Here is a 52,325-nt window from a genome sequence, read left to right as displayed (position 1 = left end):
CCGCCGCCCCTGAGGGCTCCGGTCCTCGCGGATCTCGAAGGTCATCGCGTCCCCTGAGCTGGGGTGTTGCAGCAACCACTAGAACCCAAGTTCGCGGAGCCGGGCCTTCGGGCGTCCGGGGTCAGTGGCGGAGTTCGAGGGTGCAGCACTTGACGGCGCCGCCGGCCCGGAGCAGTTCGGTGAGGTCGATGCCGATCGGGGTGAAGCCGCGGGCGCGCAGCTGCCCGGCGAGGCCGGTGGCGGCCTCGGGGAGGACGACGTTCGCGCCGTCCGAGACGGCGTTGAGGCCGAACACCCGGGCGTCCTCGGCGTCGGCCAGGATCGCGTCCGGGTAGAGGCGCTCCAGGACGGCCCGGGAGGCGGCGTCGAAGGCCGGCGGGTAGTACATGATCTCGTCGTCGTCGAGGACGGCGAGCGCGGTGTCCAGGTGGTAGTAGCGCGGGTCGACCAGCCGCAGGGTGACCACCTCGCGGCCGAGGAAGGCCGCGGCCTCGGCGTGTGCGGCGGGTTCGGTGCGGAAGCCGGTGCCGGCCAGGATGCGCCCGCCGGCCACCAGCAGGTCGCCCTCGCCCTCGTTGACCTGCTCGGCGTCCCGGACCTGCCAGCCGCCGCGCTCGCGGAACCAGTCGGCGTACGCCGGGCCCTCGGCGGTGCGCTCCGGGTACCGGAAGCGGGCGCCGAGCACCTTGCCGTCGACCGTGGTGGCGCCGTTGGCGGCGAACACCATGTCCGGCAGGCCGGCCAGGGGTTCGATCAACTCGACGGTGTGGCCGAGGCGTTGGAAGAGCGCGTACAGCTCGTCCCACTGGGCGAGGGCGGCGCCGGTGTCGGTGGGCTTGGCCGGGTCCATCCACGGGTTGATGGAGTAGTCGACGGTGAAGTGGGCGGGCCGGCACATCAGGTAGTGGCGCGGGCGGGCGGTTCGCGGCGACACGGTGGTGTCTCCTTCCGGGCGGAACGCGACGGCTGACGGTGAGTCAGTGGCGCGCGATCTGGTGGGGGAGGGTCAGCTGCCGATGGACTGCGGGAAGGCGAACAGCCCGCTCGGGTCGTGACGGTGCTTGATGGCGACCAGCCGAGGGTAGTTCGCACCGTAGTAGGCGGTCCGCCAGCCTCGCAGGTCCGGATCGGTGAAGTTCAGGTAGGCGCCGTCCGTCGTGTGCGCGGCGATCAGGTGATCGAATCCGGCCAGCCAGTCGAGCCGGCCGGCCGGGTCCTCGCCGGGCAGCCAGGAGGTGTCCAGGCTGACCAGGTACTGGGCGTCGCGGTGGACGAACGCGGTGGCCTGCGGGTCGACCCGGTTGATCGCGCCGCCCCAGCCGAACAGGGCGAGGCCGCAGCCGTCCGGGTTGCCGCTCGGCGGTGCGGCGGCGAGCAGGTCGAGCGCCGCCGCGACCGCCTCGGGCGGCAGCGGGTCGGTGGCGAAGTGGGTCCGGACGGCGAACGCCCCGCCGGCGGTCTCGTGCTGCAGGTACTCCATGGCGTCCCAGAAGTCCCGGTCGGCGATCTCGGCGCGCAGCGGCCGGCCGGCGGCGAGCGCCGGGGCGAGCACGTCGCGCAGTTCGGCGGCCGGGCCGAGGTGCAGGCCGACGGTGGAGACCAGGGTGCGGCCGCCGGACGTCGCGACGCCGAGCCGCAGCGAGGTCTCCTCCGGGGCGGTGCGCATCACCCGCTGGACGGCCTCGAACACGGCGGGCGCGTGCGGGGCCTCCCAGAGCAGCAGGCAGGTGGACGCGGCCGGGGCCTCGACGGCCTGGAAGGTCAGGTCGAGGTTGATCCCGAAGTTGCCTCCGCCGCCGCCCCGGCAGGCCCAGTACAGGTCCTCGTTCTCCTGCGCGTCGCAGCTCAGCACGGCGGCGGACGCGGTGGCCAGGGTGGTGGCGCGCAGTGTGTCGGCGGTCAGCCCGAGCCGGCGCGAGGTGGCGGCGGATCCGCCGCCGAGGGCGAGTCCGGCGATGCCGACGCCGGCGCCGTTGCCGAGCGGCAGGGCCAGCCCGTGCGGCCGCAGCGCGGCGTACAGCGCGCCGGTGAGGACGCCCCCGCCGACGACGACCCGCCCGGTCGCGGGATCGACGTCGATCGCGTCCAGCGCCCGCAGGTCCACCACCAGGCCGGAGTTGACGGAGTGCCCCGCGTACGAGTGCCCGCCCCCGCGCGGGACGATCGGCACCCCGCTCTCCCCCGCCCATTCGACGGCCCGCAGCACGTCCGCGGGACCGGCCGCCCGCAGGACGGCGGCGGGCGCCCGGTCCGCCCACCGTTCGTTGAACGCCGCCGACGACTCCCGGAACGCGCCGTCCCCGGGGTGCAGCAGCGGCCCGGCGGTGTGCTTGTCCAGCAGCGCCCAGTCGGGGGTCACGGGGCGACCTCTTCGATGGTGGAGGTGCCGGTGGTGGGGTGGGGGCCGTAGCGTTCCCAGGTTTCGTGCAGGCGGATACGGCCGTCGGGGGTGAGCGAGGGGGTGTTGCGGGTGTGGCCGCAGACGACTTCGCCGTCGGTGAGGACGAAGGTGTAGCCCATGGCGAGGGTGCCGTCGGGCTGGCGGGTGCCGGCGGTCCAGCCGCGCCGGATCGCGCCGCCGGCGATCTCGCCCCAGACCAGGTCGCCCTGCTGGTGGTAGACGGCGACGGTGCGGTGGTCGCCGTCGGGGGCGTGGAAGCGGCGTCCTTCGTAGTCGAGGTGGCGGGTGTTCATGCCTGCCACCAGATCGCGTAGTAGGCGAAGTCGGTGTCGTGCGGGTTGGCGACGGCGTGGTCGGTGTCGGCGGGCAGCAGGACGAGGTCGCCGGCGGCGATGGGGTGGCTCGCGCCGTCGGGGGTGCGGACTTCGCCGCGGCCGCTCATGCAGATGAACAGTTCGCGTTCGGCGTGCTGGTGGGTGTCGGTGAGGTCGCCGGGGCGCAGGACGCACCAGGCGCCGTGGAAGGGGGTGGTGAGGCCGTCCCAGGGGTGGAGGAGTCGAAGGTCGAGGCCGTGGGCGCGTTCGAGCTGCCGGTGTTCCTGGCGGCGGATCACCAGGCCGGGCGGTGGGCCGGTTTCGGGCATGGCGGACTCCGTTCGGAAGGGGCGGACGGTGGAGTGGGGTGTCAGCGGACGGCGGCGACCGCGTGGCCGAGGCCGGCGTCGCGGGCGAGCACCAGTGCCTGCGCGCGGTCGGCGACGCCGAGTTTGCCGAGGATGCCGGAGACCCGGTTGCTGACGGTTTTGGAGGCGAGGGCGAGTTCCCGGGCGATGGCGGTGTTGGAGCGGCCGGCGGCGAGGTGTTCGAGTACTTCGCGTTCGCGGTGGCTGAGCTGCGGGAACGGGTAGCTGCGGGTGCGCTGGCCGGTGCCGATCAGGGTGCCGAGGCGGGCGGCGATGGTGCGGTCGAGGATGGCTTCGCCGGCGCCGACGGCGAGGATGCCGCGGACGATCTGGTCGGCGGTGGCGCGTTTGACCAGGTAGCCGCGGGCGCCGGCGTGGAAGGCGGCGGCGACGGCCTTGTCGTCGTCGAGGGTACTGAAGACCAGGACGCCGGTCTCGGGGGTGAGTCGCAGGACCTGGCTGATCACCCGCACGCCGGCGCTCTCGTCCATCTGCGGGTCGAGGACGAGGACGTCGGGCCGGTGCCGGGAGGTGGCGGCGAGCACTTCGCCGGTGGTGCCGGCCTCGCCGACCACCGCCGCGCCCCCGGAGGCCTCGACCATGGAGCGGACGCCCTGCCGGACGGCGGGTTGCACGTCGGCGAGCAGCACGGTCGGTGGCACCGTACTCCCGTGCTGGTTCATCGTTCCCTCGCGGCGTGTGGGGGTGCGGCGGTGGTGCGGCGCTGCCGACCGTGATCACCGGCAGTGATGACTCCGCCACACCAGCATGGGCCGATCACTTCTCCGTCTCAAGTGCGCAATGTCATGCAGGAGTTGGCAGATGTGAGGGTTGAGAGGCCGCCTCCCGGGCTTTGCGCGTGATCTCCTCGCGGCCGCGCCAGTGCGACCAGAAGGCGCCGGTGTAGCCGAGGCCGCCGAGGCTGGTGAGGAAGGGGTTGTCGGCGTAGTTGTTGTCGTGCTCGCTCATGCCCTCGACGGTCGGCAGCATTACCCGGAAGTGGTCGGCGGGGTCGATCAGCGCCCACAGGTCGGTGACCGCGCTGTGCCAGCGCTCCGCCGGGTCGGCGGCGCGGGCCGGGTCGGACAGCAGGTCGGGCGAGAAGTAGCAGACCAGGCGGAAGTTGCCGTGCTCGTCGAACATGAACTGCCGTTCGTACTCGGCCGGGGAGGCGCACATCCGCAGCGGCTTGAGCACGATCGGGCCGTCGGCGGTGTTGGACTGCAGGCCCGGGACGGTGCGCACGCCCGCGCACCGTTCGGCCAGGTCGATGCCCATCGGGGTGTAGGGGAACAGCCGCAGGCCGAGCGAGAAGCCGGTGACGGTGGCGTCCAGCGCCATGAAGGCGTCCACGCAGGCGCGCACCGTCCCGGGGGTCTCGCCGGGCATGCCGAACAGCGCCTCGACCATGGTGAGGATGCCGCGTTCGTGGCAGAGCCGGACCAGCCGCTCGGTGTCGGCGAAGGTGTAGTAGGTGCCGCCCTTCTCGGTGACCTTCCAGCCGCTGAGCACCTCCGGCCGGATGTGGTCGCTGCCGACGTTGACGCCCCGGCAGCCGGCCGCGGCCAGCAGGTCGGCGAACTCCTCGTCGAACGGGCTGGGTTGGCAGTAGACCCAGAGCCGCAGGTCGTTCAGCGGGTTGCCGGGGTCGGCGTGCCGGCGGCGGACGATCTCCCGCAGCAGGTTCTTGGCGTGCGCGATCGACAGGTTGAACTCGCTGTCGGTGGTGTGCTGGTCGAGGATGCCCTGCGCGGCCAGCGACTCCATCTCGTCCACCACGGAGGCGAGTTCGCGCAGTCCGTAGCGGGTGCCCTTGGCGTCGGGTTCGACGCAGTGCGAACAGCGGTACGCGCAGCCGTTCTTGGTCAGGATCGAGCCGAGTCCGCCGCGCCGGTAGTACTCCAGGTTGTCCACCCGGTGCGGCAGGCCGGAGCGCCGCCGGTACACCGAGAGCCGGTCGACCTGCCACACCCGGGGCTCGAACCGGCCGGTGGGGTCGGCCGGTTGGGGCTCGCCGTGGCGGACGGTCAGCACCGCGGGCGGGACCCGGACGGCGCCGCGTTCGGTGTTGCGGATCAGGCCGACGATGCCGGAGGTGTCGCGGCCCTCGGCGACGGCCGCGGCGAGTTCGCAGAGGATCTTCTCGCCGGGGCCCTTCACCCCGTAGTCGATGCCGAAGTACTCGACCAGCGCGAACGGCATGGTGGAGAAGCCGATGCCGCCGCCGACGATCGGCGCGTCGCTGAGCCGGCGGATCTCGGTGATGATCTCCCGGTGCTCGCCGACGAACGGGCGCTGCTCGAAGGCGTACACGGTGTCGGTGTTGCGGACGGTCACGCCGACCAGCAGCGGGCTGCGTTCCGCGAAGTACTCGTGCAGGCAGGCCTTCCAGTCGTCGCGGCGGAAGGTCAGGTCGAGCACCTCGACCTCGAAACCGGCGTCCTCCAGTGCGGTGGTGAGGACGTCGAGGGCGTACGGTGCGATCGGTGGGTGCACCTTGTTCGGGTTGACCAGCAGGACGGGTCTGCTCATCGGGTTCCCCTTCCCTGGGAGGTGGGTGGCGGCCGGTCAGACCAGGCCGAGGCTGATGCCGAACTCGGGCGTGCCGCCCAGCAGGTACGCTCCGGCGGACTGCAGGATGCGGTCCTGGGCGACCAGGTGCTGGGCCATCACGGTGGTGTCGCGCAGCCAGCGGTCCATCGGCGAGCTGCGGTTGATCGCCCAGGTCTGCAGCAGGTCGTAGGTGCGGGCCACGATGGTCCGGGAGTTGCGGAAGGCGTGCAGCCAGGACAGCGGGGAGGCCGCGCGCTCGACGGGCGTGAGGTCGTCCAGCGTCCCGCCGGCCGCGAGCACCTCCCACTGGCGGCGCATCGATCCGTACACGCCCTCCCGGGTGGCGTTGAACTCGGCTTCCAGGCGGGCGATTTCGGTCTGCACCCGCCAGCTGTCGGCCCAACTGCGGCCGGCCATCCGGTCGTAGCGGGACGTGGCAATCTCCCGGGCGTGGTCGAGCGCGGCGCGGGCCACGCCGAGCGGGACGCCGCACATGGCGCGGGTGAAGGAGTCCGGCTGGGCGAGCGGGCCGGGGCGGCCCTGCGGGGCGGCGAAGGTGTAGGTGTGCTCCTCGGGGACGAACACGTCGGTCATCGTGTAGTCGCAACTTCCGCTGCCGCACAGGCCGGTGGTGTCCCAGTTGTCGATCACCTCGACCTGTTCGCGGCGCACCAGGAACTGCCGGGAGTCGTGCCGGTGCTTGCTGCCGGGCGCGGCCCAGGGCTCGCCGTCCTGGAACAGGAACGCGCCGGAGGTCACCCAGTCGGCGTGCTTGATGCCTGAGCCGAACGACCAGCGGCCGCTGAGCCGGAAGCCGCCGGGGACGCGCTCGGCCCGGCCGGCGGGCTGGAGCAGGCCGGCCACCACCAGGTCCAGGCGCGGGAAGACCTCCTTGGCGACCCGCTGGTCCAGGAAGTTCGCGTAGATGCCGGTGTTGGCGCCGATCACGGCGCACCAGGCGGCGGAGGCGTCGCCGTACGCCAGGGCCTCCACCACCTCGGTCTGTTCCATCGAGGTGAGTCCGGGGCCGCCCCACTCGGGGCCGAAGCACATGCCGAACACGCCGGTGGTGCGCAGCAGTTCGACCACCTCGGCGGGCAGCGTGCGGTTGGCCTCGATCTCCGGGGACTTCTCCCGCAGCGTCGGCGCCAACTCCCGGGCGCGGCGCAGGATCTCCGATGTCATCGCGTCACTTCTCCTTCCAGCAGGGGGGTCAGCGGTCCAGCCCGAGGCTGATCCGGAACATCGGGGGCCGGCCGAGCAGGTAGGCGCCGACCGACTCCAGTACGGCGTCCTGGGCGGTGAGGTTCTGGCACATCACGGCGGTGTCGCGCAGCCAGCGGTCCATCGGCGAGGAGCGGTTGATCGACCAGGTCTGGAGCAGGTCGTAGAGCCGGGTGACGACGGCCCGGGAGGCCCGGAAGGCGTGCAGCCAGGCGAGCGGGGAGGCGGCGCGCTCGGTCGGGGTGAGGTCGTCCAGGGTGCCGCCGGCCGCGAGCACCTCCCACTGGCGGCGCACCGCCCCGTACACGCCCTCCCGGGCGGCGTTGAACTCCGCTTCGCAGCGGGCGAGTTCGGTCTGCACCCGCCAGCTCTCCGCCCAACTGCGGCCGGCCATCCGGTCGTAGCGGTCGGTGGCGACCTCGCGGGCGTGGTCGAGGGCGGCCCGGGCCACGCCGAGCGGGACGCCGCACAGGGCGCGCATGAAGGAGTCCGGCTGGGCGAGCGGGCCGGGGGTGCCGCGGACCTCCCAGAAGGTGAAGGTGTGCTCGTCGGGGACGAACACGTCGGTCATCGTGTAGTCGCAACTGCCCGTCCCGCACAGGCCGGTGGTGTCCCAGTTGTCGACCACCTCGACCTCGGAACGGGGCACCAGGAACTGCCGGGAGTCGTGGGCGTGCGGGCTGCCGGGCTCGGCCCAGGGCTCGCCGTCCTGGAACAGGAAGGCCCCGGAGGTCACCCAGTCGCTGTGCCTGATGCCGGAGCCGAACGACCAGCGGCCGCTGAGCCGGAAGCCGCCCGGCACCCGCTCGGCCCGGCCGGCGGGGGCGAGCACCCCGGCGGTGATCAGGTCCAGGCTCGGGTACACGTCCTTGACCACCGACTGGTGGAGGAAGTTGGCGAGCAGCCCGCTGTTGGCGCCGATCACGCCGCACCAGGCGGCGGAGGCGTCGCCGTACGCCAGGGCCTCGACGACCGCCAGCTGTTCGGCCGAGGTGAGTTCGGGGCCGCCCCACTCGCGGGCGAAGCACATCCGGAACACGCCGGTGCCGCACAGCAGTTCGACCACCTCGGCGGGCAGCGTGCGGTTGGCCTCGATCTGCGGGGACTTCTCCCGCAGCACGGGGGCGATCTCCTTGGCCCGGCGCAGCACCTCGGCGGCGTCCTGGGGCGGGGCGTCCCAGCGCGCGGCGCTCACCGGTCCACGTCCAGCAGTCCGGCGGGCATCGTGAACGGGGCCTGCGGGTCGGCGGGTTCGACGTCGGAGGTGACCGTGCCGACCAGCGCGGCGGCGGCGTCCAGGCGCTGTTCGCACCCGGTGACGCTGTCGGCCTCGCAGATGACGAAGGAGTGCCGGGCCAGGTAGCCGCCGGGGGGCAGCCGCAGCACGGTGCCGGGCGGGGCCATCGGGGCGGCGTGCAGCAGGCCGGGCGCGTCGCCGGGTTGCGGGAGGGTCAACTCGTCGAGCCGGCAGTCCTGTTCGGGGCAGCCGAAGCGGATCCCGGCGACCGCGGCCCGGGTCGGGGCGATCTCCGGTCGGCGGCCGACGGCGACGTCGAACAGCACCTCGCCGGGCTCCAGTCCGGTGGCGATCCGGCCGAGCAGCGGGATCAGGTCGCCGCCGAGCCGGCCGTTCACCTCGACGATCAGCGGGCCGCGCGGGGTGAGTCGCAGCTCGGTGTGGGTGATGCCGTCCTCGACGCCGAGCGCCCGGTGCGCGTCGGCGAGCACGGCCAGCAGCTGCGGGTCGGCGAGCAGCGGGTCGGCGGCGTCGACGATGTGGCCGACCTCCTCGAAGTACGGCTCGTCGCTGCTGTACTTGCGGGCCAGGAACAGCGGCAGGTACTCGCCCTTGTGCACGGCGCCGTCGACGCTGATCTCCGGACCGCCCGCGTACTCCTCGACGATCACGCCGGCCCGGTACGGCCCGGGGTCGACCTCGCTGGCGGACAGCGCGGTCGCGAACGCCCCGTCCAGCTCGCCTTCGTCGGCGGCGAACACCACGCCGATGCTGGCGCCCATGGCGCGCGGCTTGAGGACGACCGGGTAGCCGATCCGTCCGGCGGCGGCGCGGGCCTCGGCGAGGTCGGCGGTGAGCGCGAAGCCGGGCTGGCGCAGGCCGGCGGCGGTGAGCACGACGCGGGTGCGCTCCTTGTCGCGCACGCCGCGCACGCCGCGCTCGGACAGGCCGGGGACGCCGAGTTCGGCGGCCAGCAGGCCGGCGTCCAGCACCAGCGGCTCGTCCCAGCAGAGCAGGCCGACGATGTGCTTGCGGGCGGCGATCTCCCGGACGGTGGCGTTCATGGTGGCGGTGTCGAAGACGTCGGCGACCACGATCTCGTCGAAGTGGTCGCGCTGCCAGGTCGGCCGCAGGTTGTTGACCAGCAGCAGTTCCAGCCCGGCGGCGCGGGCGCGGCGGCTCATCGGGCCGACCAGGTACTCGCGGTACTCCTTCAGTCCGCTGCCGATCACCAGCAGCGTGCCGGTGGCGGGCACCGGCTCTCCGTCGTGACTGTCCGTCATGTGCGGTCCTCCGTCCTTGCGTTGGGGTCGATCTCGAACCGGACCAGGGCGGCGGCCGCGTCGGCGAGCCGGCGGGCCTCGGCGGGGGTGTCGGCGAGGGTGGTGACGATGCCGACCCGGTCCCAGGAGCTGCGCAGTCCGGCGGCTCGGTGGCCGGGGGCGATGCCGACCACCGCGAGTTGCACGCCTCCGGCGGCGGCGGCCGCGTCCAGGCCGTGCACGGCGGTGACGGTGCCGGGCCGGTCGGGGGCCAGGAAGCGGGCGGCGGTGGCCCGTTCGGCCCGGTCGGGCAGCGGGCCGAGGGGCGCGCCGCTCATCAGGGCGAAGTAGGCGCGGGTGAGCTCGACGGGGTAGGCGGCCTCGATCAGGTCGGGGATCGAGTCGCCGGGCAGCCGCCCGGCGCACTCCACCAGCACCGGCGCGCCGTCCGCCACGATCCACTCGCAGTGCAGCATCCCGTCGCCGAAGCCGATCGCGGCGGCCAGCCGTTCGGTCTCGGCGACCAGTGACTTCCGCTGCCGGTCGTCGAGTTCGGCGGGGACGGTGTGCCCGGCCTCGATCGGGCAGGGGCCGGGGTAGAGCACCTTGCCGGTGGTGTTGGCGAACACCGGGCGGCCGTCGGACACCAGCATCTCGACGCTGAACTCCGGTCCGTCGACGTACTCTTCGGCGAGCATCACGGACACGATCGGCCGGTCCGGGACGAAGGCGCCCTCGTCCTGCGCCTGCCCGAACGCCCAGGCCTCCTCGGCCTCGTCGGGCGTGCGGAGCACCCGGGTGCCGACCGAGGCCTGCCGGCCCGCGGGCTTGAGCACCGCCGGTCCGGGGTGCCGGGCCATGAAGTCGGCCAGTTCGGCGGCGTCGGCGACCGGCTCGGAGGCCGGGTTGGCGATCCCGGCGGCGGCCGCGACGGTGCGCAACTGGTGCTTGTCGCGAAGCAGTTGCGCGGCTCCGAGGCTCGCGCCCGGCAGTCCGTAGCGCTCGGCCAGGCGGGCCGCGAACGGCACCGCGTACTCCACGGCGGGGATCACCGCGACCGGGTCGAGATCGGGGTGGGCGGCGAAGAAGGCGTCCGCCCGGCCCGGCAGGTGGTACTCCCATTCGATCAATTCGCGGGCGTAGCCGATGTGTTGGACGGCCTCGGCGAGGTCGCGCTTGCGGGCGACGTCCGGTTCCTCGACGTAGACCACCGAGTCGGCGGCCTGGAAGGCGGTGATGGCGGGCACCGCGAAGGCGACGTAGCCGACGATCAGCACCGGGCGCGGGCCGGCTGCCTTGCTGTTCATACGGTCTCTCCCACGGGGTCCGGGTCGGTGGTCCGCTCGGCGGCCCGATGCTGGGCCCGGTGCTTGATGCCGGTCACCGCGAGCACTCCGGCCAGGCCGTTGACCAGGGCCATCAGCACCCAGAACCCGGCGTGCAGGTGCGTCCAGGCCCACACGCCGAACAGCGGTCCGACCGCCGAGGCGAGCCCGGCCGCGGCCTGCATGGTGGCCAGGTAGCGGGCCTTCGAGGCGTCCGGGAAGGTCGCCGGGTGGGCGAACATGCTGGGCCCGGCGATCATCAGGCCGCTGACCGCGAGCACCGCGCCGAACAGCACGAACGCCCCGGAGTGCACGGCCAGGCCGTACGCGGCGAGCCCGATCGAGTTGACCAGGTGGCCGACGCCGACCGCCAGGTGGGTCGGGATCCGGGTGATGTAGGCGGTGATCTTCAACTCGCAGGTGATCAGCACCAGCGAGGAGGCGGTGAGCACCGCGCTGTAGAGCCAGGTCGGGTAGCCGTCGTGGACGATCTCCAGCGGCAGCGAGATGGAGGACTGTACGTAGGCGACCGTCCCCAGCACCACCGCGGCCAGGTACGCCAGGTACGCCCGGTCCCGCAGCATCGCCGCGTACGCCGCCCGGCCGGTGGAGCGCCGCTCGGCGGTCTCCTGCGGGGCGGCCTCCGGCACCGCGTGCCGGGGCAGCAGCCGGTAGGCGAGCGCCGCGTAGAGCAGGGTGGTGAAGCCGTCCACCCAGAACAGCAGGTCCCAGTCGAGCAGGATCACCCCGGCGGCGATCAGCGGGGCGAGCGCCGCTCCGGTGTTCAGCGCGATGCGCATCATGGAGAACGCCATCACGTGGTAGCGCTCCGGCATCAGGTCGCTGAGCAGCACCGAGGCGGCGGGCCGGTACGCCTGGGCGGACAGGCCGGCCAGCGCGATCGCCACCAGCAGCGCCGGGACCAGTCCGGGCCGGGCCAGCAGCGGCAGCACGGCGACCAGCGGCGCGGAGACGGCCATCGCCGCGACGATGGTGGTGCGGGCCCCGAGCCGCTGGGTGATCTCCCCGCCGAGGACGGTCCCGAACACCGTGCCCAGGCTGTACGCGCCGAGCGCGAAGCCCGCGGTGCCGTCGGACATTCCCTTGTGCGTCAGGTAGAGCACCAGGAAGGTCTGGACGAACGCGCCGAGCTGGTTGACCAGGACGCCGCCGAGCAGGTACCGGACGGTGGTCGGGGTGGCCCTGAGCGTGTCGAGGACGCCGATCGGTGGCTTGTCGTCGGTCATGCCGCCTCCTTCACTGCCGTGGCGATGCGTTCCGCGACCAGCGGAGCGGTGGAGAACCCGCTGCCGCCGCAGGCGGTGCGGGTCCACAGGCCCGGGGAGACCCGGGTGAGCTGCGGGCCGCCGGTGGCGGCGTCTGCGGTGTAGTGGCAGACCCGGACGCCGGCCACCCGGTAGCGGTCCAGGTCGGGCAGGATGCCCTCCTCGGCGAGCCGGTCCAGGTAGGGCCGCTGGTCCTCGCCGGCGCTGTCGGTGTCCGCGACGGGGCGGCACACCGAGTCGGAGCTGAGTTTGAGCAGGGTTCCGGCGCCGGGCGGCAGCACCCAGCCGCGGCCCTCGCGGCCGAGGCCGCCCGCGGCGGGCGCGTCGTCCCAGCGGTCGCCGCCGGCGGGCCGGCCGAGGTAGACCATGGTCTGCCGGTGCAGCACGACCCGGGTGGCCGTCAGTTTCCGGGTCCACGGCCCGCCGGCCAGCAGCGCCAGGTCGCCGCGGACCACTTCGCCGCTGTCCAGCACGATCCGTCCGGAGCCGGTGAACACCGAGCGGACGGTGGTGTGCGGGCGCAGCACCACCCCCGGCCGGGCGGCCAGCCAGCGGGCGGCGGCATGCAGCACCCGGTCGGCGAGCAGCACGCCGCCGGTGCGCTCGCGCAGTGCCACGGTGCCGGGCGGCAGTCCGAGCGGCGGGAGTTCGTGCTCGGCCGGCAGGTCGACGGGGACGCCGGCCTTGTCGGCCTCGGCGAGCAGCTCGTCGAGGCGGCCTTCGGGGTGGGCGGTGAGCGTGCCGACCCGGCGGTACAGCGGGGTGCCGAACAGCGCCTCCAGGTCTTCCCAGTGGCGGTGCGCGGCGAGCCGACGGGCGGTGCCGTCGGGGTCGCCGGGCAGCAGGGTGCGGATGGCGCGGTGCTGGTCGTGCGAGGTGGCGTCCGGGTTGGGCAGCGGGCCGCGCTCCAGCACGGTGACCCGGTGCCCGGCCCGGGCGCACGCGACGGCGGCGAGCAGGCCGGTGACGCCCGCGCCGACCACCACCACGTGCGCGGCGGCGCTGTCGGTGCTCACCGTCCGCCGCCGTGCGGCCGGGGCCGGACGCGGGTCGCCAGCCTGGGCAGCGGGCGGGGCAGGACGGTGGTGGCGGTCGGCTCGGCGGGGATGGCGCTGTCCGGCAGCCCTTCGGCGGCGAGGTCGACCAGCAGCGGGGCGGCGCAGCGCAGGAACAGGTCGAGTTCGTGCCAGAAGTCGCCGGCGTCCTGGTCGGTGACCTCCCAGCGGTCGAGCCGTCCGAGCTGTTCGGTGAGGGTGAAAGCGGCGGCGCTGAGGCTGAAGCGGCGCGGGCGCAGCGCGGCGGCGAAGCGTTCGGCGATCAGCGCGGCGGCGTGCCTGGAGCGGGCGCTGACGGGCAGCGGGCCGCGGTCGAGGTACGCCTCGGCCTTGGCGGCGACCCGGTTCCACGGTTCGACCAGGCGCTGTCCGCAGACCCGGTCCATGGCGGCGCGGGTGAAGTTGGTGCGCTGGAAGTCGGGTCCGGTGGCGGCCAGGTAGTAGCGGGCCAGGTCGCGCGGCACTTCGGCGGTCAGCTGCCGTCCGGTGACCACGTGGCCGCGGCTGGTGGAGAACTTGTCGCTGTCGAGTTCGTAGAACTCGTTGGTGACGAAGTGCGCGGGCAGGGCAAGTCCGCCGAGGGCCAGCAGCATGGCGGTGCCGGCCAGCGCGAACGCGAAGCTGGCGTCGGAGCCGAAGAAGTACACCACTTCGGGTCCGGCCTCGGCGGCCCAGTGCCGTTCCTCGTCGCCGGGGACTTCGCCGCGGGCCTCGGCGGCCAGCGCGATGGCGTGCAGGCTCCAGGCGACCGTCTCGGTGTCGGAGTACAGGACCTGGCCGGGGGTCTCCGGGAACGGGGCGGGGATGCCCCAGTCGATCGGCAGGGTGATCGGGTAGTCGGGCAGCCGGCGGGCCATCAACTCCTCGACGAGTTGGGCGAGTCGGGGCCGCATGGTGGGGGCAAGCCGGGCGAAGTAGGAGGCCAGGGCGGCCCGGTGCTCCTCCAGCGGCAGCACCAGGACGTCCTTCTCCCGTAGTTCGACCGGGAGTTCGGGGTGCCGGGTGGAGCGCGGGTCGAGCAGTTCGCCGGAGGCGATCCAGTGGCCGCAGTTCTCGCACAGCCCGGCGCAGCCCTCGGCCAGGCAGACCGGGCAGCCGCCGCGCACGTACGCGTCGGTGAGGTACTCGCCGGTCTCCGGCAGGTACGGGAACCTCACCTTGCGGAGCCTCAAGTGGCCTTCGCCGTGCAGCCGTTCGAAGAAGGTGCGGACGGTCTTCAGGTACCGCTCGTCGAACCGGACGAAGCCGTCGGGGACGATGCCGGCGGCGGCGAGGGTGGCCTCGACCTGCTCGGCGGCGCGCAGCCGCAGCTCCTCGGGCTGTTCGCCGAGCCGGCGGGCGGTGGTGACGATGTAGTTCTGGGTGAAGTGCACGCCGGTGCCGAACAGGGCGTCCCGGCCGGTGGCGCGGGCGTAGCGGGCGCACACGTCGGCGGAGAGGAACGGCCCGGCGAGGTGGCCCAGGTGCAGATCCCCGTTGGCGGTGGGGCCGGGGGCGATCACCAGCAGCGCGGCCATCAGCGCGCCGCCGCGGCGGAGTCGAGGCCGTGGCGGGCCAGCAGGTCGCCGGTGATGTCACGGGCCCGGTGGGCGAGCACGCTGATCAGCGAGTCGGCGATGCCGTGGGTGGCCTCGTTGACGCCCTGGAGGTACAGCGCGGCCTCGGTGCCGGCGCCCAGGTCGACCCGGTAGTCGCGGCTGACGGACACCTCGGGCAGCCCGGCCTTCTCGGTCAACTCCCGCACCAGGGCGGGCATCCGGCCGTCGTAGCCGGTGCCGAGCAGCACCAGGTCGCAGCGGTGCTCGGCAACCTTCCCGGTGCGCCGGTCGCGCAGGTCGAGCACCACCTCGCCGTCCTCCTCGCGGGCGGCGACCACCTCGGTCATCGACCGGACCTCGGCGCGGCCGGTGCCGATCATCCTCTCCCGGTACAGCATCATGTACAGCTCGTCCAGGAACGGCGGGGCGAGGCCCGCGTAGTTGGTCAGCCGCATCTCGTCGAGCACCTGGGCGCGCATCTCGGCCGGGGCGTCGTAGAACTCGTCCACGAAGGACGGGTAGAACAGCTCGTTGACGAACTTGCTGGTCTGGTAGTTCTGCAGGCCGATCGAGCGGACCAGCATGGTGACGGTGGAGTTCGGCAGGTTCTCGTACAGCGCCATGAACATCTCGGCGGCGGACTGCGCCCCGCCGATCACCACGGCGCGCAGCGGCGCGTCCTTGTCGACGGCGTTGATCCGGCTGCGGAACCGGGCGCTGTGGATGACCCGTTCGGCGGGCAGGTCGGCGAAGACCGGCGGGATGTGCATGTCTCGGCCGGCGCCGACCACCAGGTCGCGGCAGCGGATGGTGTCGCCGTCGGCGAGGGTGACCTGCCAGCCGATCAGCTTTCCGTCCGCGTCGTAGCGCGGCTCGGTGGCGGTGGCCCTGGCGTCGTAGCGGATCCGCACCTTCTCCAGCGAACGGGCCACCCACTGGAGGTAGTCGGAGAACTCCCAGCGGTGCGGGTGGAAGGTGCCCAGGTTGATGAACTGGTCCAACCGGTCGTGCTGGTGCAGGAAGTTGAGGAACGAGAACCGGCTGCGCGGGTCGCGCAGCGTCACCAGGTCCTTGAGGAAGGAAACCTGGCTGCGGGCCCACGGCATCAGCAGGTCGCGCTGCCACTTGATGTCCGGGGCCTGCTCCAACAGCAGGGTGCCTTCGGCCAGTTCGGCCGAACCGCTCTCCTCGATCGCGGCCGCGAGGGCCAGATTCGCCGGGCCGGCGCCGATCGCCAGTACGCCCACTTCCAGGTCAGCCATGCTCTCCCCTACGTGAACTCGGTGCTCTCCAGGGCCGGTTGTCACGCCGAGAAACCTAGGGAGCCCGCATTCCCACCAGGTAGGGCCGCGTTCCCGCCCGCGGGGGAATTTCCGGAACGGCCCGCCGACCCGACACACGAAGGTCGGGCACCGCCGTCCACCGTTTTCCCGGCCCCACGCCGGGCATGGCAGAGGAGAACGGCAGCACTGTGGCGGTCGGGACGGAAGGGGACGGGTGTGGGGACGGACTGGGTGCGCGGTGCGGTGCTGTACCAGATCTATCCGCAGAGTTTCGCGGACGGGAACGGCGACGGGATCGGGGACTTCGCGGGGCTGACGGAGCGGCTGGAGTACCTGCAGTGGCTCGGCGTGGACGCGGTGTGGCTGAACCCGTGCTTCGCCTCACCGTTCGGGGACGCCGGGTACGACGTCGCGGACTTCCTGACCACCGCGCCGCGGTACGGCGCGCCGGAGGATCTGGCGAAGTTCACGGACGCGGCCCGCCGAGCGGGGATCCGGGTGCTGCTGGACCTGGTGGCGGGCCACACCTCGGACCAGCACCCGTGGTTCGCTCGGTCGGCCGGCGACCCGGCCGACCACCGGTACATCTGGGCGGACCGTCCCGCGCCCGGGTTCGTGGCCTCGCCCGGGAGCCGGCCGGGCTGGTACAAGCCGAACTTCTTCGACTTCCAGCCCGCCCTCAACTTCGGCTACGCGCAACGGGATTCGACGGAGCCTTGGCGGCAGCCGGTGGACGCGGAGGGCCCGCGGGCGAACCGGGCGGCGCTGCGGGAGATCATGACGCACTGGTTCGGCCTGGGCGTGTCGGGCTTCCGGGTGGACATGGCGTCCTCGCTGGTGAAGGACGACCCCGGGTTCGTCGAGACCGGCAGGCTGTGGCGGGAGACCCGGGCCTGGATGGACGCCCACCACCCCGACCAGGTGATCCTCGCCGAGTGGGGCGACCCGGCGCGTTCGGTGCCCATGGGCTTCCACGGCGACTTCTTCCTCCAGTTCGGCGGCCCGGACGACGGAGCCGCGCTGCGTTCGCTGTGGGACAACGGCGCGGGCACCGTGCACGAGCACTGGCCGCGGCAGGACTGCTACTTCGACGCCGAGGGCCAGGGCTCGATGCAGCCGTTCGTCGCCGAGTGGGAGCGCACCGCGCAGGCCATGGACGGCCGGGGCTTCGCCTCGCTGCCGACCGCGAACCACGACTACTCGCGACTGGCCTGCGGCCCGCGCACCCGCGAGCAGTTGGCGGCGGCGTTCACCTTCCAGCTGACCTGGCCGACCGTCCCGGCGATCTACTACGGCGACGAGATCGGCATGCGCTTCGTGCCGGGCCTGCCGGACACCGAGGGCAGCGTGCTCGGCCCGCACTACAACCGGGCCGGCTGCCGCACCCCCATGCAGTGGGACGCGACGCCGGACGCCGGGTTCTCCACCGCGCCCGCCGAGCGCTTCTACCTGCCGCTGGACCCGGCGCCGGGCCGTCCGGACGTGGCGTCCCAGCGCGCCGACCAGTCCTCGCTGCTGCACCAGGTACGGCAGTTGATCGCGCTGCGCCGCGCGCACCCGGGCCTCGGGCCGGACGGGTCGGTCGAACTGCTGCACACCGGCTACCCGTTGGCGTACCTGCGCGACGGCCGCTACCTGGTGGTGGTCAACCCGCGCCGCACGCCCGCGCACCTGCCGGTGGAGCGGGAGCTGCCGGGGCGGTTGCTGTTCGGGCGGGGCGTGTCGCTGACGCACTCGGTGCTGCACGCGGACGGGTTCTCGTACGGCGTGTTCGGGCTCTGATCCAACTAGCGGTCGCCGCAGAGCAGTTCGGCCGCCGCCGTGCGCAGGTAGAGCACGGTGCGGCCGGTGCGGTGGCGGGCGGCGAGGCCGGCGTCGTGCAGGGCGTGCAGGTGGTGCGAGACGGTGGGGGCGGACAGGCCGGTGCGGGCGGCGAGTTCGGTGGTGGTGGCGGGGGCGTCGAGTTCGGCGAGCAGCTGGGCGCGGGCCCGGCCGAGGACTCGCGCCAGGCCCTCGGCCGTGCCGGTGGTGCCGGCCTCCCACAGCGTGGCGACGCCGCGCGGCGGGTAGACCAGGCCGGGCTGCCAGGGCGGGTTGAGCTGGGAGAACACGCCGGACCAGGCGAACACGGTGGGGACCAGCACGAGTCCGCGTTCGCCGTCCAGCCGCCGGTGCGCGTCGAAGTGGCGGTGGCCGATCCGCAGCAGGTCGCGCTCCCAACTCACCGACGGATGCAGGTCGGTGAACAGCCCGGCCGGTCCGCCGGCCGCCATCTGCCGGGCACGGCGCAGGATTTCGCCCTCGACGAGCCGGTCGATCCGGGCCTGGTGCGGCGCGATCGCGGCCTGCCAGTAGGCCCGCAGCTCGCTCACCAGCCGGGCCTTCCCGGTCTCCGGGTCGCGGGCCAACTCGGCGACCAGCGACGGCAGTTCGCCGTCCATCCGGGCGAGGTCGCGGCGGACGGCGGCGGGCTCCAGGGCGGCCAGGTCGGCCAGCTGCTCGCCCAGGGTGGGGCTGCTGCCGGCCGGCACGGGGGTGAGGAAGTCCGGCACGTACACGGCGGGCAGCCGGACCAGTTGGGAGAGTAACTCCCAGGAGACATCGGCCAGTTGTTTCCTGGCCTGCCGCACCCAGGGCAGGTGGACGGCGCGCCGGCCCGGGTCCTTGAGCACCTCGACGCTGGTGACGAGTTCACACAGCGGCGAGTGGGCGAACCTGGTGCGGGCCAGGTCCTGCGCGGAGAACTCCCAGGTCAGCAACGGCTCTTCCGACTTCTGCGCGGCGAGGATTCGACCAGGATCGAATTCCTGGGCGCGAGTGATCATCCCAGGAAGCCTGGACCCATGACCACCGCTCCCCCCGTCCCGCTCCGGGACCGCCTCGGGCTGCCCGCCTCCGCGGGCCGCCACCGCCGGCTGATCGGCTCCCACCTGATCGACAGCCTGGGTACCGGGCTGGTACTCGCCTTCACCCTGGTGTACTTCGCCCGCACCACCCCCCTGTCACTGACCGCGATCGGCGCGGCCGTCTCCGCCGCCCGGCTGCTCGCCCTGCCGACCGCGCTGGGCGTCGGCCTGCTGATCGACCGCTACGGCGCCCGGCCGGTGGCGGCCGCCGCCAACGTACTGTCGGGGCTGGCGTACGCCGGGTTCCTGCTGGCCGACCGGATGTGGCTGATCGTGCCGGTCTGCCTGCTCGCCCAGGTCGGCCAGGCCGGGTACTGGACGGCCAGCACCGGGCTGGTGGTGCTGGCCTCGCCGCCCGCGGAACGGACCCGCTGGTTCGCGCTGGTGTCCACGCTGCGCAACACCGGCATGGGCGTGGGCGGTGCGCTGGGCGCGCTGCTGGTGGGCGACGGCGGGGCGGGCGGGCTGCGGCTGCTGGTGGTGCTGAACGCGGCCTCGTATCTGGCGGCGGGCGCGCTGCTGGCGGCGTGGCGGCCGGACGTCCCGGCGGTGCCCGGCGTCCAGCCGGTGCCCGACTCCCCGTCGTCGCCCGCCACGCCGGAACCGCCCGCCACGCCGGAACCGCCCGCCGCCCCGGAGCCGCCGTCCGCGCAGGGCGGTTACCGGGCCGTCCTGGCGGACCGGCGGTACCTGCTGATGGTGACGGCGAACCTGTCGTTCGTGCTGGCCTCGATGGCGCTCAGTGTGCTGATCGCCCTGCACGTCACGGAGGCGCTGCGCCTGGATGCCTCGGTGGCCGGTGCGCTGCTGGTGCTCAACGGCCTGCAGGTGGTGGCCACCCAGAGCCCGGTGTCGCGGCTGGTGGAGGGCGTCCGGCCGACCCGGGCGGTGGCCGCCGGCGCGGTGCTGAACGCGTTCGCCTTCGCCGTCTTCGCGCTGCTGCCCGGCGCGCCCGGGTGGGTGGTCGGCGCCGGGCTGATTGCCGCGATGCTGGTGTACAACCTGGCCGAGACGGTCGCCACGCCGGGCCGCGAGGAGTTGAGCGTGGCGCTCGCCCATCCGGCGCGCCGCGGGCGGTACCTGGCGGTCAATCAGCTCTCCTGGAGCATCGGCCAGGCGCTCGCTCCGGGCCTGCTGACCTTGCTGTTCGTCCACGGCCCGGCCTGGCCCTGGCTGTTCCTGCTGGCCGCCTCGCTGGCCGCCGTCCCCGCCCTGCTCCGGCTGGAACGCCCCACTACCACGGTTCCCGACATTCCGTCGGAAAACGGAACGCTCGCCAGGGTCTAGCATGCCGTCAGGGTGACGGAGACTAGCGGGAGTTGACGATGGTCGAACTGGTGGTGGGGTCGCGGGCCAGCCAGCTGGCGCGGGCCCAGGTCCGGGAGTTCCTCGCACCGGTCCGGGAGCGCTTCCCCGGGCTGGTGATCCGCCACCGGATCATCCTGGAGGACGGCGACCTGGACCGGAAGGCCGCGCTGCGGGAGGTGTCGGAGCGTGGCGGCGGCTCGGCGTTCTCCACCAACCAGGTCTCGGCGCTGGTGAACGGCGAGGTGGACGTGATCGTGCACTCGCTCAAGGACCTGCCCACCGAGAACCCGGACGGCCTGATCCTGCTCCCGCCGCCGCCCCGCGCGGACGTCGGCGACGCACTGTGCGGATCCCGGCTGACCGCACTGCCGCCGAGCGCCCGAGTGGGCACCTCCGCCGCCCGCCGGATCGCCCAACTTCTGCACGTCCGACCGGACTTGCAGCCCGAGCGGATCCGCGGCAACGTGCCGACCAGGCTCGCCCGGCTGAAGACCCTGGACGCGGTGGTGCTGGCCGCCGCCGGCCTGCGCCGCCTCGGCCGGGCCGAGGAGATCGCCGAACTCCTCCCCGTCGAACTGTTCCCGCCCAGCCCCGGACAGGGTGCGCTCGGCATCCAGGTCCGCGCCGACAACGCCCTGGCCCGCGAACTCCTGGACGGCACCGGCGACTTGGACACCGACGCCGAGGTACGGGCGGAACGCGCGATGCTCGCCGAACTGCACGGCGGCTGCTCCGTCCCGGTCGGCGCGTTCGCCCGCACCGTGGACGGCATCCTCACCCTGCACGGCCAAGTCACCTCGGTGGACGGCACCCGGCAGGTGGAGGCCCGACTGTCCGGCACCCCGGCCGGGCCGGAGAAGCTCGGCATCGCGGTGGCCGGGCTGCTGCTCGACCAGGGCGCCGAAGCGATCCTGGCGGAGGCCCGGGCGTACGCCTGACGACCCGCGACGCAGTCCGAATGCCGCCAGCGACGGCCTCGCGCTCGGACAAGCATCGAGATCGCCGCCACCGTCGCCCACCTGGCGAGCCCCGACGCGCGCTACGTCACCGGCGCGGTGATCGCCGTGGGCGGCGGGTTCTCCGCCTGACGTCGCTTCCCCGGCCGGCCGCGCAGCGCCTCGACGACCTGGTCGACTGCGCGCTGTGCGGCGCGGCCACCTGAGGGTGCTTCTCCGGTCAGCCGCGCAGTGCCTCGGTGATCTGACGGGTGGTCTGGGCGGCGACGCGCGGGTTGGCGGCGGCGTAGTGGGTGTAGGCGTTCAGGCCGGTGGTCAGTGCCCAGCCGCGGCCCCTGGTCCAGGTCGCGTCGTCCACGTGGAGTGCGTCGCGGAAGGCGGTCCGGCTCGCGGGCGACAGCAGGGTGAAGGCGATGGTCAGGTCGCAGGCCGGGTCACCGAGGCCGAGGCCGCCGAAGTCGATGACCGCGCTGAGCCGGCCGCCGCTGGTCAGCAAGTTGCCGGTGTGGAAGTCGCCGTGGAGCCAGACCGGCGGCCGTCCCCACGCCGGCGCGGCCAGTGCCGCGTCCCACAGCGCCGTCATGGCGGCGCCGTCGAACGCACCGTCGAGCGCGGCGATGGCGGCCCTGGTGTCCTCGTCCCGCTCGGCCAGCTCCTCACCGCCGCTCTCGGCTCCCCCGTGCGCGCACCCCTGAAGTGCCCTGAGAAACCCGGCCAGTTGGACGGCCGCCCCCGCCGACTCCCCCAGCGCCTCGACGGTGGCCACCTCCCCGTCCAGCCACCGGCTCACCCCCCACGCCCACGGATACCCGAACCCGGGCCGGCCGACGGCCACCGGCACGGGTACCGCCAACGGCAACCGTGGCGCGAGCCGCGGCAGCCACTCCAGTTCCTTCTGCGCCTGCCCCGCAGCATCCGCGTGCCGGGGCAGGCGTACGGCCAACTCGCCGCCCAGCCTGAAGATCGCATGATCCGATCCGGCGGCCTCCAGAAGCCTGAGCGGCAGCCCCGCCCACTGCGGGAACTGCACGTCAACCAGCCGCCTGGCCAGCGCGGCATCGATCAGCACCCGGGCCACCAACAGCAACCCCCAAGCCCGACCCGCTCCGTGCGGCGGGCAGTCGAAGCCATCACATCGCACCCCTGCCGCCCTGTCCATCGAGACCCCTCGAACCTCGCCGAGACCTCCACCACTTGACGATTCATCAGATTGTCGGATCGCGATTTGATGAATGCGCGGTCCGGTTGTGAAAGGTGTGGAAGGATCTCCGTCGGCACTGCGCCCACATCGCCGACGCCCTGGTGTCACCATCGGCGGCCGAGTGCGGCGAGCGCCCACCAACAACTGCCGTTCAGCGGGCGGCCGCGCCCCCGCTCGGCCCCGCCGGACCGGCATCGCCCGTCATGGCGCGGCCCGACCCCTCATGAAGGGTGTTCATGTCCCGTTCCATACTCGCCGCGACGCCGGCCCGGCGCACCGCGGCGCTGCTCGCCACGGCGACCACCACCTTCGGCCTGCTGACCCTGGCCGCACCCGCGCACGCCGACTCCGTCGTGCAGATCAACGGCCCGGCCGCGCCCGTGCCGACGGACACCCCCTACACCCTCACCATCAACCTCCCCAACACCGACCAGCGCACCGGCGCACCGATGGTCAACGTCAAGCTGACCGGTGCCGCCGCCAGCGTGACGAGCGCACTCACCTCGGTCTGGGACTGGTCGTGCAACGTCGAGTCGGGATCGTCCGTCTCGTGCTGGAACCTCGCCGGCATGGGCACCCCGGTGTCGATCACCCTCACCGTCAAGCCGACCGCGGGCGGAACCGTCACCACTACCGCCTCCGCCACCGACACCCGCAACGGTCCGATGGGAAGCGCCACCCTCGACACGCAGGTCGCGGCCCCGGCCCCCGTGGTGAACGGCCTCGAGCCCGGTCACGGCCCGCTGGCCGGCGGCACCACCGTCTCCATCACCGGCAGCCACTTCACCGGGGCGACCGGGGTCTCCTTCGGCTCCACCCCGGCCACCGACTTCACCGTCGACAGCGACAGCCGGATCACCGCCACCGTCCCCGCCGCCGAGCTCCCCGGCCCCGTCGCCGTCGTGGTCACCACCCCCGCCGGCACCAGCACCGGCCAGTACACCTACGACCCGGCCCCGGTCGGGACGTACACCTTCACGGAGAACTCCGACCCGAAGTCCGGCTCGGTCGTGCACCCCGGCGACAAGGTGACCTACACCGTGAAGGTCGCCCAGCACGGCGACGGCGCGGTCAAGACCGCCCGGATCCTCGACGACCTGTCGCAGGTGCTGGACGACGCCGACTACAACGGCGACGTCACCGCCGACCTCGGCACCGCCGAGGTCAAGGACGGCAGGCTGCTCTGGACCGGCGACCTCCCGGTCGAAGGCAGCGCGACGATCACCTACTCCGTGACCGTCAACGGCAAGGGCGACCGCAAGCTGTCCACCTCCGCCTTCGCACCGGACGACCCGCGCGGCGACTGCGACAACGAGACGGCCTGCACCACCGACCTCACGGTCAAGGACGCCACCACCCCGTCGCCCACCCCGTCGCCGACACCGACACCCACCGGCGGCAGCGAGACCCCCGGCACCCCCGGCCCGTCGACCTCCTCCACCCCGCCGGCCTCGCCCGACACCCAGACCCCGTCGGCCACCACGTCGTCGCAGACCTCTGGCGTCCTCGCCAGCACCGGCACCACCGTCCTCAGCACCGCCGCGACCGGCGGCGCCCTGCTGCTGATCGGCGGCCTCACTGTCGCCCTCAGCCGCCGCAAGGGCCGCCACAACTGATCCGTTCCTGATCCGGGCCGCAGGGTGGTTGTGACGACCGGTCACGACCATCCGCGGCCCGGCAACGTTTGGGCGACGCAGACGTGGGCGCCGTCCACAGTGATACCCAGCACGAAATCCCCCGGCGGCTCTGCCGGTTGGATGAGGGCTCTCCGGTGGGGACCACGCGAAAGTCGAGCAGCCGCACGCCCGCACTCACCGGCAGGATCGAGAACGGCAGCGCCGGGATGCGCTGTCCGGTCTCGACAGCGCTCAGTGCGAACGGGTGGTTCACACGACGCTTCCCGCTCTCACCCGCGTCTGCGCGCCCTTGACGCTCCGTCAGCAACCGGGAACGGTACCGAGTGGGCACCGGGCCACGACATCGGCGTGCCGGACCACGAGGGCGTCGTAAGGATCCCGGTCCGGATGATCCCGTTCTTGAGGAAGGTGTGCGATGAAGCCGAGCGTGCCGGACTTTGGCACCCTGCTGAGGAGTGCTGAGCGCTCCGCGTGCCACCTGGAGATGCGGGACTCCTACATGGAGGACCCGGTGTTCGCCGACTGGCGTGCCGGTCTGCCGGTCGGGCAGCCCGAGGCGTACGACCTGCCCGACGAGTACATCGCCTGGGCCGCCCTGGTTCGGGAGACCGTGGGACGCGGGGTGGCGATGCGCCGGGCAAGGATCGTCTCGGAGCCGGCCAGTGCCTACATCCGCTGGGAGCACGCGATCACCGAGCGGCACAACATCGCGCTCGGCGAGCAGGTCCGCTGGCTGCCCCGGTCGAAGGCGTCCGACCTTGCGCTGCCGGGCAACGACCTGTGGCTGATCGACGACCGTCTGGTCCTGTTTCACTGGTTCACCGGCGCCGGCGAGTGGGCCGGCCACGAAGTGACCGAAGACCCGGCCCTCGTGAAGACGGTGACCACAGCCTTCGAAGCGGTGTGGGAACGGGCCGTCCCGCACTCGCAGTTCGCACTCTGACCCGGCGCTCCGACCACCCGCCAGGCGCCTGCACCATGTCGTCGTCACCGTCGTCCAGCGTCGTCGAGGCCCGCAAGGCGCTCGCCCGCCGCCTGGTCGGTCTGCGTAAGGACGCCGGCCTGACCGGCGACGAGTTGTCCGCCCGCTGCGGGTGGCACCCGGCGAAGACCTCCCGGATCCAGAGCGGCAAGTCCGCCCCCTCCGAGGCCGACCTGCGCGCCTGGTGCACCGCCTGCGGCGCCGGTGACCAGGCCCCGGACCTCATCGCCGCCGCCCGTACCGTCGACTCGATGTACACCGAGTGGCGCCGACTGGAGCGCAGCGGGCTGCGCGCCGCCCAGGAGTCCGTCGCCGCGCTATACCGGCGCACCGGCCTGTTCCGTGTCTACGCCAGTCGTGTCATGCCAGGCATGGTGCAGACCCCCGAGTACACCACCGCCGTGCTGCGCTCGATCCAACGTGCCCGTGTCGAGGTCGACGACGTCGACGATGCCGTGGAGGCCCGCCTGGAGCGCCGGCGGATGCTGTTCTCCGGCCGGCACCGGTTCGGTCTGCTCATCGAGGAGTGGGTGCTGCGTGCCACGGTGTGCGATCCCGGGGCAATGGCGGCCCAGCTCCGCCACCTGCTCGCGGTTTCCTCCAGTCCCTTCGTCAGCGTCGGTGTCATCCCTACCGGGGCGGATCGGCCGCACCTGCCGGTCGAGGACTTCTACCTGTTCGACGAGGCCGAGGTGGCTGTCGAGCTGACTTCCGGCTACCTGCGGATCACCCAGTCGCGCGAGGTCGCCGACTACGTGCGTACCTTCGCCGATCTTGCGTCCATGGCCGTCCACGGAGCGGGAGCCCGTCAACTGATCACCGCTGCGATCGCCACGCTCGAGTGACGACGCGCAAGATTGCGCAACTTCGTTGAGGGCACCGCCTGCTGTTCCCTACCGTCGAACCACCGCGCCGGCAAACGACAGCGACGGCAAGGAGGCCGACATGCACATCGACGACACAGGCAGCGGTGGAGGCGACCGCCACCCCGGCACGCCGTGGACACCGCCACCCACCCCTCCGTCCCCCGACGGCGGACCGCCGCCCGGAAACGGGGGACGGCGCAAGTGACGCTCGTCCCCGAGCAGGAGGACCGCCCTTGTGCGGGGCGGTCCTTCCCCGTCTCCTCCGACTGGGCAGCGGCCTTCGACGCCGTCCCGCGCTCTCTGTTCCTGCCCGGCCTGGTCTGGGCCCACGACATGGCCACCGGCACCAGCCGCGCCATCGACCGCACCGCCGACGAGGCCGGGTGGCTGGCCGCCGCGATCACCGACATCCCGATCGTCACGCAGTGGGACGACGGACAGCACCGGGGCACCGGGCCGGGTACGGTGCCCACCAGTTCGGCCTCGCAGCCGTCGTTGGTCGCCTCGATGCTCGACCATCTGCAAGTCAAGCCGGGGATGCGGGTGATCGAGCAGGGTACCGGCACCGGTTGGAACGCGGCCCTGCTCGCCCACCGTCTCGGCGACGCCAATGTCACCACGGTCGAGATCGACCCACAGGTCGCCGCCCACGCCCGCACCCGTCTGCACGCCGCCGGTTACCGGCTGCACGCCGTCTGCGGGGACGGCGTGCACGGGCACTCGGACGGCGCTCCGTACGACCGCACCATCGCCACCTACGGCCTGCGCGGCATCCCCCGCGTCTGGATCGAGCAGACCCGGCCCGGCGGGCTGGTCCTCGCACCGTTCGGCACCCACTACTCCAACGCCGACGCGCTGGTCCGCCTCACCGTGCACGCCGACGGCACCGCTTCCGGGCCGTTCCTCCAGCCCGTCGAGTTCATGAAGATGCGTTCCCAGCGCCTGAGTTGGCCCGCGCCCCCGCCGACCGGCGGCACCGTCGCCGAGAGCACCACCGCTCACGCCCTGCCTCCGCACGGCAAGTTCGACCCGTTCCCGTTCGTCGCCGGTCTTCGCCTGCGGGACGTGACCCACGCAGTCCAGACCCACGACGACGGCGCCCGCACCCTGTGGCTGTACTCCCTCACCGCCCCGGCGTGGGCGGCCGCGACCTTCCGCGAGGGCGAGGACGTCCACCACGTCCGCCAGTACGGCGACCGCCGCCTGTGGGACGACCTCGAACAGACCCTCGCCTGGTGGCAGCATGCGGGCGAGCCCGGCGTCGAACGGCTCGGGCTCACCGTCACTCCGACGGGCTGGCACGCCTGGCTCGACGACCCCGACCGCCCGGTCTGAGCCCCGCTGCGCTCCGCTAAAGGCCGCCGTTGAGCAGCAGGAGAGCCAACGCCACCGCCGTCGCCGCGATGACCGACAGGAAGGGGAGGCGGCCGCGGGGGGCGAGCAGGGTGGCGAGGGCGGGTGGGGTGGTGATGGCGAGGACGGGCCAGCCGGGGGCGAGGAGGAGGGCGGCGGCGGTTGCGGCGAGGACGGCGGTGAGGGCCGAGGTGCGGGCGCCGGCGCGTTGCGGGAGGCCTCGGATGCCGGCGGCGTGGTCGGCGGCCAAGTCCGGTAGGACGTTGGTGAAGTGGGCGGCGATGCCGAGCAGTGCGCCCGCGCCGAGGACGGGTGCGGCGGGCCAGGGGCGGCCGGGGAGGGCGAGAGTGACGAAGGCGGGGAGGAGGGCGAACGCGACCGCGTACGGCAGCCAGGACCACCAGGTGGCCTTCAGCCGGAGGTTGTACGCCCAGCCGGCGGCCACCGCCAGCAGGTGCACCGTCGCCGCCGCGACCCCGCACGCCGCCGACAGCAGCACGCAGCAGGCGACGGCCCAGCCGGTGGCCGTCACGACCTGATGCACGGGCAGTTCAGAGGCGGCGAGCGGCTTGTCGGTGCGCCCGGCGGCCCCGTCCCGCTGCCGGTCGATCAGGTCGTTGCTCCAGCCGATCGACAGTTGCCCGGCGGCGACCGCGCCGCCGGTGAGCAGCGTCCCGACCAGCCCGCGTCCGGCACCGACGGCCATCGCCCCGGCAAGTCCGGTCACGGCCGCGGCCGGCACCGGATGGCAGGCCCGTACCAGTCCCCCGACCAGCCCCCTGGACACCACCGCTGCCGCGCCGCTCATGCCCGTCAAGCTAGCCGCCGACGGAGCAACGACGTGGGATCACCGCGCCGACCGCGCACCGGGACGAGATGCGAGGGAATGTCAAGAAGCGTGTGGAGTAACGGAGTTGTCCCGTCCGAAGGGACGCGGCGCGCATATACTCCCGGTGCCCGTTCACCGGCCGACCAGGGGGAATCCGACGGTGCTGGAGACCGATCTCGCCGTTGACCTGCCAGTCGTGCTGTTGCTGGCACTGGTCATCCGCATGCTGTCCCTGCCGCTGTTGCGGCGCTCCCAGCGCACGCTCCGGGCGCGGGCCGTGGCCACCGCGGTCGGGGCGGCGCCGCCCGGTGTCGGGCCGGTGGTGGGCGAGTTGGTGGTGTGCGCGGTGGTCGCGGCCGCGCTCGAGGTCGGAATGTACCTCGTCCCGAACTTCGGCTTCCTGGTGTTGCGCAGCCCGGCGGCGTTCGCCGACGAGCACCCGTTCGCGATGGCACTCCGAGTGCACAACGGCAGCCCGCGGTTCTGGCTGTGGGGTGTCTCGGCGGTGCTGGTGGGCGCGTTGCTGCTGCTCACCCACCGGGTCGGGCGGGCGCTGCTGACGGTCGGCATGCCGCCCGAGGTGGCCGCGGACGGGCGGTTCCGCCGGCGGGAACGGGTCGTGCTCTGGGTGCTCGCGGTGCTGGCGGTGCTGGTGCTGCCGCTGGGTGTGGTGATCGGTGCGCTGGTGTTCCAGACGGTGGCGCTGATCACCGCCCGCCGTCGCCCCGCACCATCGCCCGCCGCACCGTCGCCCGCCGCTCCGGTCGGACAACCGTACGGACAACCGTACGGACAACCGTACGGACAACCGTACGAACAGCCTTACGCCCAGCCGCCCGTCCAGCCCTCCGTCCCGCCTGCCATGGCGTTCACCGCCCCGGCGACAGCCATCGCCACCCCGACTCCCCCGGTGCAGGCCCCGGCGCCCGCCCAGGTGCCGCACCAGCCGTTGAGCGGCCACGAGCCGCGCAGCATCGGCGGGTACCAGTTGCTCGGCCGGATCGGGGCGGGCGGCATGGGGACGGTGTACCTGGCGCGGCGCGAGGGCGCGGCCACTCAGGTCGCGTTGAAGACGATCAACCTCGAACTGCTGGACGATCCGGACCTGTTGCGCCGGTTCCAGCGGGAGTCCGAGGTGCTGGCGATGGTGCCGGGGGCGTACACGGCGCGGGTGCTGGACACGGGGGTGGACGCGGGGCGTCCGTTCCTCGCGATGGAGTTGCTGGACGGGCGGCCGCTCGACGCCCACCTGCGGGAGAACGGTCCGGTGCGTTCGCCGGAGGCGCTGCGCGCGCTCGGTCTGGCGTTGGCGGTGGCGCTGTCGGGCGTTCACCGGCTCGGCCTGGTGCACCGCGACCTCAAGCCGGCGAACATCATGCTGACCTCGGCGGGGCCCCGGCTGCTCGACTTCGGTATCGCGGCACTGGTGGACGGCACCCGGCTGACCATGACGGGCGCGGGGCCGGGCACGCTGACGTACATGGCTCCGGAGCAGTTCGGCGACGAACGCGTGGGTACGGCCGCCGACATCTGGGCGTGGGCGTGCTGCGTGGTGTGCGCCGCCCACGGGGCCAGCCCATTCGCGGCGACCAGTACCGGCGGGGTGATCCGCCGCATCATCGACACCGGCCCGGACCAGGCCGCCCTCGCCGCTGTCCGCGCCCTGGACCCGGCGCTCGCCGCGGTGGTCGCGCGTGCTCTCACCCCCGACCCGGCCGCCCGCCCGGCCGACGGCACCGCGCTGCTCGCGCTGCTGGCGTCCCCGCAACCGGACGGCACCATGGACGTCCGCGACGAGATCACCCGCGGCTGGAGCACGCTCCGCCTCTGACAACCGAGGTCTCCGACCACCTGCAGGACGCGCCCGGCGTGCGGGATTTGCCCGGTTCGGGTGGGTTCGGTCCCTATCCTGGGTCGGTGACGCGGATCGCGGGAGTGAGCGGGGTCCTTCCGCCCCATCGGTACCGGCAGGGCAAGTTGGGCGCTGGGCTGGCGGCGCTGCGGGGTGGAGCGGGGGACGAACTGGCGCTGGCGGAGCGGTTCTTCGCGGGAGCGGGGGTGGAGTTCCGGCACCTGATGTTCCCGTTGGAGCGATACGGCGAGTTCGACGGGTTCGGGCAGGCCAATGATGCCTGGTTGGAGGCTGCATCCGAACTCGCCCACAGATCAGCCGAGTTGGCACTGAGATCGGCCGGGATGGACGCGGAGCAGGTCGACGTGGTGGTCTCCACCACCGTCACCGGAATCGCCGTTCCCTCGCTGGAGGCGCGGATCGCGTCCCGGCTCGGTCTGCGCCAGGACGTGCGGCGGGTACCGCTGTTCGGCCTGGGGTGCGCCGGCGGGGCGGGCGGGTTGGCCGTGGTGGACGAGGTGCTGACGGGGCGGCCGGGCGGGGTGGCGCTGTTGCTGGCCACCGAGTTGTGCTCGCTGACGCTGCAACGGACGGACGTCTCGCCGCCGAACCTGCTGGCCACCGCGCTGTTCGGGGACGGCGCGGGTGCGCTGCTCGCGGTCGGCGAGGAGCACCCGGCGGCAGGCGGTGGGCCGACGGTGGTGGCGACCCGGAGCCGGCTGTACCCGGGGACGGAGCGGCTGCTCGGCTGGCAGGTCGGCGCCTCCGGGTTCGGGATCCTGCTGGGACCCGACCTGCCGGAGCTGGTGCGGCTGCACGTCGGCGAGGAGGTGGCGTCCTTCCTGGCCGCGCACGACTTGAAGCCGGGGGACGTGGGCAGTTGGGTGTGCCATCCGGGCGGGCCCCGGGTGCTGGACGTGCTGGGTGAGGAACTCTGCCTGCCGGATGCCGCGTTGGCGCCGAGCCGGGAGTCACTGGCGCGCTGCGGCAACCTGTCCTCGGCGTCGGTGCTGCACATTCTGCGCGACGTGATCGACCAAGGCCCGCCGCCACCGGGCTCGTTCGGGTTGATGCTGGCGCTCGGCCCTGGCTTCTCCTCCGAACTCGTCCTGCTGCGCTGGTAGTTGATGATGATCGCCTACACCGCGCTGGTCGCGCTGGTCGCCGTGGAGCGGCTGGCGGAGCTGCTGGTCGCCCGCCGGAACGCCGCCTGGAGCCTGGCCCGGGGCGGGGTGGAGTACGGGCGGCGGCACTATCCGCCGATGGTGGCCCTGCACACGGGGCTACTGGTGGGCTGTCTGCTGGAAGTCCGTTGGGCGGGACGGCCGTTCCTGCCGGTGCTGGGGTGGCCGATGCTGGCGCTGGCACTCGGCGCACAAGGGCTGCGCTGGTGGTGCATCGCGACGCTCGGGCCGCGCTGGAACACCCGGGTGATCGTGGTGCCGGGCCTGCCACTGGTCGCCGGCGGGCCGTACCGGTGGCTGCGGCACCCCAACTACCTGGCGGTGGTGGTGGAAGGCTTCGCACTGCCGCTGGTGCACACGGCGTGGCTGACAGCGCTGACGTTCACCGTGCTCAACTCCCTCCTGCTGGCCACCCGTTTGCGCTGCGAGGACGCCGCGCTGACGCTCTGCCGGGCCGCCGCGTGATCGACCTGCTGGTGATCGGCGGCGGCCCGGCCGGGCTGGCCACCGCGATCCACGCCGCCCGCGCCGGGCTGTCCACCACCGTGCTGGAGCCGCGCCCGACGCCGGTCGACAAGGCCTGCGGCGAGGGCCTGATGCCGGGCGCCGTACGGGCGTTGGCCCGGCTCGGCGTCACCGTCGAGGGGCATCCGTTCCACGGCATCCGTTACCTGGAGGCCGACGGCCCGCACACCGCCGAGGCCCGCTTCCGCACCGGCCACGGCCTGGGCGTACGCCGCACCGCGCTGCACGCCGCCCTCGCGGACCGCGCGGACCGGCTGGGCGTCCGACGCGCCACCGGCCGCGCGGAGAATCTGCAAGTCACCGAACAGGCCGTGACGGTGGGCGACTTGACCGCCGGACACGTGGTCGCCGCCGACGGCCTGCACTCCCCCGTCCGCCGCGCGCTCGGCCTGCACCGGCCGGCCGATCCCCGCCGGCCGGCGCGGTACGGGCAGCGGCGCCACTTCGCGGTGCGGCCGTGGAGCGACCTGGTGGAGGTGTACTGGTCGCGGCACGCGGAGGCGTACGTCACTCCGGTGTCCGACCGGGCGGTCGGGGTGGCGATCCTGGGCTCGCAGCGCCTGCCGTTCGACCACCAACTCGCCGCTTTCCCCGCTCTGTTGAAGCGCCTGGCCGGAGCGGAGGCGGGCCCGGTCCGGGGCGCGGGGCCGCTGCGCCAGCACGCGGCGGCGCGGGTGCACGGGCGGGTGCTGCTGGTCGGGGATGCCGCCGGGTACCTGGACGCCCTCACCGGCGAGGGCATCGCGATCGCCCTGGCCTCCGCCGAGGCCGCCGTCCACTGCCTGACCACCGACCGCCCGGCCGGGTACGAACGCGCCTGGCACCGCGCCACCCGACCCTACCGACTGCTCACCACCGCCCTGCTGGCCGCCCGGCACCACCCGCTGACCGGCCCCCGGATCGTCCAACTGTCCGCTGCGGCACCGCCGTTGTTCCGTGCCGCCGTCAACTCGCTGGCCCGCTGAGCCGCTCCGTCAGCCGCATCGGCTGCGGCCCGGGCGAGAGCACCAGCCTGGGCAGTGGCCGCACCGGTCCGGCGACGGCCGGGCGCAGTTGCCAGCGGCCGGCGATGGTGGCCAGCGCGAGGGTGGCTTCGACGGTGCCGAAGCGGTCGCCGGGGCAGCGGGTGGCCCCGAGGCCGAACGGCAGGTAGGCGTCCCGGTGGACGGCGCCGGGGGCGAACCGGTCGGGGTCGAAGCGGGTGGGGTCGGGGAACAGTTCGGGGCGGCGCTGGAGCAGGTAGAGGCAGCAGATCACCAGCGCACCGGCGGGCAGTCGGACGCCGCCGAGTTCGAGCGGGCGGGTGGTGGTGCGGCTGATCGCCCAGGCGGGCGGATAGAGCCGCAGCGCCTCGCTCACCACCTGCGCGGTGTACGGGAGTTGGGCGAGGTGCTGCCAGCCGACGGGGGTGCCGCCCGGTCCGGCGTCCAGCTCGGCGTGCAACTTCCGTTCCACCTCGGGGTGTTCGGCGATCAGGCGGAGCGACCAGGCCAGCGCGGAGGAGGTGGTCTCGGCCCCGGCCAGCACCAAGGTGGCGACCTGGTCGGCGAGTTCGCGTTCCCCCAGCGGCCGGCCGCCCTCGTCGCGGGCGGCCAGCAGCAGCGACAGCACGTCGCCGTGGTCGGTGCCGCGGGCCCGGTAGTCGGCGATGATGGCGGCCACTCCGGCGTGCCAGGTGCGCAGCGCCCGGCGGTACTCGCGGCGGGCGGGGGTGGGCAGCAGGTCGGCGGCGGGCAGTACGACGCGCAGGTAGAGGCCGCGCAGAAGTACGTCCAGGGCGTGGCGCAGCTGTTCGGCGGCATCAGCGGCCAGGCCGGCCGAGAACAGGGTGCGGACGGCGACGGCGGTGGTGAGGGTGAATGCCTCGCGGGTGACGTCGATGGTCCGTCCGGCCTGCCAACGGGCGGTGAGAGCAGCCACTTCGGCGGTCATCACCTCGGCGTAGCGCGGCAACAGGGCGCGCTGGAAGGCGGGTTGAACGATGCGGCGGAGCCGCTGGTGGTCGGAGTGCGGGCAGGAGGCGAGGCCGTTGCCGAGGAAGGTGCGGATCTTCGCGTAGAGCGGCCCGGTGCGGTCGAAGTCGGCCCGGTCGGTGAGCACTTGCCGGATCAACTCCGGTGCGCCGACCATGTACAGCTCGCGCGGACCGACCCGGACGCGAACCACTTCGCCATACCCGGGCAGGGTGTCGAGGAAGGCGAGCGGGCGGCTGATCATGGCCGGCAGATGGCCCAGCAGCGGGAGGCCGCCGGGGACGGTGGCGGGGTGCATGGGCCCTCGATTCGGTGACGGGACGCGGATGGCACACGCGAGCGCCACGATACGTCACCACGCGCGCACAATGTGCAACAATCGTGCCGCATCCGGGTGGTGATGATGCGTCAGGCGCGGCCGTCGCCTCCGGCCCGGCGGCCGGCCCGGCCCCGGTCCACCGACAGACGGGACGACCGTGCCCTCAAATCCCGCACCGACGGATGCCCGCACCGCCGAACTGCCCGTCCCGCAGCCGCCATTGCTGCGGCGCCTCGTCGCCACGGTGCACGTGGATCCGGCCGGGCGGGTGCTGCTGTACCGGCGCACGGCCGAGGCGCCGCACTACCCCGGGCACTACGACCTGCTGATGCAACGGAGGCCACCGGAAGGGCAGTTGCTGGCCGGCGGTGGCTTCCTGGTGGTGCGCCGGGTGCTGACCGACCGCCCGCCGATGCCGGGCCCGGACGACGCCGAGATCGACTGGTGCGGCTTCGTCCCGCCCGCCGAGCTGCTGGCGGGCCACCGCCTGCCGCTGGTGCCGGACGGGTTGCCCGTCCTGCGCCGGCTGATCTCGGTCTGAACCGCCGCCCCGGGCGCGCTCCGCGACCGTCCGCCCACGCTCCGCACAAGCCCGCTGACCTGCGCCGATGCCGGTCCGTCCAGGGCGCGCGACACTGGGGGTATGAGCCAGTCCGGAGACATATTCCACCCGCCGGTCGTGGTCCGCCCACCGACCCGCGGGGCGCGACCGTACCGGCGGGTGGAGATCTACGGGCGGACGGTGGGGCGGGCCACCTCGGCCGAGGACGTGGCGGAGTTCATCCGCCGCGCGGGCGTGGACGAACCCGACCTGGACGACCCCGAGCTGGTCGCCTGGCGCGGCGGCGACCACACCGTGTGGTCCCAACCCGAACAGCCCGCACAGCCCGAGCAGCCCTCACAGCCCGCACAGCCCGAGCGGCCCGAGCGGCCCGAACAGGCACAACAGCCCGAACCGCCCGAGCCTCCGCAGAAGCCCGAGCGGCCCGAGGACGCGCCGTCCTAGCCGGGTTCACACCGCCCTGCGGTAGAGCCAGACCCCGAGCGGCGCGAACGCCGCGACGATGCCGACGTCCCAGGCGAGCGCCTGCCAGACCTGCGAGCCGACCGGCGTGCCGAGCATCAGTGCGCGGACCGCATTGGCGGTGATGGTCACGGGCTGGTGGTTGGCGAACACCTGGAGCCACCCGGGCATGGTCACGGTCGGCACGAACGCGGAGGACGCGAACACCAGTGGTGCCAGCACCGGGAAGGCGGCAGCGGTCGCGGTCTCCGGGTCGCCGACGGCCAGGCCGACCACGGCGAACACCCAGGACATCGCGAAGCCGAACGCCACCACCAGCAGCGCCCCGGCCAGGAACCCCCAGGCGTTGCTGTGCACCCGGAAGCCGACCAGGAAGCCGACGCCGCTGATCAGCGCCACCACGAACACGTTCCGGACCAGGTCGGCGGCCGTCCGCCCGGAGAGCACCGCGGAGCGGGCCATCGGCAGCGACCTGAACCGCTCCATCAGGCCGGTCTGCAGGTCGGTGGCCAGGCCGATCGCGGTGTTGACCGCGCCGAAGACGACCACCTGCACGAACACGCCCGGCATCAGGTAGTCGACGTAGCTCACCCCGTGCAGGGCCGCGCCGACGACCCCGCCGAACACGTAGCGGAACATCAGCACGAACACGACCGGCTGCACGGTGGAGAAGATCAGCAGCCGGGGCACCCGTCTCAGCGCGATCAGGTTGCGTCCGCAGACGGCCAGGCCGTCCCGGACGGGGGCCAGCAGGCGGTCGGACAGGCCGGGCGTGGGGGCGAGGTCGATGGCTGGGGCGGCAGCGGTCATGACGTGCCTCCGGAGGTGCGGTGGCCGGTGAGAGCGAGGTAGACGTCGTCGAGGCTGGATTCGCGGACGGCGATGGTGTGCGGGGTGAGCTGTTCGGCCTCCAGCGCGTGCAGGACGTCCGTCAGCAGCAGCGACCCGTCCGGGCTGGGCAGGCGCAGCAGGGCGCCCTCGCGCTCGGGGGCGCGTTCGAGGCGGTCGGCGAGCAGGGCGGCGGCGCGGACGGCGCGCGGGTCCTCGCCCATGCCGAGTTCCAGCACGGTGGTGCCGAGGCGGGTCTTGAGGGCGTGCGGGCTGTCGTCGGCGACCACCCGGCCCTCGGCGAGGACGGCGATGCGCTGGGCGAGCCGGTCGGCCTCCTCCAGGTACTGGGTGGTGAGCAGGACGGTGGTGCCTCCGGCGACGAGTTCCCGGATCAGCTCCCACAGGGCGGTGCGGCTCTGCGGGTCGAGTCCGGTGGTGGGTTCGTCGAGGAACAGCACGGGTGGTTCGGGAACCAGCGCGGCGGCCACGTCGAGCCGGCGGCGCATGCCGCCGGAGAAGGTGCGGACGGGCCGGTCGGCGGCCTGGGTGAGATCGAATTGGGCCAGCAGGTCGGCGGCGCGCGGGGACCTTCGGTGGCGCGGCAGCTGGGTGAGCCTGCCGATCAGGCGGAGGTTCTCACGGGCCGTCAGGTTGGGGTCGACGGCGGCGTACTGGCCGGCCAGGCCGATCAGTCGGCGCACGGCGCCCGGGTGGGCGACCACGTCGGTGCCGAGCACTTCGGCGTGGCCGCTGGTGGGTCGGATGATGGTGGTGAGGATCCGGATGGCGGTGGTCTTGCCCGCCCCGTTCGGCCCGAGCAGTCCGAACACGCTGCCGGGTGGCACCTCGAAGTCGACATCGTCGAGTGCGACGAGGTCTCCGAAGCGCTTGCCGAGCCCTTGGACCCGGATCGCGGGTGTGGTGCTGTTTTGGGTGGTCATGGGCGCCCCCTCGGGCGAGGTCGTACCTCTCCAGTGTCCGCCCGTCCGGGTGGGGCGCGCAGGACGGCCGTTCGACGGTCGGGGCTGACGGGCTGCCAGCCGCGGCGGGTGGGCCGTCCAGGGCAATGGGGTACCTCCTGGTGCGGACCGGGCCCGCTCTGGAGTGGCCGGGTGGCCGGTGGCGGGGGTGGATGGTGACCAGCCCCCGCAGACCAGCCCCCGCTCCGTCGCCAGGAGTCGTGATGCCCCGTTCCCGTTGTCTCGCCGCCGCCGCGGTGCTGTCCATGTCCGTGCTCGCGGCCGCGGGCTGCGGGGCGGATCTCGCCCCGAGTGCCCCACCGGCCGGATCCGGGTCCCCGGTACCGGCGCCTGCCGCCGAGGAGAATCCGTCGGGGTCGGCGTTCGCGACCTCGGCGGGCACCCGGGTGGCGCTGGCGAGCGTGGGCAGCCTCGGCCCGATCCTGGTGGACGCGCAGGGCCGCACGCTGTACCTGTACGGCGCGGACACCTCGGTGCACGGCACCTGCGTGGCCGAGTGCGCGAAGTCCTGGCCGCCGGTGACCACGCCGGGCTTCCCGATGGCCGACCCGGGCGTGGACGACGGGCTGCTGGGCGCGGCGGCGCTCCCGGACGGGTCGGCGCAGGTGCTGTACAAGGGCCACCCGCTGTACCGGTACACGGGCGACCACGGGCCGGGCGAGGCCACCGGGCACACCGTGGCGGACCCGCGCGGCAAGTTCTACGCGGTGACCTCGCTGGGCGACCCGGTTGGCGTGGACGTCTCGACGCTGCACGGGGCCGGGACCGTGCCATCGGGGGCGGCGACGGCGAGCGCGGGCGCCACGGCGAGCGCGGGGGCCACGGCGACTGCCGATCCCACCGCCGGGGCGACCGCGGGTGCGACCGCCGAACCCACCGCCGGGGCCACAGCGGGTGCGACCGCCGGGGCCACCGCCACGGTGGCGCCCGCCAACCCCGCGGACCCCTACGTGCCCGTCGAGCCGTCCGCGCCCGCCGCGGTGGAGCCGCCCGACACCTCCGGAGCCGGAACCGGCACGGGAAGCGGTGCAGGAACCGGAACGGACGACACGGGAACCGGCTCAGGAACCGACACCGGAAGCGGCGCGGGAAGCAGTTCAGGAAGCGGCGCGGGAAGCAGCTCAGAAAGCAGCGCGGGAAGCAGCTCAGAAAGCGGCGCGGGAAGCGGCGCGGGAAGCAGCTCAGAAAGCGGCGCGGGAAGCGGCGCGGGAAGCAGCTCAGAAAGCAGCGCGGGAAGCAGCTCAGAAAGCGGCGCGGGAAGCGGCGCGGGAAGCAGTTCAGAAAGCAGCTCAGAAAGCGGCGCGGGAAGCAGCTCAGGAACCAGCTCAGAAAGCGGCGCGGGAAGCAGCTCAGGACCCGGCGCGAACACCGACGGCGGCACCAGCAGCGGCACCGACAACAGCACCCAGGACAACTGAGGTGCCGCGCCCGACCATGTCCAGGCAGACCGCCCTGACCGCCCTGGCGGTGCTCGCGCCGCTCGTGGTCGTGGCGGGCCTGCTGTGGTTCGGGCGGGCCCACACGCCCGACCCGGGTCGCAGCCTGTTCGGGCAGTCCGGCGAGGACGCGCTGCGGCTGAAGTCGCGGCTCGGTACGGCGCTGCTCGGTGTGGCGCTGGTGCAGGTGCTGCTGGCGCTGTGGATGTACCGGGGCGGCGTCCGGGCGGACCGGGTGCGGCTCTGGCACCGGGTGGGCGGGGTGGTGGCGTTCGTGCTGTCGGTGCCGATCGCGCAGCACTGTCTGCTGGCGTACGGGGTGCGCTTCACGGACGCGCGGGTGGGGGTGCACTCGATGGCGGGGTGCTTCCTGTACGGGGCGTTCGCGGCGAAGGTGCTGCTGGTGCAGCACGGGAAGCTGCCGGGCTGGGCGCTGCCGGTGGCGGGTGGGGCGCTGTTCTGTGCGATCGGGCTGCTGTGGTGGACGGCGGCGCTGTGGTTCCTGAACGGATTTGCCACACCTGGTTTCTGATGCTGCGTCAGATGCTGGTCTGCGGTTGTGGGCGGCGGGGGCCGGTGTTCGAGTGGTAGGCAGTCGCGGTGGACGATCCTCGCCGCCGCGCGGCTACGGCGCCCGGCGGGGTGCCCGAGGAGGAGTTGCCCCGATGTCCCAGCACGTCCCGTTCACCACGAACAACGCGGGTGTCCCGGTCGAGAGCGACGAGCATTCGCTGACGGCGGGCCCGGTCGGCCCGATCCTGCTGCACGATCACTATCTGGTCGAGAAGATGGCCCAGTTCAACCGGGAGCGGGTGCCGGAGCGGGTGGTGCACGCGAAGGGCAGTGGCGCGTACGGCTTCTTCGAGGTGACGCAGGACGTCAGCCGGTTCACCAGGGCGGACCTGTTCCAGCCCGGCAAGCGCTGCGACATGCTGGCCCGGTTCTCCACGGTGGCGGGCGAGCTGGGTTCGCCGGACACCTGGCGCGACCCGCGCGGTTTCGCGTTGAAGTTCTACACCGAGCAGGGAAATTACGATCTGGTCGGCAACAACACGCCGGTGTTCTTCGTCCGCGACCCGATGAAGTTCCAGGACTTCATCCGCTCGCAGAAGCGCCGCCCCGACAACGGCCTGCGCGACCACGACATGCAGTGGGATTTCTGGACGCTGTCGCCGGAGTCAGCCCACCAGGTGACCTGGCTGATGGGCGACCGGGGCATCCCGAAGAACTGGCGGCACATGGACGGGTTCTCCTCGCACGCCTACAGCTGGGTGAACGAGGACGGCGAGCGGTTCTGGGTGAAGTACCACTTCAGGACCGATCAGGGCAACGATTTCCTGCCGCAGGCGGAGGCGGACCGGCTGGCGGGCGTGGACGGCGACTGCCACCGGCGCGACCTGTTCGAGGCGATCGAGGGCGGCAACTTTCCGTCGTGGACGCTGCACGTCCAGGTGATGCCGTTCGACGAGGCGTGGAGCTACCGGTTCAACCCGTTCGACCTGACCAAGGTGTGGCCGCACGGCGACTATCCGCTGATCGAGGTCGGCCGGTTCACCCTGAACCGCAACCCGGAGGACCACTTCGTCCACATCGAGCAGGCCGCGTTCGAGCCGTCCAACCTGGTGCCGGGCATCGGCGTCTCGCCGGACAAGATGCTGCTCGGCCGGATCTTCTCCTACCCGGACACCCACCGGCACCGGATCGGCACGAACTACGCGCAGCTGCCGCCGAACCGTTCGCACGTGCCGGTGCACTCGTACGCCAAGGACGGCGCGATGCGGTTCGACGCGGCCCGCACCGCCCGTCCGTACGCGCCGAACTCCTACGGCGGGCCGGCCGCCGACCCGGAGCTGTGGGGTGCGCCGCTGGGGTGGGACGTCGCCGGGCAGATGGTCCGCGAGGCGTATCCGATGCACCGGGACGACGACGACTGGGGGCAGGCCGGCACGCTGGTGCGCAAGGTGATGGACGACGCGGCCAGGGACCGGCTGGTCGCCAACATCGCCGGGCACCTTCAGGACGGCGTGTCCGCGCCGGTGCTGGAACGCGCTTTCCAGTACTGGCGCAATGTCGACCGCTCGCTCGGCGAACGGGTGGCCGCCGCCGTGGCCCGCTGAACCCCCGCCGCTCGCATCGCCCGTCCGGATTCCTTTGCCGGGCGGGCGATGCTCGTTGACAACTCGGGCCCCCGGGGCAATCCTAAGCAAGCGCTTAGTCAGCCCACGTTTCTCTGCGAGGTGCCCCCGATGACCACCGCCGCTCCACCCGGACTCGACCTGGAGAGGCTGCGCGCCCACCTGGACGTCGCCCTGCCCGCACCCACCGCCGGACCGCTGACGGCCCGCCGGTTCGAGGGCGGCCGGTCGAACCTGACCTACCTGGTCGAGGACGGCGTCTCCCGCTGGGTGCTGCGCCGGCCCCCGCTCGGACACGTGCTGGCCACCGCGCACGACATGACCCGCGAGTACCGCGTGCTGGGCGCGCTGGCGCCGACCGCCGTGCCGGTGCCGGACCCGGTGCTGCTGGTCGAGGACGACACGGTGATCGGTGCGCCGTTCTACCTGATGGAGTACGTCGAGGGCACCGCGCACCGGGACGCCAAGACGCTGGCCGCGCTCGGCGAGCAGCGGGTGCACGGCCTCGGCGAACAGCTGGTGGACACCCTGGTCGCCCTGCACGCACTCGACCCAGCGGCGATCGGCCTGGCCGGATTCGGCCGCCCCGAGGGTTTCCTGGAGCGCCAACTGCGCCGCTGGGGCAAGCAGTTGGACGCCTCGCGGAGCCGCGAGGTACCGGGGATCGACGAGCTGCACCAGCGCCTCGCCGACACCCTGCCCGACTCCCCCGCCCCCGCGCTGGTGCACGGCGACTACCGCCTGGACAACGTGCTGGTCGGCCCGGACGACCGGATCACCGCGGTACTGGACTGGGAGATGTCCACCATCGGCGACCCGCTCACCGACCTGGGCCTGCTGGTGATGTACACCGAACTGGCCCGCCGCTTCGACGGTGTACTGCCCGGCGCGGCACTCGCCCCCGGCTTCCCCGGCACCGACGAACTGGTGCGCCGCTACGCCGAGTTGTCCGGCCGGGACGTCTCCGGGCTGGGCTGGTACGTGGGCTTCGCCTCGTTCAAGCTGGCGGTGGTCCTGGAGGGCATCCACTTCCGGTTCACCCAGGGCGGCACGGTCGGCGCCGGGTTCGACCGGGTCGGTGACATGGTGCCGCTGTTCGTGGAGTTCGGACGCACGTCGGTGGAGGGCTGAGGAAATGGATTTCGCGTACGACGCCAGGACGGTCCACCTGCTGGGTGAACTCGGCGCGTTCATGGACGAGTTCGTGTACCCGGCCGAGCCGGTACTGGCCGAGCAGCTGGAGGACCCGAAGCGCGAGCCGTGGGCGATCCCGCCGGTGATCGGCGAGTTGCGGGCGACCGCGAAGGCCCGCGGCCTGTGGAACCTGTTCTTTGCGGACAAACACAGCTTGCCGGGCGAGCACGGCGCCGGCCTGACCAACCTCCAGTACGCGCCGCTCGCCGAACTCACCGGCCGCTCCGTCCTGTTGGCCCCGGCGGCGGTCAACTGCGCGGCCCCCGACACCGGCAACATGGAACTGCTCGCCCAGTTCGGCTCCACCGAGCAGCGCGAACGCTGGCTTCGCCCGCTGCTGGACGGCGAGATCCGCTCGGCGTTCGCGATGACCGAGCCGGACGTCGCCTCCTCGGACGCCACCAACATCACCACCCGGATCGAGCGGGACGGCGACGAGTACGTCGTCAGCGGCCGCAAGTGGTACATCACCGGGGCGATGAACCCGAACTGCCAACTCCTCATCGTGATGGGCAAGACCGACCCGGACGCCGAGGTGCACCGCCAGCAGTCGATGATCCTGGTGCCGCGCGACACCCCGGGAGTGCAAGTCCTGCGCGGCATGCGGGTGTTCGGCTACGAGGACGCCGACCACGGCGGGCACGCCGAGATCGTCTTCGACGACGTCCGGGTCCCGGCGGCCAACCTTCTCGGCGAGGAGGGCTCCGGCTTCGCGATCGCCCAGGCCCGGCTCGGGCCGGGCCGGATCCACCACTGCATGCGGGCCATCGGCATCGCCGAGAGGGCGCTGGAACTGACCTGTCGCCGGGTCAACTCCCGGGTGGCGTTCGGCCGTCCGCTGGCCGATCAGGGCGTGGTGCAGGACTGGATCGCCGAGGCCCGGGTGCGGATCGAGCAGGCCAGGCTGCTGGTGCTGAAGACCGCCTGGCTGATGGACACCGTCGGCAACCGGGGTGCCCACACCGAGATCCAGGCCATCAAGATCGCCGTCCCGTCCACCGTCGAGTGGATCCTCGACAAGGCCGTCCAGGCGCACGGCGCGGCCGGCGTCAGCCAGGACACCGTCCTGGCCCAACTCTGGTCCGGCAACCGCACCTTGCGCCTGGCCGACGGCCCGGACGAGGTCCACAAGCGCTCGCTGGCGCGGCGGGAACTGAAGAAGTACCGCTGAGCCCGGAGCAGGGGCGGCCCCAACGGGCCGCCCCTTCTTGGCAGTTACGGCAGGACGACGATCCGGCCGGTGCTGGCGCCGGTGGCGACCCGGTGGACGGCCTCGGCGGCGCCGGACAGCGGGACGCGGTCGGAGATCAGCGGGCGGACCACCCCGGTGGCGGCGAGCGCGGTCAGGGCGTCGTGGCAGTCCCGGACGGCCACCGGGTCCTTGGCCACGTACAGGCCCCAATGCAGGCCCAGCACCGAGTAGTTCTTCACCAGGGCGTGGCCGAGCGGCGGCGCCGGGATCTCGCCGGAGGCGAAGCCGACCACCACGATCCGGCCCTCGAAGGCGACGCACTTGGTGGAGCCCGTGTAGGCGCTGCCGCCGACCGGGTCGAAGACCACGTCGGCACCCCGGCCCGCGGTGGCGGTCCGGACGGCGGCGACGAAGTCCTCGGACTTCCGGTCGATCACCAGGTCGGCACCCAACTTCCTTGCCGCGTCCGCCTTTTCCGCTCCGCCGACCACGGCGATGACGAACGCCCCGGCGGCCTTGCCGAGTTGCACGGCCGCGCTGCCGACGCCGCCGGCCGCCGCGTGCACCAGCAGCGTCTCGCCGGCAGCCAGGCGGGCCCGACGGTGCAGCGCGAACCACGCCGTCTGGTAGGCGATCAGCAGGGCGGCCGCCTCGGCGTCGTCCAGGCTGTCGGGTGCGGGCAGCGCGGTGGCGGCGTTCATCAGCGCGTACTCGGCGAACGCCCCGGCGGGCAACTCGGCGGTGCCGATGAGGCGTTCACCCGCGCGCGGGCCCTCGGCCACCTCGCCGCAGAGCTCCACCCCGGGGGTGTAGGGCAGCGGCGGGCGCACCTGGTAGAGACCGGCCGCCATCAGCGCGTCCGGGAAGTTGACGGCTGCGGCCCGGACCCGGACCAGCAGCTGCCCCTCGCCCGGGTCGGGGCGGTCCGCGTCCTCCGCGAGCTTCATCACGTCCAGCGGGGCGCCGAGTTCGGCGATCTGCCAGGCTCTCATCGGGCCTCCTGTCGGTCCTCGATCTGCTGCTGGAGCCGGTTCATGCCGTGCAGCCAGCGGTCGGGGGTGGTGGCGCGGGCCGCATAGTAGTCGGCGACCTCGGGGTGCGGCAGGATCAGGAACTCGCCCGCCGCCATGCCCCGCAGGGCGGCCTCGGCCACCTCGGCGGGCTCGATCGCGGTGGGCGCGAGCAGCGCCTGCCCGTACTCGCCGGTGCCGTCCAGCATCCTGGTCCGCACGCCCTGCGGGCACAGCGCGTGCACCTGGACGCCGCGGTGCCGGTACGTCGCGGACAGCCACTCGGCGAAGGCGAGCGCGCCGTGCTTGGTGACGGCGTACGGGGCGGAGCCGAGCATGGTGAGCAGCCCGGCTGCGGAGACGGTGGCCAGGAAGCGGCCGCGGCCGCGCTCCAGCCAATCGGGGAGCAGCAGTTGGCCGGCTCGGACGTGGCTGAGCACGTTGACCTGCCAGGCCTGTTCCCAGGCTTCGGGCGGGGCGTCGGGGCCGCCGGTGGTGGCGACGCCCGCGTTGGCGCAGTACAGGTCGATGGCGCCGAGGTGGGCGCGGGCGGCGTCGATCAGCGCGGCGACGCCCTCGGCGCTCGCGGCGTCGCCGGGGGCGGCGTGCGCGCCGAGTTCGTCGGCGACGGCGTGTGCGGCGTCCGGGTCGAGGTCGTTGACCACGACGCGGGCGCCGGCCTCGGTCAGCGCGCGGGCGAGGGCCGCGCCGATGCCGTGGCCGGCGCCGGTGACGACGGCGCCGATCCCGTCGGCGTCGAAGCGGGGTTGGCCGCCGGTCACAGCCCGCCGCCGAGGGTGACGCCGCCGTCCACCACCAGGGTCTGGCCGGTGATCCAGCCGGCGTCCTCGGAGAGCAGGAACGCGACGGCGCCGGACACGTCCTCGGGGAGGCCGAGGCGGCCGAGCGGGTAGGCGCGGGCGACCTTCTCCTCGCGGCCCTCGAACAGGGCTTCGGCGAAGCGGGTCTTGACCACGCCGGGGGCGACCGCGTTGACCCGGATGCCGGGGCCGAGTTCGGAGGCGAGTTCCATGGTGAGCCGCATCAGCGCGGCCTTGGAGACGCCGTACATGCCGATGCCGTTGGAGGCGCGGATGCCCGCGATGGAGGCGACGTTGACCACGGCGCCGCCGTTCTCGGCCATCCAGGCGGCGTGCGCGCGGCGGGTCCAGGCGAGCGGGGCGAGCACGTTGACGGCGAGGATCTTCGCGGCGGCGGCCGGGTCGGCGTCCAGGATCGGGCCGTAGATCGGGTTGATGCCGGTGTTGTTGACCAGCAGGTCGAGCCGGCCGAAGGTCTCCATCACCCGGGTGACGGTCTCCTCCTGGTGCGCGGCGTCGTCGGACTTGCCGGCCACCGCCAACGCGTGGTCGGGGCCGCCGAGTTCGCGCACCGCCTCGTCCAGGGTCTCCTGGGTGCGGGCGGTGATGCAGACCTTGGCGCCGCGCTGCACCAGTTCGCGCGCGATGCCGAGGCCGATGCCGCGGCTCGCTCCGGTGACCACCGCCACCTTGCCCTTGAACGACACTGTCATCGCCGTACCTCTCGGATCTGCTGCCAGGGATGGTTCCGCCGCCTCGCGCCGGCGCCACCCTCGCACCGACGACTTGACTAAGCGCTTGCTTAGCATCTTGGCGGCGGGCGACACTGTCAACAGCCCACCCGCCCGGACCGGCCCGAACCGTCTGCGAGGATTGCCCCATGAACGACCCAGCGACCGCCGCACTGTGGCCCGGGGAGCGCACCGAGGCAGCGCGGCGACTGCTGCTGGCCGCCGTGGACTCCTTCGCCCGCCGCGGCTACCACGCCACCACCACCCGGGACATCGCCACCGCCGCCGGCATGAGCCCCGCCGCGCTCTACATCCACTACCCCTCCAAGGCGGCCCTGCTCGCCGAGATCTCCCGCGCCGGACACCAGGCGACGCTGAACCTGGTCGAGGACGCCGAGGCCTCCGCCACCGACCCGGTCGCCCAGATGCGCACCCTCGCCGAGTCCTTCACCACCTGGCACGCCCGCGGCCACACGGTCGGGCGGATCGTCAACCACGAGCTGCACGCGCTGCCCGAGGAGGACTTCGCGGCCGTCGCCGAACTGCGCATCCGGATCGAGGAGACGGTGCTGCGGATCATCGCGCGTGGCGTGGCGGACGGCGCCTTCCAGGTGCCCGACCAGCGGACCGCGGCCCGCGCCGTCACCTCGCTGGGCATCGACGTCTCGCGCTGGTACAGCGAGCGCAGCAGCGAGTCGCCGGAGGAACTGGGCCGCCGCTACGGACAGTTGGTGCTGCGCATGCTGGGCGCACCGCCCTCCGCGATCGACGACTGAGTCACCATGGCTGGACGCCCGACCTCCCGTTGACTTAGGTTAGCCTCACCTAAGCAACCAGGAGGCTTCCCGTGCTGCCCCAGCCCGCCCGCCGCTCGCCTTCGGCCGCCGAACGCGCCCGCACCCTGCTGGAGTTCGCCTCCTCCGCCGTCCTGGACATCCGCGGCGCCGACCTCACCGCCCGCCCCGGCCTGCCCCCACAGGTCCGGTGCACCCTGCGGCCGGACGGCACGGTGGCCGTCCTGGTCGGCCGCGAGTCCGCCCTGCACCGGATCACCGCCCTCGCCCGCGGCCCCCTCACCGCCGAACTCGAGTGCGTGGACGTCGCCCCCGTCGCCCTGCCGCACCGCATCCGCGGCCGGCTGCACGCCCAGGGCCTGCTCACCCGCTCCCCCGGCGAGACGCCGCCCACCGGCGAGGGCGTCCTGCTGCGCCTGGACATCGACCACCTGGCGCTGGACGACCTGTGGGGCTCCGAGTGCTGCCTCGACCCCGCCGACCTGACCGCCGCCACCCCCGACCCGGTCGCCGCCGACGAGGCCCACCTGCTCCAGCACCTGGCCGCCGCCCACGCCGACCAGCTCCTCCTCCTCGGCGCCGGCGCCCTGACCCGCCCCGGCACCCCGCCGTTCCGGCCCGAGCACCTCCGCGAGGTCCGCCCCGTCGCCCTCGACCGCCACGGCCTCCGCGTCCGCCTGCTCGCCACCGACCCGGCCGCCCCGCTGGACGTCCGCTTCGACTTCCACCACCCGGTGGCGCACCCCGACGACCTGCCGGAAGCCATGCACCGCCTGTTCGCCCCCACCCACGACCGCAGCGCGACCTGACTAGCGGGGCCCGGCCTGGATCGAGAACCGGCCGCCCTCGGGGTCGGCGAGGCGGGCGACGCGCCCGTACGGGGAGTCGGCCGGGCCGTCGAGGACGCGGCCGCCGAGGGCGGTGGCGCGGTGGGCGGTGGCGTCGGTGTCGGCGACCGAGAAGAACACCTCCCAGTGCGGGGCGAGGTCGTGGGCGAGCCGGAGCGCGGCCACGCTGTGGCCCTCGGAGAGCAGCACCACGCGTTCGTCCTCGTAGCGGACCTCGAACTCGGCCGGGTCGCGGCCGTCCCAGCGGAACACCTCGCCGTAGAACAGCGCGGCGGCGAACGGGTCGACGGTGCGCAGTTCGATCCAGGCGGGCGCGCCGGGGGCGGTCAGCCAGATCTTGTCCTCACCGGGCTCGCCCTCCCAGATACCGAAGGGCGCGCCGAACGGGTCGGCGGCCAGCGCCACCCGGCCCGCGTCGAACGCCAGCGGGCCGACGGCCAGCGTGCCGCCACGCTCGCGGACGCCGTCGGCGGCGCGGTCGGCGCTCTCGATGCCGAAGTAGGTGGTCCAGGCGACCGGGCGCTCCCACCCGGCGTCCAACTGGCTGAGCCCGGCGACCTCGACGCCGTCGACGGCGGCGCGCACGTACGGGCCCCAGCGGTCCGGGCCGGGGACGAACTCCCAACCCAGCAAAGGCCCGTAGAACCGCTGCGCGGCACCCATGTCACGGACCGTCAGGCCCGCCCAGCACGGCACCGCGGGCACACAGCGCACCGTGGCCGTTCGCTCCGCCACCATCCCTCGGGCTCCCTTCGCCGCCGCCCCGGCCGCCCGGCCGGACCCGCGACCCAGCCTAGGCCGACCCCCCGGCCGGATCGCGCTCCGCCTCGCGGGCGGATCCCCGCACCGACCCCGTCCGGCGCGGGTCCCCCGGCCGAGGGAGTGGCGGTGCCATGGTCGGGGAAGCCGGATGGCGGGAAGGAGATTGGGCATGGACACCGGAATCGTGATCGTTGGAGCGAGCCTGGCCGGGGCGAAGGCGGCCGAGGCACTGCGCGCGGAGGGCTACGGGGGGCCGATCACCCTGGTCGGCGACGAGAGCGAGCGGCCGTACGAACGGCCGCCGCTCTCCAAGGGGTACCTGCTCGGGAAGGAGGAGCGGGAGAAGATCTACGTCCACCCCGCCGACTGGTACCAGCAGCACGACGTCACCCTGCGGCTGGGCGCCGCGGCCACGGCGATCGACCCGGCCGCGCACACCGTCACCGTCGAGGGCGGCGACCGCCTGCCGTACTCGAAGCTGCTGCTGGCCACCGGCTCCTCGCCGCGCACGCTGCCCGTGCCGGGCGGCGACGGGGACTTCGTGCGGACGCTGCGGCGGGTCGGCGACAGCGAGCGGCTGAAAGCGGCGTTCAAGCCCGGCGCCCGGGTGGTGATCATCGGCGCGGGCTGGATCGGCCTGGAGGCGGCGGCCGCGGCCCGCACCGCGGGGGCGGAGGTCACGGTGCTGGAGGCGGCCGAGCTGCCGCTGCTGCGCGTCCTCGGCCGGGAGGTCGCGCAGGTCTTCGCCGACCTGCACCGCGCGCACGGCGTGGACCTGCGGTTCGGCGTCAAGGTGGCGGAGCTGCGGGCGGACGGCGTCCGGCTGGGCGACGGCAGCACGGTGCCCGCCGATGTGCTGCTGGTCGGCGTCGGCATCAGCCCGAACACGGCGCTCGCCGAGCACGCCGGGCTGACCGTCGACAACGGCGTCCGCACCGACCAGCACCTGGCGACCTCGCACCCCGACATCTACGCGGCGGGCGACGTGGCAAACGCTTTCCACCCGCTGTTCGGGAAGCCGATCCGGGTCGAGCACTGGGCGAACGCGCTCAACCAGCCGGCCGTCGCCGCGGCCGCGATGCTCGGCAAGGACGCCGTGTACGACCGGGTGCCGTACTTCTTCACCGACCAGTACGACCTGGGCATGGAGTACACGGGGTACGCGGAGCCCGGCGGCTACGACCGGGTGGTGTTCCGCGGCGACGTCGCCGGGCGGGAGTTCATCGCGTTCTGGCTGTCCGGCGGCAGGGTGCTGGCCGGCATGAACGTCAACGTGTGGGACGTGACCGACCCGATCCGCGAACTGGTCCGCTCCGGGCGCAGCGTGGACCCGGAGCGGCTGGCGGACCCGGCCGTGCCACTGACCGGGATCTGACGGGGCCGGTCAGGTCAGTTGGGCTGTCTGACTTCCTCGTGGGCCTTGGTGAGCAGCTGCATGGCGAGGTCGTTCAGGGCGCGGGCCCCGGCGACCTCCTCACCGACCCGCAGCTGCGGGCGGTCGGCGTGGTGACGGGTGGAGTAGCCGTGTGCGCGGACCTCCGTTCCGTCGGCGAGGCGGACCATCGCGGCAGCCTTGGTGCGGTTGCCGTCCTCCTCGAACTCCATCTCGATGTGCCATCCGACCAGCGTCCTCATGGCCGCCACCTCCCGGGTGGGTACAGGGTGTTCAGCTTTCCGGCTGGTTCGCCGTGGTGGGCTCCTCGGAGGCCGGTTCGCAGTCCTCGCGGCCGGTCTCCGTGTGCACCACCCGGATCGGGTGGTGCGGGTCGTCGATGTGGATGACCTGCTGGGGCTGTCCGCAGCGCGGGCAGAGCAGGGGGATCGGGTGCATCTCGGCCGTCCACGCGCCCCGCGGCGGGCGGCTCCCGGGCCCGCGTGGCCTCCTCATCAACCAGTGTGCCGCGCCCGGGTGCTCACCGCTGGGCGGGCAGCGCGGGGTGCACGGGGACGGTGACCAGGACGGCCGTGCCGGAGTGCACCTCGAAGCGGGCGATCGCCGACGGGGCCAGCCCGGTGCCGCCGCCGGTGCGCAGTCGGGTGTGGCCGCCGTATTCGGTGGCGGGGACGGTCCAGCTGGTCACGGTCTGGTGGGATCCGTCCGTGCCGACGGCGATCAGGCTGCAACTCTGCGGGCCCGACAGGTGGCCGAGGTCGAGGGTGACCCGGCTGCCCCAGGCGGCCGGGTCGACGCCGACCGTGGCGGACACCCCGGAGTTCGCGTCGGTGGCGCTGAACTGCTGGGCCGCGACGGCGACTTGAGGCCCTTCGGTGAGCGCCCAGGTGACCGCGGGGCCGCCCAGCGCGAGGATCGCCGCCACCGCGGCCAGCACCAGCCGCCGCACCCGGGCGCGCCGCCGCTCGGCCACCACCTGCCCGGCCAGCCGGTTCAGCAGCTCGGGCGACGGCTCGTCCGGCTCCGCGACCACGGCCACCGGCTCCGGGCTCGCGGCGGGCGCGAGTTCGGCCAGCAGCTCGGTGACGGGGCCGAGCCGGGCGGCCTCGGCGGTGCAGCGCGGGCAGTGCGCGAGGTGGGCGGCGAACCGGGCCTCCTGCTCGGGTTCGAGCACACCGAGCAGGTGGGCAGCGAGGTCCTGGTGCGGATCGGGGTACTCATGGGCGCCGGGGGTGGTCATGGTGTCACTCCCCGTTCCTCCAGGGCGAGCCGGAGGGCTCGCAGAGCGTAGTAGAGCCGGGACCGGACGGTGCCGGGCGGGACGCCCAGGACGGCGGCGGCCTCGGTGGCGGTGCGTCCGCGCAGATACGTCTCGGTGATCGCGCCGCGGTGCGCCTCGGACAGCGAATCGAGTGCGTCGGTGAGTGTCATCAGCCGCAGCACGCGGTCGAGTTCGTCCTCGGCGGGGATCCGTTCCAGCTCGCCGTCGGGGACTTCGCGGGGCCGGGCGCTCTGGCCGCGCCGGCCGTCGATGACGATCCGCCGGGCGACGGTGGCCAGCCAGGGCCGCAGGCTGCGGTGGTCGGTGTCGAGCCGGTCCAGGTGCCGCCAGGCGCGGACCAGGGTCTCCTGGACGACGTCCTCGGCGCGCTGGCGGTCGCCGCCGACCAGGTGCAGCACCATCCCGTACAGCGGGCGCGCGTGCTCGCGGTACAGGACGCGCATCAGCCGGTCCTCGGCGGCGGGACCGGTGGGACGGGTCCGGCCGGTCGCGGCGCCGTCGCGACCGGTGGTGCGGGGGTGCTCGGCCACGGCGCCATCCTCGCGCGGGTGCGGCCGCGGGTCGATCCGGGACGGCGGGTGCGGGGCGCGCGGCTGCCGGTGCGGGGCGCGCGGCGGGCCGGGGTTCTCAAGTCCGGCCCGGCCGGTGTCGATAACCGTGCCAGGGGTGCGGCGCGGGCGCCCGCGCCGCACTCCCTCGGCTCCGGCCACCATTCCGGTGCCCGTTCAGTACCCGCCGCCGGACGGCATGCTCGGCCCCGAGCCGGCCATCGGCATCGCCTTGTCGCCGGTCGGGGTGGTCGCCCACCAGGTGCCGCCGACGCCCTGGCCGTTGGTCTGGCCTGGCTTGGTGTCGGGGGTGTAGCGGTACAACGGCCAGCCGTTCAGGGTGACTTGATGAGTGCCGTCGGGGCGCGTGACGGTGGAGACCAGCTTGGCGTCGATGCCCTTGAGGGCGGGCGCGCCGCTGCCGGTGGTGAGTTCGGGCGGCCAGAGGGTGGCGCAGTCGCCGGTGCAGTGCGTGGCCGACGGGTTGTTGGTGTCCTGGTCGAAGCGGTACAGGGTGAACCCCTGCCCGTCGGTGACCAGGGTGCCGAGGGTGCCGTTGTGCTCGGTCATCAGCGTCGCGGCCTGGGTCTGACTGCCGGAGCTCATGGTCGAGGAAGAGCTTCCGCCGCCGCCGCTGCCGCAGCCGGCGATCAGTGCGGCAGCGGCCAGGGCACCGGCGGCGAGCATGGTGACGCGGCGGCCGCTGGGGGCCGTTCGGCCGGTGGTGGTCATTGGCTTGCTCCCGTCCGGGAGGGGTGCGGTCGGCCGGGCCGCCGGATTGCCGGGCCCCGGGTTCGACCGGTTCGCCCGGGGGTACGTACGGCAGGTCCTGAACGTTCAGCGGGAGTCGGGTCGCCCGGAATAGTTCCGCAGGTGGCAGGGTTGAGGCGGTCGTGGGTCCGGGAGCGGGCCCGCTAGGGAAAGACCCGGCTGTGGAAGGCAGGTGGCGGCGATGAGCACGGTGGAACTGACCAAGGACAACTTCGACGAGGTGGTCCAGGGTGAGGACGGCAAGGGGTTCGTCCTGATCGACTTCTGGGCGGCCTGGTGCGGTCCCTGCCGCCAGTTCGCGCCGGTCTTCGAGCGGGCTGCCGAGAAGCACACGGACATCACTTTCGCGAAGGTCGACACCGAGGCGCAGCAGGAGCTCGCGGCGGCGTTCGAGATCCGGTCGATCCCGACGCTGGCGATCATCCGCGAGGGTGTCCTGGTCTTCGCCCAGCCGGGCGCGCTCCCGGAGGCGGCCCTGGAGGACCTGATCGGCCAGGCCCGCAAGCTCGACATGGCGGAGGTGCACGCCGGCGTGGCGGCGCAGAACGCCAAGCAGAACTGACGTACACCGCACGCCGGTTGACGGCATGACGCCACGAAAGGGGCGCCGGGAATCTCCCGGCGCCCCTTCGTCGTGCCCGCGTGAAGCCCAGCAGCCCGGGCAAGGCGAGAACAACACCGTCCGAACAACGCCGTCCGAACAATGCCGTCCGGGCAACGCGAAAGGCCCGCCGGGCGCTCCTTGGGTTCTAGTGGTTGCTGCAACACCCCAGCTCAGGGGACGCGATGACCTTCGAGATCCGCGAGGACCGGAGCCCTCAGGGGCGGCGGAAGCT

The 52,325-nt window shown here is 73.4% G+C and carries 51 protein-coding genes and 1 pseudogene; 23 read left to right on the top strand and 29 right to left on the bottom strand.

What is annotated here, in order from left to right:
* Window positions 1-121: 121 nt before the first annotated feature.
* The 14 genes from ddaH to ACFYST_RS36140 all read right to left on the bottom strand — a co-directional run bounded on the left by ddaH (window position 122) and on the right by ACFYST_RS36140 (window position 15,825).
* Window positions 122-934, bottom strand: coding sequence for a dimethylargininase (ddaH, locus tag ACFYST_RS36205; protein ID WP_387868698.1), 813 nt, complete (start codon window positions 932-934; stop codon window positions 122-124).
* Between the two features lie 72 nt (window positions 935-1,006).
* On the bottom strand, window positions 1,007-2,359 hold the full coding sequence (locus ACFYST_RS36200) for an FAD-binding oxidoreductase (RefSeq protein WP_387868696.1): 1,353 nt from the start codon (window positions 2,357-2,359) through the stop codon (window positions 1,007-1,009).
* Window positions 2,356-2,694 (bottom strand): hypothetical protein, encoded by a 339-nt coding sequence (locus ACFYST_RS36195; RefSeq protein WP_387645205.1) that lies wholly within the window; start codon window positions 2,692-2,694, stop codon window positions 2,356-2,358. Before ACFYST_RS36195 ends, ACFYST_RS36200 begins: the two co-directional genes overlap by 4 nt.
* Window positions 2,691-3,044: a cupin domain-containing protein gene (locus tag ACFYST_RS36190; protein WP_387868693.1), complete on the bottom strand. Its 354-nt coding sequence runs from the start codon at window positions 3,042-3,044 to the stop codon at window positions 2,691-2,693. The genes ACFYST_RS36195 and ACFYST_RS36190 overlap by 4 nt, the downstream gene beginning before the upstream one ends.
* A gap of 41 nt (window positions 3,045-3,085) precedes the next feature.
* The gene (locus tag ACFYST_RS36185; protein WP_387868691.1) at window positions 3,086-3,766 is read right to left on the bottom strand and encodes a response regulator; all 681 of its coding nucleotides are present in this window, start codon (window positions 3,764-3,766) and stop codon (window positions 3,086-3,088) included.
* Between the two features lie 121 nt (window positions 3,767-3,887).
* Window positions 3,888-5,615, bottom strand: a complete 1,728-nt coding sequence (gene tsrT, locus ACFYST_RS36180) for a tryptophan 2-C-methyltransferase (protein WP_387868689.1) — start codon at window positions 5,613-5,615, stop codon at window positions 3,888-3,890.
* Window positions 5,616-5,651: 36 nt separating this feature from the next.
* Window positions 5,652-6,821, bottom strand: coding sequence for an acyl-CoA dehydrogenase family protein (locus ACFYST_RS36175; RefSeq protein WP_387868687.1), 1,170 nt, complete (start codon window positions 6,819-6,821; stop codon window positions 5,652-5,654).
* Between the two features lie 28 nt (window positions 6,822-6,849).
* A complete protein-coding gene (locus tag ACFYST_RS36170; RefSeq protein WP_387868684.1) occupies window positions 6,850-8,055 on the bottom strand; it encodes an acyl-CoA dehydrogenase family protein in 1,206 nt (401 codons plus the stop codon).
* Window positions 8,052-9,380 carry an ATP-grasp domain-containing protein gene (locus tag ACFYST_RS36165; RefSeq protein WP_387868682.1) on the bottom strand — a complete coding sequence of 443 codons (1,329 nt, stop codon included), beginning with the start codon at window positions 9,378-9,380 and terminating at the stop codon, window positions 8,052-8,054. Before ACFYST_RS36165 ends, ACFYST_RS36170 begins: the two co-directional genes overlap by 4 nt.
* Window positions 9,377-10,666: an ATP-grasp domain-containing protein gene (locus ACFYST_RS36160; protein ID WP_387868680.1), complete on the bottom strand. Its 1,290-nt coding sequence runs from the start codon at window positions 10,664-10,666 to the stop codon at window positions 9,377-9,379. The genes ACFYST_RS36165 and ACFYST_RS36160 overlap by 4 nt, the downstream gene beginning before the upstream one ends.
* A complete protein-coding gene (locus ACFYST_RS36155; protein WP_387645226.1) occupies window positions 10,663-11,931 on the bottom strand; it encodes an MFS transporter in 1,269 nt (422 codons plus the stop codon). Before ACFYST_RS36155 ends, ACFYST_RS36160 begins: the two co-directional genes overlap by 4 nt.
* Window positions 11,928-12,986 (bottom strand): NAD(P)/FAD-dependent oxidoreductase, encoded by a 1,059-nt coding sequence (locus ACFYST_RS36150; RefSeq protein ID WP_387868678.1) that lies wholly within the window; start codon window positions 12,984-12,986, stop codon window positions 11,928-11,930. The genes ACFYST_RS36155 and ACFYST_RS36150 overlap by 4 nt, the downstream gene beginning before the upstream one ends.
* Window positions 12,983-14,542 carry a class I tRNA ligase family protein gene (locus tag ACFYST_RS36145; protein WP_387868677.1) on the bottom strand — a complete coding sequence of 520 codons (1,560 nt, stop codon included), beginning with the start codon at window positions 14,540-14,542 and terminating at the stop codon, window positions 12,983-12,985. Before ACFYST_RS36145 ends, ACFYST_RS36150 begins: the two co-directional genes overlap by 4 nt.
* Window positions 14,542-15,825 carry a lysine N(6)-hydroxylase/L-ornithine N(5)-oxygenase family protein gene (locus ACFYST_RS36140; protein ID WP_387645233.1) on the bottom strand — a complete coding sequence of 428 codons (1,284 nt, stop codon included), beginning with the start codon at window positions 15,823-15,825 and terminating at the stop codon, window positions 14,542-14,544. The genes ACFYST_RS36145 and ACFYST_RS36140 overlap by 1 nt, the downstream gene beginning before the upstream one ends.
* A 237-nt stretch (window positions 15,826-16,062) precedes the next feature.
* Between ACFYST_RS36140 and ACFYST_RS36135 the strand changes: the two genes are divergently transcribed.
* A complete protein-coding gene (locus ACFYST_RS36135) occupies window positions 16,063-17,628 on the top strand; it encodes an alpha-amylase family glycosyl hydrolase (protein WP_387868675.1) in 1,566 nt (521 codons plus the stop codon).
* Between the two features lie 5 nt (window positions 17,629-17,633).
* Here the strand turns inward: ACFYST_RS36135 and ACFYST_RS36130 are convergent, their stop codons facing one another.
* Window positions 17,634-18,671: an ArsR family transcriptional regulator gene (locus ACFYST_RS36130; RefSeq protein ID WP_387868674.1), complete on the bottom strand. Its 1,038-nt coding sequence runs from the start codon at window positions 18,669-18,671 to the stop codon at window positions 17,634-17,636.
* An 18-nt stretch (window positions 18,672-18,689) separates the two neighbouring features.
* Between ACFYST_RS36130 and ACFYST_RS36125 the strand changes: the two genes are divergently transcribed.
* From ACFYST_RS36125 to ACFYST_RS36115, 3 genes and pseudogenes are all read left to right on the top strand, one after another.
* Window positions 18,690-20,039, top strand: coding sequence for an MFS transporter (locus ACFYST_RS36125; protein ID WP_387868672.1), 1,350 nt, complete (start codon window positions 18,690-18,692; stop codon window positions 20,037-20,039).
* A gap of 38 nt (window positions 20,040-20,077) precedes the next feature.
* On the top strand, window positions 20,078-20,998 hold the full coding sequence (gene hemC, locus ACFYST_RS36120) for a hydroxymethylbilane synthase (RefSeq protein ID WP_387868705.1): 921 nt from the start codon (window positions 20,078-20,080) through the stop codon (window positions 20,996-20,998).
* Between the two features lie 30 nt (window positions 20,999-21,028).
* Window positions 21,029-21,148 (top strand): annotated as a pseudogene (locus ACFYST_RS36115) (SDR family oxidoreductase); the annotation flags it as partial.
* A gap of 88 nt (window positions 21,149-21,236) precedes the next feature.
* On the opposite strand, the gene ACFYST_RS36110 reads toward ACFYST_RS36115, so the two are convergent.
* Window positions 21,237-22,094 carry an aminoglycoside phosphotransferase family protein gene (locus tag ACFYST_RS36110; protein ID WP_387868704.1) on the bottom strand — a complete coding sequence of 286 codons (858 nt, stop codon included), beginning with the start codon at window positions 22,092-22,094 and terminating at the stop codon, window positions 21,237-21,239.
* Window positions 22,095-22,453: 359 nt separating this feature from the next.
* On the opposite strand from ACFYST_RS36110, the gene ACFYST_RS36105 reads away from it, so the two are divergent.
* From ACFYST_RS36105 to ACFYST_RS36090, 4 genes are all read left to right on the top strand, one after another.
* Window positions 22,454-23,833, top strand: a complete 1,380-nt coding sequence (locus tag ACFYST_RS36105; RefSeq protein ID WP_387868671.1) for an IPT/TIG domain-containing protein — start codon at window positions 22,454-22,456, stop codon at window positions 23,831-23,833.
* 436 nt (window positions 23,834-24,269) lie between these two features.
* The gene (locus tag ACFYST_RS36100; protein ID WP_387645251.1) at window positions 24,270-24,797 is read left to right on the top strand and encodes a DUF6879 family protein; all 528 of its coding nucleotides are present in this window, start codon (window positions 24,270-24,272) and stop codon (window positions 24,795-24,797) included.
* A 35-nt stretch (window positions 24,798-24,832) separates the two neighbouring features.
* Complete coding sequence (locus ACFYST_RS36095) at window positions 24,833-25,681, top strand: helix-turn-helix domain-containing protein (protein WP_387868670.1); 849 nt, start codon at window positions 24,833-24,835, stop codon at window positions 25,679-25,681.
* A gap of 222 nt (window positions 25,682-25,903) precedes the next feature.
* Entirely contained in the window at window positions 25,904-27,037 is a 1,134-nt protein-coding gene (locus ACFYST_RS36090; RefSeq protein ID WP_387868668.1) for a methyltransferase domain-containing protein, read from the top strand.
* A gap of 16 nt (window positions 27,038-27,053) precedes the next feature.
* Here the strand turns inward: ACFYST_RS36090 and ACFYST_RS36085 are convergent, their stop codons facing one another.
* Window positions 27,054-27,863: a UbiA family prenyltransferase gene (locus ACFYST_RS36085; RefSeq protein ID WP_387868666.1), complete on the bottom strand. Its 810-nt coding sequence runs from the start codon at window positions 27,861-27,863 to the stop codon at window positions 27,054-27,056.
* A gap of 181 nt (window positions 27,864-28,044) precedes the next feature.
* On the opposite strand from ACFYST_RS36085, the gene ACFYST_RS36080 reads away from it, so the two are divergent.
* From ACFYST_RS36080 to ACFYST_RS36065, 4 genes are all read left to right on the top strand, one after another.
* Window positions 28,045-29,715, top strand: a complete 1,671-nt coding sequence (locus ACFYST_RS36080) for a serine/threonine-protein kinase (protein WP_387868663.1) — start codon at window positions 28,045-28,047, stop codon at window positions 29,713-29,715.
* Between the two features lie 86 nt (window positions 29,716-29,801).
* Window positions 29,802-30,860 carry a type III polyketide synthase gene (locus ACFYST_RS36075; RefSeq protein ID WP_387868661.1) on the top strand — a complete coding sequence of 353 codons (1,059 nt, stop codon included), beginning with the start codon at window positions 29,802-29,804 and terminating at the stop codon, window positions 30,858-30,860.
* A 6-nt stretch (window positions 30,861-30,866) separates the two neighbouring features.
* Window positions 30,867-31,385 (top strand): isoprenylcysteine carboxyl methyltransferase family protein, encoded by a 519-nt coding sequence (locus ACFYST_RS36070; RefSeq protein ID WP_387868702.1) that lies wholly within the window; start codon window positions 30,867-30,869, stop codon window positions 31,383-31,385.
* Window positions 31,382-32,410 (top strand): NAD(P)/FAD-dependent oxidoreductase, encoded by a 1,029-nt coding sequence (locus ACFYST_RS36065; RefSeq protein WP_387868660.1) that lies wholly within the window; start codon window positions 31,382-31,384, stop codon window positions 32,408-32,410. The genes ACFYST_RS36070 and ACFYST_RS36065 overlap by 4 nt, the downstream gene beginning before the upstream one ends.
* Here the strand turns inward: ACFYST_RS36065 and ACFYST_RS36060 are convergent.
* On the bottom strand, window positions 32,391-33,716 hold the full coding sequence (locus ACFYST_RS36060; protein ID WP_387868657.1) for a cytochrome P450: 1,326 nt from the start codon (window positions 33,714-33,716) through the stop codon (window positions 32,391-32,393). The genes ACFYST_RS36065 and ACFYST_RS36060 overlap by 20 nt on opposite strands.
* A gap of 178 nt (window positions 33,717-33,894) precedes the next feature.
* On the opposite strand from ACFYST_RS36060, the gene ACFYST_RS36055 reads away from it, so the two are divergent.
* Window positions 33,895-34,278: a hypothetical protein gene (locus ACFYST_RS36055; RefSeq protein ID WP_387868654.1), complete on the top strand. Its 384-nt coding sequence runs from the start codon at window positions 33,895-33,897 to the stop codon at window positions 34,276-34,278.
* A 102-nt stretch (window positions 34,279-34,380) separates the two neighbouring features.
* On the top strand, window positions 34,381-34,743 hold the full coding sequence (locus ACFYST_RS36050) for a hypothetical protein (RefSeq protein ID WP_387868651.1): 363 nt from the start codon (window positions 34,381-34,383) through the stop codon (window positions 34,741-34,743).
* Window positions 34,744-34,749: 6 nt separating this feature from the next.
* Here the strand turns inward: ACFYST_RS36050 and ACFYST_RS36045 are convergent, their stop codons facing one another.
* The gene (locus ACFYST_RS36045; RefSeq protein WP_387645275.1) at window positions 34,750-35,571 is read right to left on the bottom strand and encodes an ABC transporter permease; all 822 of its coding nucleotides are present in this window, start codon (window positions 35,569-35,571) and stop codon (window positions 34,750-34,752) included.
* A complete protein-coding gene (locus ACFYST_RS36040) occupies window positions 35,568-36,533 on the bottom strand; it encodes an ATP-binding cassette domain-containing protein (protein ID WP_387868649.1) in 966 nt (321 codons plus the stop codon). Before ACFYST_RS36040 ends, ACFYST_RS36045 begins: the two co-directional genes overlap by 4 nt.
* A 242-nt stretch (window positions 36,534-36,775) precedes the next feature.
* Between ACFYST_RS36040 and ACFYST_RS36035 the strand changes: the two genes are divergently transcribed.
* The 5 genes from ACFYST_RS36035 to ACFYST_RS36015 all read left to right on the top strand — a co-directional run bounded on the left by ACFYST_RS36035 (window position 36,776) and on the right by ACFYST_RS36015 (window position 42,508).
* Window positions 36,776-37,990, top strand: a complete 1,215-nt coding sequence (locus tag ACFYST_RS36035; protein ID WP_387868646.1) for a hypothetical protein — start codon at window positions 36,776-36,778, stop codon at window positions 37,988-37,990.
* Window positions 37,991-38,006: 16 nt separating this feature from the next.
* Window positions 38,007-38,540, top strand: a complete 534-nt coding sequence (locus tag ACFYST_RS36030) for a DUF6529 family protein (protein WP_387645284.1) — start codon at window positions 38,007-38,009, stop codon at window positions 38,538-38,540.
* Between the two features lie 133 nt (window positions 38,541-38,673).
* Window positions 38,674-40,125 carry a catalase gene (locus tag ACFYST_RS36025; RefSeq protein ID WP_387868643.1) on the top strand — a complete coding sequence of 484 codons (1,452 nt, stop codon included), beginning with the start codon at window positions 38,674-38,676 and terminating at the stop codon, window positions 40,123-40,125.
* A gap of 129 nt (window positions 40,126-40,254) precedes the next feature.
* Entirely contained in the window at window positions 40,255-41,274 is a 1,020-nt protein-coding gene (locus ACFYST_RS36020; protein WP_387868640.1) for a phosphotransferase family protein, read from the top strand.
* A gap of 4 nt (window positions 41,275-41,278) precedes the next feature.
* Window positions 41,279-42,508: an acyl-CoA dehydrogenase family protein gene (locus tag ACFYST_RS36015; protein ID WP_387868637.1), complete on the top strand. Its 1,230-nt coding sequence runs from the start codon at window positions 41,279-41,281 to the stop codon at window positions 42,506-42,508.
* Window positions 42,509-42,552: 44 nt separating this feature from the next.
* On the opposite strand, the gene ACFYST_RS36010 is transcribed toward ACFYST_RS36015, so the two are convergent.
* The 3 genes from ACFYST_RS36010 to ACFYST_RS36000 are packed head-to-tail and all read right to left on the bottom strand — an operon-like array spanning window position 42,553 to window position 45,073.
* Complete coding sequence (locus ACFYST_RS36010) at window positions 42,553-43,521, bottom strand: NADPH:quinone oxidoreductase family protein (protein ID WP_387868635.1); 969 nt, start codon at window positions 43,519-43,521, stop codon at window positions 42,553-42,555.
* Window positions 43,518-44,321 (bottom strand): SDR family oxidoreductase, encoded by an 804-nt coding sequence (locus tag ACFYST_RS36005; protein WP_387868633.1) that lies wholly within the window; start codon window positions 44,319-44,321, stop codon window positions 43,518-43,520. The genes ACFYST_RS36010 and ACFYST_RS36005 overlap by 4 nt, the downstream gene beginning before the upstream one ends.
* Complete coding sequence (locus ACFYST_RS36000; RefSeq protein WP_387868630.1) at window positions 44,318-45,073, bottom strand: SDR family oxidoreductase; 756 nt, start codon at window positions 45,071-45,073, stop codon at window positions 44,318-44,320. Before ACFYST_RS36000 ends, ACFYST_RS36005 begins: the two co-directional genes overlap by 4 nt.
* A 167-nt stretch (window positions 45,074-45,240) precedes the next feature.
* Here ACFYST_RS36000 and ACFYST_RS35995 point away from each other — a divergent pair, with 167 nt between their 5' ends.
* Both ACFYST_RS35995 and ACFYST_RS35990 read left to right on the top strand, forming a co-directional pair.
* Window positions 45,241-45,867, top strand: coding sequence for a TetR/AcrR family transcriptional regulator (locus ACFYST_RS35995; protein ID WP_387645304.1), 627 nt, complete (start codon window positions 45,241-45,243; stop codon window positions 45,865-45,867).
* Window positions 45,868-45,938: 71 nt separating this feature from the next.
* Window positions 45,939-46,694 carry a DUF2470 domain-containing protein gene (locus ACFYST_RS35990; protein WP_387868627.1) on the top strand — a complete coding sequence of 252 codons (756 nt, stop codon included), beginning with the start codon at window positions 45,939-45,941 and terminating at the stop codon, window positions 46,692-46,694.
* On the opposite strand, the gene ACFYST_RS35985 is transcribed toward ACFYST_RS35990, so the two are convergent.
* Window positions 46,695-47,396, bottom strand: coding sequence for a VOC family protein (locus ACFYST_RS35985; RefSeq protein WP_387868625.1), 702 nt, complete (start codon window positions 47,394-47,396; stop codon window positions 46,695-46,697).
* Window positions 47,397-47,664: 268 nt separating this feature from the next.
* Here ACFYST_RS35985 and ACFYST_RS35980 point away from each other — a divergent pair, with 268 nt between their 5' ends.
* On the top strand, window positions 47,665-48,870 hold the full coding sequence (locus ACFYST_RS35980; protein ID WP_387868623.1) for an NAD(P)/FAD-dependent oxidoreductase: 1,206 nt from the start codon (window positions 47,665-47,667) through the stop codon (window positions 48,868-48,870).
* A 14-nt stretch (window positions 48,871-48,884) separates the two neighbouring features.
* Here ACFYST_RS35980 and ACFYST_RS35975 read toward each other — a convergent pair whose 3' ends face one another.
* From ACFYST_RS35975 to ACFYST_RS35955, 5 genes are all read right to left on the bottom strand, one after another.
* The gene (locus ACFYST_RS35975; RefSeq protein WP_380481736.1) at window positions 48,885-49,130 is read right to left on the bottom strand and encodes a DUF1876 domain-containing protein; all 246 of its coding nucleotides are present in this window, start codon (window positions 49,128-49,130) and stop codon (window positions 48,885-48,887) included.
* A 31-nt stretch (window positions 49,131-49,161) separates the two neighbouring features.
* Window positions 49,162-49,326 carry a hypothetical protein gene (locus ACFYST_RS35970; RefSeq protein WP_387645315.1) on the bottom strand — a complete coding sequence of 55 codons (165 nt, stop codon included), beginning with the start codon at window positions 49,324-49,326 and terminating at the stop codon, window positions 49,162-49,164.
* Window positions 49,327-49,408: 82 nt separating this feature from the next.
* The gene (locus ACFYST_RS35965; RefSeq protein ID WP_387868622.1) at window positions 49,409-50,128 is read right to left on the bottom strand and encodes an anti-sigma factor family protein; all 720 of its coding nucleotides are present in this window, start codon (window positions 50,126-50,128) and stop codon (window positions 49,409-49,411) included.
* On the bottom strand, window positions 50,125-50,613 hold the full coding sequence (locus tag ACFYST_RS35960; RefSeq protein WP_387868700.1) for a sigma-70 family RNA polymerase sigma factor: 489 nt from the start codon (window positions 50,611-50,613) through the stop codon (window positions 50,125-50,127). Before ACFYST_RS35960 ends, ACFYST_RS35965 begins: the two co-directional genes overlap by 4 nt.
* A gap of 282 nt (window positions 50,614-50,895) precedes the next feature.
* Window positions 50,896-51,450: a hypothetical protein gene (locus tag ACFYST_RS35955; RefSeq protein ID WP_387868619.1), complete on the bottom strand. Its 555-nt coding sequence runs from the start codon at window positions 51,448-51,450 to the stop codon at window positions 50,896-50,898.
* A gap of 220 nt (window positions 51,451-51,670) precedes the next feature.
* Here ACFYST_RS35955 and trxA point away from each other — a divergent pair, with 220 nt between their 5' ends.
* A complete protein-coding gene (trxA, locus tag ACFYST_RS35950; protein ID WP_387645326.1) occupies window positions 51,671-52,051 on the top strand; it encodes a thioredoxin in 381 nt (126 codons plus the stop codon).
* Window positions 52,052-52,325: the final 274 nt, after the last annotated feature.

Source organism: Kitasatospora sp. NPDC004614 (assembly GCF_042873675.1).
Lineage (GTDB): Bacteria > Actinomycetota > Actinomycetes > Streptomycetales > Streptomycetaceae > Kitasatospora.
This window is presented reverse-complemented; position numbering and strand designations above follow the sequence as displayed.

Bases quoted from the DNA above. Each gene is read 5' to 3' on its own strand.
- ACFYST_RS36195 (WP_387645205.1), bottom strand. From the start codon at position 2,694: ATGAACACCCGCCACCTCGACTACGAAGGACGCCGCTTCCACGCCCCC.
- ACFYST_RS36190 (WP_387868693.1), bottom strand. From the start codon at position 3,044: ATGCCCGAAACCGGCCCACCGCCCGGCCTGGTGATCCGCCGCCAGGAA.
- ACFYST_RS36185 (WP_387868691.1), bottom strand. From the start codon at position 3,766: ATGAACCAGCACGGGAGTACGGTGCCACCGACCGTGCTGCTCGCCGAC.
- tsrT (WP_387868689.1), bottom strand. From the start codon at position 5,615: ATGAGCAGACCCGTCCTGCTGGTCAACCCGAACAAGGTGCACCCACCG.
- ACFYST_RS36175 (WP_387868687.1), bottom strand. From the start codon at position 6,821: ATGACATCGGAGATCCTGCGCCGCGCCCGGGAGTTGGCGCCGACGCTG.
- ACFYST_RS36165 (WP_387868682.1), bottom strand. From the start codon at position 9,380: ATGACGGACAGTCACGACGGAGAGCCGGTGCCCGCCACCGGCACGCTG.
- ACFYST_RS36160 (WP_387868680.1), bottom strand. From the start codon at position 10,666: ATGAACAGCAAGGCAGCCGGCCCGCGCCCGGTGCTGATCGTCGGCTAC.
- ACFYST_RS36155 (WP_387645226.1), bottom strand. From the start codon at position 11,931: ATGACCGACGACAAGCCACCGATCGGCGTCCTCGACACGCTCAGGGCC.
- ACFYST_RS36145 (WP_387868677.1), bottom strand. From the start codon at position 14,542: ATGGCCGCGCTGCTGGTGATCGCCCCCGGCCCCACCGCCAACGGGGAT.
- ACFYST_RS36140 (WP_387645233.1), bottom strand. From the start codon at position 15,825: ATGGCTGACCTGGAAGTGGGCGTACTGGCGATCGGCGCCGGCCCGGCG.
- ACFYST_RS36130 (WP_387868674.1), bottom strand. From the start codon at position 18,671: ATGATCACTCGCGCCCAGGAATTCGATCCTGGTCGAATCCTCGCCGCG.
- ACFYST_RS36125 (WP_387868672.1), top strand. From the start codon at position 18,690: ATGACCACCGCTCCCCCCGTCCCGCTCCGGGACCGCCTCGGGCTGCCC.
- hemC (WP_387868705.1), top strand. From the start codon at position 20,078: ATGGTCGAACTGGTGGTGGGGTCGCGGGCCAGCCAGCTGGCGCGGGCC.
- ACFYST_RS36105 (WP_387868671.1), top strand. From the start codon at position 22,454: ATGTCCCGTTCCATACTCGCCGCGACGCCGGCCCGGCGCACCGCGGCG.
- ACFYST_RS36100 (WP_387645251.1), top strand. From the start codon at position 24,270: ATGAAGCCGAGCGTGCCGGACTTTGGCACCCTGCTGAGGAGTGCTGAG.
- ACFYST_RS36095 (WP_387868670.1), top strand. From the start codon at position 24,833: ATGTCGTCGTCACCGTCGTCCAGCGTCGTCGAGGCCCGCAAGGCGCTC.
- ACFYST_RS36085 (WP_387868666.1), bottom strand. From the start codon at position 27,863: ATGAGCGGCGCGGCAGCGGTGGTGTCCAGGGGGCTGGTCGGGGGACTG.
- ACFYST_RS36070 (WP_387868702.1), top strand. From the start codon at position 30,867: ATGATCGCCTACACCGCGCTGGTCGCGCTGGTCGCCGTGGAGCGGCTG.
- ACFYST_RS36060 (WP_387868657.1), bottom strand. From the start codon at position 33,716: ATGCACCCCGCCACCGTCCCCGGCGGCCTCCCGCTGCTGGGCCATCTG.
- ACFYST_RS36050 (WP_387868651.1), top strand. From the start codon at position 34,381: ATGAGCCAGTCCGGAGACATATTCCACCCGCCGGTCGTGGTCCGCCCA.
- ACFYST_RS36045 (WP_387645275.1), bottom strand. From the start codon at position 35,571: ATGACCGCTGCCGCCCCAGCCATCGACCTCGCCCCCACGCCCGGCCTG.
- ACFYST_RS36040 (WP_387868649.1), bottom strand. From the start codon at position 36,533: ATGACCACCCAAAACAGCACCACACCCGCGATCCGGGTCCAAGGGCTC.
- ACFYST_RS36035 (WP_387868646.1), top strand. From the start codon at position 36,776: ATGCCCCGTTCCCGTTGTCTCGCCGCCGCCGCGGTGCTGTCCATGTCC.
- ACFYST_RS36030 (WP_387645284.1), top strand. From the start codon at position 38,007: ATGTCCAGGCAGACCGCCCTGACCGCCCTGGCGGTGCTCGCGCCGCTC.
- ACFYST_RS36025 (WP_387868643.1), top strand. From the start codon at position 38,674: ATGTCCCAGCACGTCCCGTTCACCACGAACAACGCGGGTGTCCCGGTC.
- ACFYST_RS36020 (WP_387868640.1), top strand. From the start codon at position 40,255: ATGACCACCGCCGCTCCACCCGGACTCGACCTGGAGAGGCTGCGCGCC.
- ACFYST_RS36015 (WP_387868637.1), top strand. From the start codon at position 41,279: ATGGATTTCGCGTACGACGCCAGGACGGTCCACCTGCTGGGTGAACTC.
- ACFYST_RS36010 (WP_387868635.1), bottom strand. From the start codon at position 43,521: ATGAGAGCCTGGCAGATCGCCGAACTCGGCGCCCCGCTGGACGTGATG.
- ACFYST_RS36000 (WP_387868630.1), bottom strand. From the start codon at position 45,073: ATGACAGTGTCGTTCAAGGGCAAGGTGGCGGTGGTCACCGGAGCGAGC.
- ACFYST_RS35995 (WP_387645304.1), top strand. From the start codon at position 45,241: ATGAACGACCCAGCGACCGCCGCACTGTGGCCCGGGGAGCGCACCGAG.
- ACFYST_RS35985 (WP_387868625.1), bottom strand. From the start codon at position 47,396: ATGGGTGCCGCGCAGCGGTTCTACGGGCCTTTGCTGGGTTGGGAGTTC.
- ACFYST_RS35980 (WP_387868623.1), top strand. From the start codon at position 47,665: ATGGACACCGGAATCGTGATCGTTGGAGCGAGCCTGGCCGGGGCGAAG.
- ACFYST_RS35975 (WP_380481736.1), bottom strand. From the start codon at position 49,130: ATGAGGACGCTGGTCGGATGGCACATCGAGATGGAGTTCGAGGAGGAC.
- ACFYST_RS35970 (WP_387645315.1), bottom strand. From the start codon at position 49,326: ATGCACCCGATCCCCCTGCTCTGCCCGCGCTGCGGACAGCCCCAGCAG.
- ACFYST_RS35965 (WP_387868622.1), bottom strand. From the start codon at position 50,128: ATGACCACCCCCGGCGCCCATGAGTACCCCGATCCGCACCAGGACCTC.
- ACFYST_RS35960 (WP_387868700.1), bottom strand. From the start codon at position 50,613: ATGCGCGTCCTGTACCGCGAGCACGCGCGCCCGCTGTACGGGATGGTG.
- ACFYST_RS35955 (WP_387868619.1), bottom strand. From the start codon at position 51,450: ATGACCACCACCGGCCGAACGGCCCCCAGCGGCCGCCGCGTCACCATG.
- trxA (WP_387645326.1), top strand. From the start codon at position 51,671: ATGAGCACGGTGGAACTGACCAAGGACAACTTCGACGAGGTGGTCCAG.